Genomic DNA, 57,671 nt, shown 5'->3' on the forward strand with positions numbered 1-57,671 from the left:
CACGTAGATGGCCTGCACGGACGTGATGGAGCCCTTCTTGGTCGACGTGATGCGCTCCTGCATCTCGCCCATCTCGCTGGCCAGCGTCGGCTGGTACCCCACCGCGCTCGGCATGCGCCCGAGCAGCGCCGACACTTCGGAACCCGCCTGCGTGAAGCGGAAGATGTTGTCGACAAACAGGAGCACGTCCTTGTTCTCGGCGTCGCGGAAGTACTCGGCGACGGTGAGGCCCGTGAGTGCCACGCGCAGACGCGCACCCGGCGGCTCTGTCATCTGGCCGTAGACGAGCGCGGCGCGCGACTTCGACGGATCGTTCACGTCGATGACGCCGCTCTCCTGGAACTCGAGCCACAGGTCGTTGCCTTCGCGCGTACGCTCGCCCACGCCGGCAAACACCGACACGCCGCCGTGCTTCACGGCGATGTTGTGGATCAGCTCCTGGATGATGACGGTCTTGCCCACGCCGGCGCCGCCGAACAGGCCGATCTTGCCGCCCTGCAGGTACGGTTCGAGCAGGTCGATGACCTTGATGCCCGTCTCGAACATCTCGAGGCGCGTGGACTGCTCTTCGAGCGACGGCGCGGCGCGGTGGATCGGCCACGACGTCTCGGACACCACGGGGCGATCCGGATAGTCCACAGGTTCGCCGAGCACGTTGAGCACGCGGCCGAGCGTGGCCGGACCGACGGGCACCGTGATGCCCGCGCCGAGGTCGACGGCGTCCATGCCGCGCTGCAGGCCGTCTGTGGGCTTCATCGCCACCGTGCGCACGCGACCTTCGCCGAGGTGCTGCTGCACTTCCGCGATGATGTCGGTGTGTCCGGCGCCGGAGGCATCGGGCACGCGCACCCGGATCGCGTTGTAGATGGCGGGCAGGTGCCCGCCCTCGAACTCGATGTCGAGCACCGGTCCGATGATCTGGACGATGCGGCCGACCTGCTGCTGCTCGATAGTGCCGTTGGCCATGATGTGTTGGTCTTGTCCCTAGAGCGCCTGCGCGCCCGATACCACTTCGATGATCTCGCGCGTGATGGCGGCCTGTCGCACCTTGTTCATGTACAGCGAGAGCTTGTCCACCATCTCCTGCGCGTTGCGCGTGGCCGCATCCATGGCGGTCATCCGCGCCGCGTGTTCGGACGCCGCCGACTCGAGCAGCGCACGATACACCTGGATCTCCACGTGCCGGGGCACGATCGTCGTGAGGATCTCCTCGGCAGACGGCTCGTAGAGGTAGTCCACGAGCGGTCCTTCCACGCCGCCGTTCTCGGGCGTGAGCTCCGGGATCGGCAAGAGGCGCTCGACCACCACGCGCTGGGTCATCGCCGACTTGAACTCGTTGTACAGCAGGTACACCGAGCTCACGCGGCCCTCGGTGAACTGCTCGATCGCGGCGTCGGCGACGTGTTGCGCGTGCGAGTGCTTCACGTGCTGGAAGACGTTGACCGCTTCGTAGCGGACGTCGAGCCCGCGGCGCACGAAGAAGTCGCGCGCCTTGCGGCCGACCAGCGCGAGCGCGACCTCACGATCGGCCGAGTGCTGCACGAACGACGAGGCTTGCTTCACGATGTTGCTGTTGAAGCCGCCGCACAGCCCGCGATCGGCCGAGACGACGATCAGCAGCGTGGGCGCGCCAGGAACCTCGGACTGCCGCAGCAGCGGGTGCAGCGACGGATCGACGCGACGCGCCACGCTGCTCATCACGCGCAGCGCCTGGTTGGCGTACGGCCGCGCGTGGACGATGCGCTCCTGGGCCCGGCGCAGCTTGCTGGCCGAGACCATCTTCATCGCCTTGGTGATCTGCTGCGTCGACTTGACGGCACGGACCCGGCGACGGATGTCGATGAGGGAAGGCATGTGACCTGATGCTTACGCGACGCCCGCGGGACGCGCCTGCCGCGACGAGAAGTCCTTCTGGTACTCCTCGATGGCGTGGACCAACTCGGCCTCGGCGTCCTTGCTGACGTCCTTCTGCTCCATGATGCTCGACAGGATGCCCGGCCGGCGCGCCGCCATGTACTCGTGGAAGCCCTTCTCCCACGCCGGGATGTCGCCGAGCTCCACGTTGTCGAGGTACCCGCGCGTGGCGACGACCAGGATTGCGACCTGGCTGGCCACCGAGAGCGGCTGGTATTGCGGCTGCTTGAGCACTTCCACCAGACGCACGCCGCGATGCAGCTGCTGCAGCGTGGCCTTGTCGAGATCGCTGCCGAACTGCGCGAACGCCGCGAGCGCGCGGTACTGCGCGAGATCGAGACGCAGCGAGCCTGCCACCTTGCGCATCGCCTTGATCTGCGCCGAGCCGCCGACACGCGACACGGAGTTGCCCACGTTGATGGCCGGGCGCACACCCTGGTGGAACAGATCGCTCTCGAGGAAGATCTGGCCGTCGGTGATCGAGATCACGTTGGTCGGGATGTAGGCCGAAAGGTCGCCGGCCTGCGTCTCGATGATCGGCAGTGCCGTGAGGGATCCGCCGCCGAGCGTGTCGTTCAGCTTCGCGGCGCGCTCGAGCAGGCGCGAGTGCAGGTAGAACACGTCGCCCGGATACGCTTCGCGCCCCGGCGGCCGGCGCAGCAGCAGCGAGATCTCGCGGTACGCCTGCGCGTGCTTCGAGAGGTCGTCGTAGATGACCAGCGCGTGCCGGCCCGAGTCGCGGAAGTACTCGCCGATCGTGCAGCCCGAGTACGGTCCGATGTAGAGCATCGGCGCGGGGTCTGACGCGGCAGCGGCCACGACCACCGTGTAGCGCAGCGCGTCGTGCTCTTCGAGCGTGCGCACGACCTGGGCGATCGTCGACTGCTTCTGGCCGATCGCGACGTAGATGCAGATGACGCCCGTGTCCTTCTGGTTCAGGATGGCGTCGACGGCGACGGCGGTCTTGCCCGTCTGGCGGTCGCCGATGATCAACTCGCGCTGACCGCGGCCGATCGGCACCATGCCGTCGATGGCCTTGATGCCCGTCTGCAACGGTTCGCGCACCGGCTGGCGATCGACGACGCCGGGAGCGAGACGCTCGATCGGATCGAAGCGGTTCGATGCGATCGGGCCCCTGCCGTCGACCGGCTGTCCGAGCGCGTTCACGACACGGCCGAGCAGCTCGTCGCCGACCGGCACCGAGATGATGCGGCCCGTCCGGCGGACTTGGTCGCCCTCGCGGATGGCGCGCGCCTCACCGAGCAGCACCGCGCCGACGGTGTCCTCTTCGAGGTTGAGCGCGATGCCGAACACGCCGTGCGGGAACTCCAGCATCTCGCCGGCCATGGCGCGCTCGACGCCCTGCACGCGGGCGATGCCGTCACCGATGGCCACCACCGTGCCGACCTCGGCCACGTCCACACCGGCCTGGAAGCCGCCGATCTGTTCGCGGATGATGCGGGAGATGTCGTCTGCTTTGATCGTCATACGTCAGCGTTCGGATGGGTGCTGAGTGTCGCGGCAGGCTCAGCCCTGCTGCGCGATCTGCTCCTTCAAGCGGGCGAGTTGTCTGGCGAGGCTGCCGTCGTAGACGAGGCTGCCCACGCGCGTGATGGCGCCGCCGATGACGGCGGGATCGACCTTCGTGGTGATCGCGACCCGGGATCCGAGGGCCTGCGCCAGCGCGTCCTGCAGGCGCGACGTTTGGCCCTCATCGATCGCCACCGCCGTCGTCACGTCGACGTCGACGCGGCGTTCCTCGCGGTGCACCAGCGTCTCGAATTCCCTGACGATGGCGGGGAGGTCGTCGGCGTGCCTGGTGTCGGCCAGGATCGTGAGGAGCGTGCGCGCGGCAGGCGGCGCCCCGATCGCGTCGGCGACCTGCTCGACGATCGCGCGCTTGGCGGCGGGCGGTACGAACACCGACATCACGGCGTCGCGGAGTTCGCCATGCGAGTCGAGCAACGCGGTGAAGGCGTGGAGGCCATCGAGCGTCTGACGCGCGATGCCCTGGTGCTGCGTCGCCTGGAAGAGCGCGCGGCCCGCACGTCTGGCTTCGAGGGACGTCATGCCAGGTTCCTCATGCGTGTCGCGTAATCATCCACCAACGCATGCTGCTCGGCGTGCGTCAGCGTGGCGCGGAGGCGCGCATCGGCGACGTCGACAATGAGTGCGGCCGCTTCGGCGCGGAGCTCGGTGCGCGCGTGGCGCGTCTGCGCGGCGATCTCGCGGCGTGCCTGATCGACGAGACGGTCGCGCTCGACTTCGGCGGCGGTCCTGATGCGCGTGCGCTCCGCGTCGAGCTCTTCGGCCCCTCGGCGGCGGAGATCCTCGAGTTCGCCCGGGAGCGCGGCGAGACGGGCTTCGATCGTCGCGAGGCGTTCGGTGGCAGCGGTGCGCATCTCCGCGGCGTCGACGAGATCCTTGCGGATCTGCGCGCCGCGCGCGGTGAGGTGATCGGCGAGCGGCTTGCGGGCCAGCCAGTAGATGACACCGACGAGGATCGCGAAGTTGGCCAGGCGCGCCAGCGTCACGAGCACGCTCTCGCCGTGCTCCTCGCCGTGGCCGGCCGGCGCGTGAGCGTCGGTCGCGTGCGCGGCCGCGGCACCGTGATCGTCAGCGGGCTGTGCCTGAAGCGCTGGCGCAAACGACAGGAGTGCCGCGACGGCGAGCGCTGCCGGCATCAGGCGCAGAAAGGTCGTTGGCGTGGCGTTGGACATCGCGGTGCGCATCAGTGGGTCCGCCCGGCGAGACGATCGGCCACCTGCTGACCGAGCTGTTGCGCGTCCTGCTGGAGCTGGGCGCGGGCCGCGGCCGTGTCTGCGGCAAGGGTCCGTCGCGCCGCGGCGAGCTCCTGCTCGGCCTGCGTCCGGGCCGACGCGATCATCTCGGTGCGCTCGTCCTGCGACTGCTTCCGCATGTCATCGAGCTCGCGATAGAAGGAGGCGCGGGCCGCGGCGGTCTTGGCGTCGAACTCCTCACCCGCGCGATGGGCCTCCGCCGCGCTGCGCTCCGCCATGACGCGCGCGGATCGCACGGCGTCCTCCCGCGCGTGCATGACGCGCAGCAGTGGCTTGAAGAACAGCTGCTGAAGGACGACAGTCAGCAGCAGCACGAACGCAATGACCCACAGGACCGACAGGTCCGGTAACACGGTGCCTCCGGGAGTATGCCGACGAGGGCGGGCTGCACCCCGCCGCTGGCAAGACGCGGGCACTGGGGCGACTCGGCGTGCCCGCCGAAACACAGACTTATACCACTATCGCCGGCAGACGTGCAATACAAGGGGGTTTGCCGTCGTACGGGGATGGACGGCGGCGCACCACCGCAGGTGGCGTGGCTTGGCGTGCCCACCGAGTCATGCGACGTCTCTCCAGGGGGCTGGCGCGGAGAGCCGGCCTGCCGTCTGTGGCGGGAGGGGGGGCGGCCCTCCGGCCCCGACCGTAGGCGTCAGATCAAGCGGACGGCCGGGGGTCCAACAGCGGGTTCGACCCGGCCGACGAGGGCGGCCAGGACGCCGCGGGCCTGCAGGGCAGTGCGGACGGCGTCGACCTGCGTGGGGTCGACCGCGGCCAGCAGGCCGCCCGACGTCTGGGGGTCGAACGCGAGCGCGCTCAGATCGGCCGGGACATCCGCACCCTCGACCACCGATCCACCGAAGTGCTTGCGATTGTTGACCATGCCGCCGGTCTTGTTCCCCAGCGCGAGGTCGCGCGCACCGGGCAGCAGGGGCATCGACGCCGTGTCGATCGCGATCGCGACACGGCTGGCGAGGGCCACTTCGCACGCATGGCCGGCGAGCCCGAACCCCGTGACGTCGGTACACCCGTGGACGGCGCCGGGCACCGACAGGAACGCCTCCGCTGCCGCCTGGTTGGTGCGTCGCATCGACGCGATGGCGGCGTCGAGCGTGGCGGCGTCGGTGCGCGCGAACTTCGCCGCCGTCGCGATCACGCCCGTGCCGAGTGGCTTGGTGAGAATCAGGGCGTCGCCGGGACGTGCGCCGGCGTTGGTCCACACGGCATCGGGCGAGGCAGTGCCCGTGACGGCGTAGCCGAACTTGACCTCCATGTCCTGCACCGTGTGTCCACCGAGCAGCGCGATGCCGCACTCCTGCAGCACGGACATCCCACCGGCGAAGATCGACTTGACGATGTCGGGCGGGAAGGCCTTCGTTGGAAACGCTGCGATGGCCAGTGCGGTGATCGGGCGCGCGCCCATGGCGTAGACGTCGCTGACGGCGTTGGCCGCGGCAATCCGTCCGTACGCGAACGGGTCGTCCACGATGGGCGTGAAGAAGTCCACCGTCTGCACCAGTGCCACATCCCCCACGACGAACACACCTGCATCGTCCGCGTTCCGGTAGTCGACCAGGACACGGGGATCGGTGGGGACGGGCAGGTCGCTCAGCACCTGAGCGAGCTCGCCAGCGGCGAGCTTGCTCGCTCAACCAGCGCAGGCGGCGAAATCGGTCAGGCGACGGTTCATGGCTTACGGCTTACGGCTTACGGACAAAGGCTCAAAGGATCAAGGGGCTTCACAAATCGGCATTCGCGGCATCGCGGCATTCTCAGGGGCTCAGTATAGAGGTGCCCAACAGCAGATCGCGCGAAACAGCCCCGGCGTCACGCGGGGCGCGGAGTCGCACGCTCCCAGGGGTTGATGATGTCCACGCTCATGGGGATGAAGTCGTCCACGTCGCGAGTGACCACGGTGAGCCCATGGACGAGTGCGGTCGCCGCGATGAGCGCATCGCGAACAGGTCGCGGATCCGGCACGTGCAGCGCGGCGGCCCGTCGAGCAACGAGCGTGTCGATCACGAGAACTCGCTCGGCGAATGTCGGGAGCACGTGCTCATCAAGCCACGTCCGCAGGATTCTGCCTTGCGTCGTATCGCGTCGCTCGACGAGCAGCGTGCCATGCTCCAGTTCCTGGACCGTGATGGCGGACAAGAAGAGGGTTGGGGCGGACACACGTCTGGCCCAGTGCGCAACATTCGCGTCCGCCTTGCCGGACTTTACTTTCCGCAATTCCGACACGACGTTGGTATCGAGCAGGTACATCACCGAAGGTCCGCGGGACGAGCGCCGTCGCGGAGCCGCGGGACCACCAGTTCGACGTCTTCAATGCCTTCCGGCTGTCCCAGCCGGTCGACGATGGAGCCTTCGCCGCTCGCGAGCTTCTGGTAATCCTCGAAGGTCAGAAGGACGTGCGCGGGGCGCCCGCGGTCGGTGATGACAACCGGCCCCCGACGGGCTGCATGTTTGGCTCGGCCGGTGTCCTGGTTGAATTCGCGACTCGAGAGTCTCGTGATCGCCGTGACAGCACCCCTCTATGTAGAGATGTTACTACATCTGGGTGCATGGCTCGAGGCAGCCAGCCCGCAAGCCGCCGCCACGCCCGCCTGCGTTCATCGTTCCACGAGATATTCGAACAGGCGGATCAGCTCGTCTTCGTTGACGAAGTCGATTTCCACGCGGCCGCCCTTCCCTTTTCGGCGGATGGCCACGCGGGTGCCGAGGGCCACGCGGAGGCGCTCTTCGGCTTCGCGCGTGTGTACGTCCTTTTTCGGCGGTTCGGGTGTCTCGGTCGTATCGGCCGGCTCGACCAGCTTCTTCGCGAGGGCCTCCGTGGCGCGCACCGACAGGTCTTCGGCAACGACCTTGTCGGCGGTCCGCACCAGCAGGGCCTCGTCCTCGATCGCCAGTAGCGCACGGGCGTGTCCCATCGACAGCTCGCCGGAGACGACCCGATGGCGGACCTGATCTGGTAACCGCAACAGACGCAAGTGGTTAGCGACAGTCGCGCGATCCTTACCGACAGCCGCGGCGATCTGTTCCTGCGTGAGGCCCGACTGCTCTCCGAGCCGCTTGTAGGCCAGCGCTTCTTCGATGGGGTTGAGGTCCTCGCGCTGGATGTTCTCGATGAGGGCCGCCTGGAGCAGCCGTTCATCGCTGATGTCGCTGATGTGGACCGGCAGCTTCAGCAGTCCGGCGATCTGCGCGGCACGCCAGCGGCGCTCGCCAGCCACGATCTCGAACCTGTCGCCCTTGCGGCGCACGACGATCGGCTGAACGAGACCGGACGCGCTGATCGACTCGGCGAGCTCCTGAAGCTTCACCTCATCGAATCTCGTCCTTGGCTGCAAGGGATTGGGGTCGATCAGGTCGAGATCCACATCCCGTTGTGGTTGTGCCGATTCCTTCGACGCCGCCTGAGGCGGGGCGACGGCTATCGGTTTCTCCGGGATCAGGGCGCTGAGGCCTCTTCCCAACGCAGGTCGTTTGTCTGATTTCTGGGCCACGGGCGTCGATCAGGAGGTGGTTGTGGTGGCCGCTTTGCGCGCCACGCGGGCGCCGTTGCGAGCCAGGAGTTCGTGTGCGAGCGAGACATAGGCCTCTGCCCCGCGCGAGCGTGGATCGTAGAGGAGCACGGGCAGGCCGTGACTTGGCGCCTCGGCGAGCCTGATATTGCGCGGGATGACGGTGTCGAACACCTTCGACTCGAAGAAGCCGCGGATCTCCTTCGCCACCTGATTGCCGAGGTTCGTCCTGTCGCCGAACATGGTCAGGACAACCCCTTCGATGTCGAGGGCGGGGTTGAGCCCATTGCGGATCCGCGTGAGTGTGGACATGAGGTCCGCGAGGCCTTCGAGCGCGAAGTACTCGCAGTGCAGCGGGATCAGGACGGTATCTGCGGCAACGAGTGCGTTCAGCGTCAGCAAGCCGAGCGACGGCGGCGTATCGATGAAGATGAAATCGTAGCGATCTCGCACTGACGCGATCAGGCGCTGCAGGCGCTGCTCGCGTTCCTCCAAGGGCACGAGTTCCACTTCAGCGGCGGCCAGATGGCGGTCCGCCGGTACGAGGTGCAGGTTGTCGACGGCTGTCTGAAGAATGGGCAGGTCTGCGTCACCCACAAGCGCTTCATAGACGGTCTGTTCAGAGCCTGACTTCTGGCCGAGACCACTCGTGAGGTTGCCCTGGGGATCCATGTCGACCACGAGCACGCGCTGATCCGCCATCGCAAGCGACGCCGCGACGTTGATCGTGGTGGTGGTCTTCCCCACGCCACCCTTCTGATTTGATACAGCGATGATCTTGCTCATGGGCGGGAACGATCAGGGTAGCACACGCCTACGCGCCTTTGGATCCGATGTTCCACGTGGAACAAGAGCGCATTCTGGCGCCAAATGTTCCACGTGGAACATTCATGCCCCCACGCGAGAGAGAACTACCAACCGGCTCCGTAGAGACTCCAGAAGGGTGCGCTCTCTGGTGAGAGCCAGGCCAGACGGGATTGCCGGAAGAGGCTGGCCAGGGCCAAGAAACCACAACTGCTGACCTCCCGGTCTCAACGCGTCCCGGAACAGCTCGAGTTGGGCCTCTTCGGCACGCACGGCGCGGATGGAGATGACATCTACCTGTTCGCGAACCAGTGGATCGACCAATGCCTGCTCGAAGCGCGACGTGACAACGCGACAGGACGCCAGATCGAGGTGCCTCACGACCTCCCTCAGGAAGACAGACTTCCGCGTCCTGACCTCCACCATGGTGAGGGAAAGGTCTGCCCGGGCGATCTTCAGTGGGATGGCAGGCGATCCGCCACCAGATCCGATGTCAACAAGGGCCCTGGCGGCGGGGTTGATCTCGGTGGCGGCCAGGGTCGGCTCCACGAGCAGGCGATCGATGGCCTCGTCCGGATCGTCGAGCGCCGTCAGGTTCATCCGCGCGTTCCAGCGCTCGAGAAGATCCAGGTACGCGAGGAGTTGATCAATCTGGACGTCAGACGCGCGCGCACCAGCCAGCGACAGCCGCTTCTCCAGTCGCCGACGGGCGTCTCGCGCGGTACCAGAATTACGAGAAGTCACTGCATCGTCTCGAAGGCGCTAAAGAGCCTGTGAAGGAATCGCGTGTCGGTGCGGGTGGCGCCGGACGCGGCCGCCCCGCCCGCGCGCAGGCGCGTCAGTCGTACAAGGGCCGTTCGCGCCGAGGGCGGGTGGGGCTGTCCGGCGACAGGACCCGCGCCTCCGGAAACCATGGTCTTCCCAACCTCTCTCAACTCCCATGCTCGGCTGGCATCGTCCGCCTGGCGAGGGCGGCGCTGATCAGGGCGAGGGCGGCTGGCGTGACACCGGGGATGCGGCCGGCCGAGGCGACTGTCGGTGGACGGGCTTCGGACAATCGCTGCTGCAGCTCCGTCGACAGGCCCGCCAGACCCTCGAACGCAAATCCGTCAGGAACGCGCTGCGCCGCGTAGCGCTCGGCACGCTGCACTTCCCTGTTCTCACGCTTCAAGTACCCAACATATCGACAGTCTGCGTCAAGCGTCGCAATATCTAGTGATGGCACGAGTGGATCGAGCGTCAGATCGAGGCTCGATTCTCGCGTCACCAACTCGGCCAACCTGACCGCCGGGTTCCGCAACGCCTCCGCCGCCGGCACACGGTCTCCCGAAGGCGTCTTCACGAGCGTCGAGCGCAGGACCTCTTCGTTCCGCGCGTACCTGGCGCGACGCGCATTGAACCGACCCCACCGATCCTCGGTCACGGTCCCGATTTCTCGCCCCTTCGGCGTGAGCCGCAGATCGGCATTGTCGATCCGCAGCCGCAGCCGGTGCTCGGCCCGCGAGGTGAACATCCTGTACGGTTCCAGGCACCCGCGCGTGACGAGGTCGTCGACGAGAATCCCGATGTAGCTCTCGTGCCGCTCCAACACGACTGGCCCCCTCCCCCCTGCCCGCCGCGCCGCGGTGACGCCAGCCACCCACCCCGGAGCGGCCGCCTCCTCGTAGCCGGACGTCCCGTTGATCTGACCAGCCAGATAGAGCCCTGCCGTAGCTCGAACCTCCAACGTATGGTGTAGTCCCGTCGGCTGGACGAAGTCGTACTCGACGGCGTACCCCGGCCTGATCAGCTCCGCGCGCGACAAGCCCGGAAGCGCCCTCACGATGGCTTCCTGGACCTCGGCCGGGAGACTCATCGAATACCCGTTGATGTAGACCTCGTCCACATCGAGCCCCTCCGGCTCCAGGAAGAGCTGGTGGGCCTCCTTCTCCGGGAAGCGCATCACCTTGTCTTCCAGCGACGGGCAGTAGCGCGGGCCAATGCCCGTGATCTGGCCGTTGTACAGCGGCGACTCGCCGATGTGGTGCCGCACCAACTCATGCACGCGCGCCGTTGTCCTGGCGGTGTGGCAGTGGACCTGCCGCAAGGGCAGTTCCGTTGTCAGGAACGACAGCGGCACGGGTTCGGCATCACCAGGCTGTTCCTGGAGCGCGTCGAAGTCGATCGATCGCCGGTGCACGCGCGGTGGGGTTCCCGTCTTGAGGCGACCAACTGGCAGCCCGAGGGCTCGAATCGACTCTGCCAGCGACACGGCAGCCGGCTCATCGAACCTGCCGGCGCGACGCTGCACGGGGCCGATGTGGATCAATCCGTCGAGGAACGTCCCCGTCGTCACCACCACCTGCCGGGCGGCGATCTCGCCGCCACCATCCAGGCGCACGCCCCACACCGCACCGCCCTCGACAATGAGGGCCGACACATGGCCGTAAACCAGTGCGATCGAGGGCTCGCGCTCGAGCACCGCGCGAACCCACGCCGCGTAGCGCTGCTTGTCTGCCTGCGCGCGCGGCGACCACACGGCGGGGCCGCGACTCCGGTTCAGCAACCGGAACTGGATGCCCGTGGCATCGATCGCCTGCCCCATCAGACCGCCGAGCGCGTCGATCTCCCGTACGAGATGGCCCTTCGCCGTCCCACCGATTGCGGGATTGCACGGCATCTGGCCGATCGTCTCGGGCGACAACGTGCACACCACGACCGACGCGCCGAGGCGCGAGGCGGCCCACGCGGCTTCGATGCCAGCGTGTCCGGCACCAATCACGATGACGTCAGCGTGTGGCGGCGACATCCCGAATAGTGAAGACCCTACTTACCAATACAGAACGACGAGAAGATGGTCTCGAGCACATCGTCGGGCGTCTCCACGCCGCGCAGATCCTCGAGGGCCACGAGCGCGTCGTGGAGGTCGGCAAGAATGTACTCCTCCGAGCCCTCGTCGACTGCCGTGGCACGCGCACGCGCGATCGCGTCGGCGCACGCCGTCACGAGCGATCGATGCCGTGCGCGCGTCAGAATTGCCCCGTCCCACCGTGCCTGTCCGAGTTCGGCGGCCAGACGCTCCGAGAGCGTGTCGATCCCCCGCCCTGTCAGCGCACTCACCATGATGGCATCTGCCGGGCACCAGTCCGGCACGCCGTGCGTGCCACGGGCTGAAGCCCCAGGCGTCCAGTTCTCCATCGCGCTGGCGTCAGTGCCCTGCGCCCTCCACTTGTCCATCTTGTTGAGCACGCACAGGCGGGCGCGGCCGTCGAGCGTGGCCCACAACGCCTCCGATCCTTCGCGATCCTCGTCCGTGCCCGACGGATCAACGACGAGGATCACGAGGCTGGCAGACGCCGTCGCTTCCTCCGCGCGCGCCACGCCCTCCTGCTCCACGGGATCTGTCGTGTGACGCACGCCGGCCGTGTCGATCAACTGCACCGGGACGCCGCCGAACACGGTGCCCTCCGCCAACACGTCTCGCGTCGTTCCCGCCACCGGGGTCACGATCGCGCGCGGCCGCTTCAACAGACCGTTGAACACGCTCGACTTCCCTGCGTTGGGCCGTCCGGCGATCACCACACGCGCGCCGTCATGGAGTCGCTGCCCCGCATCCGCCGACTCCAGCAGACGCACGCACGCGTCGTGCACAAGCCCGAGACGCGCCACCAGGTCGCCCCGCTCGATGAAGTGGAAGCCCTCGTCCGGGAAGTCGAGCGACGCTTCCAGCAGCGCCCGCACCCGCGCGATGTCGTCGCCGATACCGATGATGGCTGCGCTCAGCGCACCTTCGAGATGACGCGACGCCACGCGGACCTGCGCCCGCGTCGTCGCGGCGATGACATCAGCGATCGCTTCGGCCTGGAGCAGATCGATGCGGCCATTCAGGTACGCCCGCCACGTGAACTCACCTTCGCGCGCCAGTCGCGCGCCCCCGTCGATGCACGCCTGCAGCACCGCATCGACGATCACTGGCCCCCCGTGCGTGTCGATCTCCACGCACTCTTGTCCCGTGAATGATTGTGGCGCCACGAACGTCGTGACCAGAGCCGTCTCCGTGAGGTCGTCCGGCGGCAGGCGCAACGTGACCAGCGTTGCCGCGCGCGGCGCGAAGTGCGTGCGGCCCGCGAGGCGCGACGCCAGCGCGATCGCGCCCGCACCGCTCAGACGAATCGTGGCAAGTGCGCCGCGTCCCTGCGGTGTCGCGAGCGCGACGATGAGGGTCTCCGGGGTCGAGACCATGAGGTCCCGCGCGTCAGCGCAGCGAGATGATGACGGTCTTGACCTGTCCGTCGCCCTGACTCTCGGACGACACGGCCGGATCGAGGGACACCTCGAGGTGGACCAACCGCCGCGCATACGAGTTCAGCGGTCCCATCTCCTGCGGCGTCCCTGTCGTCTTCGCCTTCTCGATGAGGAACTTCGCCATCTGGCGCAGTTCGGCGTCCTTGCCCTTCCTGAAACCCAGGCAGTCCACGACGATGCGGCCGTCGCGGCCCGTCTGCTCGCGCCAGATGCTGTTCACCAGGTGCTGCAGCGCGTCGAGCGCTTCACCCTTGCGCCGCACGAGGAGTTCGCCCTCCTCGCCCGTGATGTCGACCTCGACGCCCTCGTCGGTGGCCTTCGACGCCACGGTGACGGAGATACCCATCGCCGTGACGACGTCGGCGACGAACGCGGCGATCTGCTCGTGAAGACTCTGCGTGGTCATGGCTCGTGGCTCCGTCGAATCAGGCGCGCACCGGCTTGGCGGGAGGCACGATCCTGTTGGTAAGGTACTGCTGACCGATTGTCAACAGGTTGCTGAACAGCCAGTAGATCACCAGGCCGCTCGGCGCCCACAGGAAGAACACCAGGAACATCAGCGGCATGAGCATCATGATCCGCTGCTGCGCGGGGTCCATGCTCGCCTGCGGCGTGATCCACTGCTGCCACAGCATCGTCGCGCCCATGATGACGGGCGTGATGTAGTACGGATCGTGTTGCGACAGGTCGTGGATCCACAGCGTGAACGGCGCACCGCGCAGCTCGATTGCCACGCTCAGCAGCGAGTAGAACGCGAACAGGACCGGCATCGTGAGGAGCATCGGCACGCAGCCACTGGCGGGGTTCACGCCGGCAGTCTTGTACAACTCCATCAACTCGGTGTTCATCTTCTGCTTGGCGGGATCGGTCGCCTTCAGGCCGGCATAGCGATCCTGGATCGCCTTCACGCGCGGCTGGATCTCCTGCATCTTCCGCATCGAGACCACGCTCTTGTGGCGCAGCGGGAAGATGGCGACGTTGATCAGCACCGTGAGGACGACGATCGACCAGCCGTAGTTGCCGACGTAGCCGTTGATCCACTTGAGCGCGCGCAGCAGCGGCACCACGAGCCACGCGAACCAGCCGAAGTTGATCGTGCGCACGAGTTGCTGGTCGGCGCGCTGCAGCAGGTCGAAGTCCTTCGGTCCGAGATAGACCTTCACTTCGCTCGGCGACTGCGCGAAGCCGAGCGCGTACGAGACGAGCGACCGCGGACCCGCCGGGGTCTGCACGGCGTGCGTCGCGTACTCCACGCGCGTCTGCCTGTCCAGCAGTGCCGCGGCGAGGAAGTAGTGGTCGTCGGCGCCCGCGTAGCGGTACGACTTCTCGAACACGCGCTGGGTGGCGAAGCTGTCGGCCGTGTGGCGCTCGATCTCGTCGCTGTACGCGATTCCGGCAGGCGGCTGGTAGTACGTGCCGAACATGAAGCCGCCCGACGGCTGCGCGCGTTCGATGTCGCCCACGCCTGGCCCCGAGTGGATCGCGAAGTTCTGCGGCTGACCGTTGTTGACGACCTGCGCGGAGAAGCCGACGAGGAACGGCTGTCCGTCGCGCTGGAACACGAACTCCTTGGTCGCGCGCAGGCCCGACGGATCGCTGTAGTCGAAGCGCAGCGTCCGCGGTCCCTCGCCGCTCAGGTCGAGCGACGGCGCGCTCGGGGTGAAGTCGGCGGTCGCGAGCGTGCTCGAGATGGCCGCGTCGTTGGTGGTAATCGAGAACGCCGGACGCACGTTCGTCTCAGGCGCGTCCGCGATCAGGTCGAGCGGCTCGCCCTGGCTGCTCGGATAGTGCTTGAGCGTCCAACTGAGGAGCACGCCGCCGCGCGTCGAGAACTCCGCCCGGAAGTCGTTGGACTCGACCACCACACGTGCGCCGGCCGTCGCGGCCTGCGCCGCTGCGACAGGTGTCGCCGGCGATGTCGATGGCATCGCGGCGGTCGGCGCTGCCGCGGTCGGCGCGCTGGCCGGTGCCTGACCTGCCTCGACCTGACCTGTCATCGCCGCCGGCTCGGTCGCCGCCTGCGCGGGTTGTGGCGGACGAGGGGCCAAGAAGCTCTGATACAGCAGCAGCACCGCCAACGACAGCAAGACGGCCTGCAGGACGCGATTTTCCATTGAGGAACCTGGTGATTCGGGTGCGGTCATCGCGGAGACGGCGGAACGGGATCGAACCCGGATCCGCCAAACGGGTGACAGCGTGCGAGTCGCCTGACGGCGAGCCACGCACCCCTGAGTAGTCCGTGTTGCTCGAGCGCCGACATCGCGTACCGGGAGCACGAGGGCTCGAACCGGCAGCTTCCGGCGAACAAGCGTGACAGCGTCAGCTGATAGACCCTCACGAGGGCCATCGCGACGCGCGCGCCGGGGCCTGGCGTCACGGCGCCGGGTCCTGACACGACGGTTGGGTCCTGACCTTCAGCCGGCGGAGCCCGGCCAGAAAGTCGGCGACCAGTTCGGGCTGGGAGACCGTGTCGAAACCGCGTCTGGGAATGATCACGAGGTCGATGCCGGGGAGGGGCTTGTGGTGCCTGAACAACTCCCGTGCGCGCCGCTTGGCCCTGTTCCTGACGACAGCCGGCCCGAACTTTCGCGTGGCCGACACGCCGAGGCGGGCTACAGCTGCGGTCGACGCACAGGCGAACATCGTCATGAATCGCGCGTGGTGCTTGCGACCCTGCTCGTACGCGCGCAGGAACTCGGGCCGTCGGCGGACCCGCTCGGCGGGTCGCAGGGTATGCCGCATGGCGGCAGGCGACTAGCGCTCCGAGGAGACCGTCAGGCGCTTGCGGCCCTTGGCGCGACGGCGCTTCAGGACCAGGCGGCCGTTCTTCGTGCTCATGCGCACGAGGAACCCGTGGGCCTTGGCGCGGCGGCGATTGTTGGGCTGAAAAGTACGCTTCATGGCTGCTGGCGATTCCGTGAGCGTGACCGGGACTGCCGGGCGCTCGATGTCAGCGGCCACACCTCGACCGCGAACTGCCGATGGTAGTCCAGCGCTGCCGCGCTGTCAACGCCTGACGCCCGCTTCCGGCACCTCTGGCGCTCTGTTACACTCGCCGTCCGGCCCGACCCGACAGGCGATTTCGTGCCAGTTTTCCACAGCTGTGGAAAAAACTGTGGAAAAGATCGGGCTTTCGCCTGCTTGTCGACTATCCGCCTGCGGAAAATCGGCCGTCGTCATGTAAGCGATGGCCGAAACGTGGCTCTTTTAGGCTATTTTCGTGATTTTCGCCCCGTCACACCGGCGTCACACATGTCCCCCGGTGTTCGGCGAAAGTCACCCCGGCAGATGACATGAGCGAGCAGATCTGGGACCGTGTGCTGGCGCGTGTCGAGGCCAAGCTGAACCGTCACACGTTCCTGACGTGGTTCAAGCCCACCCGCTTCATCAGAGACGATGGCGACACGCTCATTGTCGAGGTGCTGGATGGCACCGTGCGCGACTGGATGTTGCGCCATTACGCGTCGATCCTGACCGAATCCCTGGCCGAGATCGGCAGGCCGGGGGTGGTGGTGTCGTTCGTTCCCGGTGACGGCACGCGCCTGGCAGAGCCCTCGCCCGATGAGGAGATCCTCATCCACCAGCAGGCTGATCCCGAGGCGGTCGACTCCCGATCCCAGGACCCATCCGGCCTGAACCACCGCTACACCTTCGAGACGTTCGTTGTCGGACCGTCGAACCAGTTCGCCAACGCGGCCGCCCGCGCCGTGGCGGAGGCACCGGGCCGGTCGTACAACCCCCTCTTCCTCTACGGCGGCGTGGGCCTGGGCAAGACGCACCTGATGCACGCGGTCGGACAATACGTCGACCGACATCATCGCCAACTGGCGCTGACCTACATCTCGTCGGAGCGCTTCATGAACGAGATGATCAACGCCATCCGCTACGAGCGCATCATCGAGTTCCGCGAACGGTATCGCAACGTCGACGTCCTGCTCGTGGACGACGTGCAGTTCCTGGCAGGGAAGGAAGCGACCCAGACCGAGTTCTTCCACACGTTCAACGCGCTCTACGACGCCGGCAAGCAGATCGTCATCAGCAGTGACAGACCGCCGCACGAGATTCAGGCGCTCGAAGAACGCCTGCGATCCCGCTTCAACTGGGGCCTCATCGCAGACATCCAGCCACCGGATCTCGAGACGCGCGTGGCGATCCTCGAGAAGAAGGCCGATGCCGACGGCGTGCCGCTGCCAGACACGGTGGCGCACTTCATCGCCACCAAGATCAAGTCGAATATCCGCGACCTCGAAGGCTCGCTCATCAGGCTCGTCGCGTACGCGTCGCTCACCGGCAAGGACATCACCGTCGCCCTTGCGCAGGACGTGCTGCGCAGCGTGATCGGCACCGACGAGAGGGCCGTCACCATCGACACGCTCGTGAAGTACGTGGCCGAGTACTACGGCGTGCGCCCCGGCGAACTCAAGGCCGCCGGCAACTCGCGCACCGTCGTCATCCCCCGCCAGGTGGCGATGTACCTCTGCAAGAGCCTGACGGCGGCCTCGCTTCCCGACATCGGACGCGCCTTCGGCAAGCACCACTCCACGGTCATCCATTCGATCCGGAAGGTGGAGGAGGAACGGAAGAAGGACGCCGATTTCAACAGTCAGATCAACGCGATGCTCGACAATTTTCGCTAGAGCGCGCGAGCGCGAGCGCTGTTTTCCACAGCCCGGTGCACGCGCGCGTGTGCATCACCTGTTGAACGCCGGTCCGCGACAGGCCGCCCACAGAACGGCCCACGGTTTTCCACAGATCGCCTCCACACGGTAAGTAACTGTCGCATCGGGCTTTACCACGTGCTTCCACAGCTTCAACCGCCCTTCGATCTCTGGTATACTTACTTTCTTGTGATCTCTCTGGAGAAAGTTCTCCTGAGGGACGTCGCGCGTCGCACAGGGCTTCAGAGCCCCGCTCACGAGGAATCGACTGCATGGAACTGGTGGTCCGCAAGAACGATCTGCTTCGCGAACTGCAGTTGTTTCAAGGCATCGTCGAACGCAAGAACACGATGCCGGTCCTGGCCAACGTGCTCCTGCGCGCCGATGGAGAGCAGGTCGAACTGGTGGCCACCGACCTCGACGTGGGCTTGCGCAGCGCCTGTCCCGTGCAGAGCATCGCCAAGCCGGGCACCCTGACGCTGCCGGCCAAGAAACTGTTCGAGATCGTGAAGGCCCTGCCCGAGACCGACATCCGGATCGAGCAGAACCGATCGGGCGTCACCGTTGCCGCCGAGCGTTTCGAGTCGCACCTCTCGACGCTGCCGGCCGACGACTTCCCGCAGTTGCCGACGACAGGCGACGTGGTCGCCACGCTGAAGCGCGATCCCATTCGCCAGATGGTCTCCAAGACCATGTTCGCGATCACCGGCGAGGACACGCGCTACTACCTGAACGGCGCACTGTTCGTCCTCAAACCCGACAGCATGAGTCTGGTTGCGACCGACGGACATCGTCTCGCGCTCGTGACGGTGACGATCGAGACGGATGTGGCCGAGACCAAGGCGCTCCTGCCCAAGAAGACGATGCAGGAGTTGAGTCGCCTGCTGGCCGATGGCGACGGCGACGTCGTGTTCGAGCGCGCAGAGAATCATCTCTTCTTCACGGTTGGTGGCAGGCGTCTCTTCTCGCGGATGATCGACGCGCAGTTTCCCGCGTACGAGCGCGTCATCCCGAAGAACAACGACAAGGCCATCGAGTTCGAGCGCGACCGCCTCACGAGCGCGATTCGCCGTGTGTCGCTGCTCTCCAACGACCGGTCGCGCGCGGTGCGCCTGCTCATCAGCAACGGCAAGGTCGAGGTCACGTCGCAGAGCCCGGATGTGGGCGAAGCCCGTGAAGAGTTGCTGGTGACCTATGAAGGCCCAGACGTGCAGATCTGCTTCAACGCACAGTACGTGACCGACTTCCTGGCGGCGGTCGAGACCGAGCAGGTCAGCCTGTCGTTCAGGGACGAGATGAGCCAGGCCGTGATGCAGCCCGTTGGCGCCGACGGCTACGAGTACACGTACGTGATCATGCCGATGCGGCCGTAAGCGCCAGCTTCCGCATCAGCCGCGCGCCTCGTCAGGCGCGCCGCGCTCGTGGCCGGAATCTGATCAGTGGATTCCGGTGAACGATCCTGTGAGTCCAGATGGAACCGATCAGCACCCCGAACACCGAGTCCACCACACCGATGCGTCCCGTGAACGGGGCGGCCGAAGATTACGGCGCAGAATCGATCAAGGTCCTCGAAGGGCTGGAGGCGGTTCGCAAACGCCCTGGCATGTACATCGGGACGACCGGTGAGGCCGGGCTGCATCACCTCGTCTACGAAGTCGTGGACAACGCCGTGGACGAGGCCCTCGCCGGGTACTGCACCCAGGTAGACGTCACGATCCACGTCGACGACTCGATCACCGTGGTCGACGATGGGCGCGGCATTCCGGTGGACATGCACGAGAGCGGCAAGTCAGCGGCCGAAGTCGTGCTCACCGTGCTGCACGCCGGCGGCAAGTTCAACCAGGAAGGCAGCGCGTACAAGGTCTCGGGCGGCCTGCACGGCGTTGGCGTGTCTGTCGTGAACGCGCTGTCCGAACTGCTCGAACTCGAGATCTGGCGCAACGGGCACGTGCACCAGCAGGCGTACTCGCGCGGCGTTCCACAGGGACCACTCACGCAGACAGGCACGACGAAGAAGCGCGGCACGAAGGTCCACTTCAAGCCAGACGCGACGATCTTCGAGACCAGCGCGTTCAGCTTCGACACGCTCAACAATCGCCTGCGCGAACTCGCGTTCCTCAACGCCGGGATCATCATCACGCTCCAGGACGAGCGCGGTGAAGGGAAGTCGGCGCGTTACGAGTACAAGGGCGGCATCGTCGAGTACGTGCAGTTCATGAACCGCGCGAAGCGCGCCGTCCATGAATCGCCCATCTACATGCGCGGCGAGCGCAACGAGATCGACGTCGAGATCGCGCTGCAGTGGAACGACTCGTACGACGAGAACCTCTACACCTTCGCCAACAACATCAACACGCACGAAGGCGGGTTCCACCTCTCCGGGTTCAAGGCGGCGCTGACGCGCACCGTCAACGCGTACATCGCGAGCGCGAATCTTCCGAAGGACCTCAAGGACACGCCCATCAGCGGTGACGATGCGCGTGAAGGGCTCGCGGGCGTCATCAGCGTCAAGATCCCGAATCCGCAGTTCGAAGGACAGACCAAGACCAAGCTCGGCAACACCGAGGTCAAGGGCATCGTCGAGACCATCGTCAACGAGCGTCTGGGCGCGTTCTTCGAAGAGAACCCCGGCGTGGCCAAGGCGATCATCCAGAAGGCCGCCGACGCGGCGCGTGCGAGGGAAGCGGCGCGCAAGGCGCGCGATCTCGTGCGTCGCAAGGGCGCGCTCGACGGCAGTTCGCTACCGGGCAAGCTCGCCGACTGCCAGGAGCGCGATCCCGCGCAGAGCGAGATCTACATCGTCGAGGGCGACTCCGCGGGCGGGTCGGCCAAGCAGGGCCGCGACAGGCGCTTCCAGGCGATCCTGCCCATCAAGGGCAAGATCCTGAACGTCGAGAAGGCGCGCTTCGACAAGATGCTGAGCAGCGACGAAATCAAGACGATGATCGCGGCGCTCGGCACGGGCATCGGCCGCAAGCGAGAGGAGACCGATCGCGACGGGTTCGACCTCTCGAAGCTCCGCTACCACCGCGTGATCATCATGACCGACGCGGACGTGGACGGATCGCACATCCGTACGCTCCTGCTGACGTTCTTCTACAGGCAGATGCGCGAACTGATCGACAACGGTCACATCTACATCGCGCAGCCACCCCTGTACCGCGCCAAGCGCGGCAAGCAGGAGGTCTACATCAAGAACGATGGCGACCTCGAGTCGTACCTGATCCGCCGCGCCGCCGACTCGCGCGTGCTCACACTTGCGGACCGCGGTACGGAATACCGCGGCGAAGCGCTCGAAGCGCTGCTCCACCGCATGATCGCGTTCGATCGCAATCTCCGCCAGGTGGAACGGCGCGGCGTGCCACAGGACGTGGTGAGCGCGCTGCTGTCGGCCGGCGCGCGCGATCGCGAGTACTTCAGCGACCGTGCGCGTCTCGACTCGCTCGCCTCCACGCTCGAGCAGGACCAGCGCACGATCACCGTCGTGGCCGACGAGGAGCACAACGCGTTCCTCCTCGAAATCGACGACAGATCAGCCGGGTATCCGCGCGTGTCGCGCGCCGGCGTGGATTTCGTGCAGACGCCGGACTTCCGCGCGCGGCTCAACAGCCACCGCGACGTGGCGAGCATCGGCGGACGCATGGTCGTGTCGCACGTGAGCGCCGCGGCGGAAGACGTGGAGGATGCGGCGCTCGTCGAAGGCGCGGACGACACGCCTGCGGCCGACGTCGTTGCCGAACCCGTGCGGCGCACGGCGAAGAAGGACGCCGATCACGAGGTGCGTTCGCTCTCCGACCTGGTCGACTACTTCCTCGAAGCCGGACGCAAGGGCGTGGCGATCAACCGCTACAAGGGTCTCGGCGAGATGAACCCGGACACGTTGTGGGAGACCACCATGAAGCCCGAGGTGCGCACGCTGCTCCAGGTGCGCGCCGAAGACCAGGCCGAAGCGGACCTGATGTTCTCCACCCTCATGGGCGACCAGGTCGAGCCGCGCCGCAAGTTCATCGAGGACAACGCCCTCGACGTGAAGAACCTCGACGTCTGACGCGCGGGCCAATCCCGCACCCGACACCCGAGATCAGCCTGCTTCTATGAGCACCACGCCAGTCAATCGCGTTCCCGTCAACATCGAAGACGAGATGCGCCGCTCGTACATGGATTACGCGATGAGCGTGATCATCGGGCGCGCGCTGCCCGACGTGCGCGACGGTCTCAAGCCGTCGCACCGCCGTGTGCTGTTCGCGATGCGGCAGATGGGACTCTCGGCCTCGCGCCCCTATCGCAAGTGCGCGAAGATCGTCGGCGAGGTCATCGGCAACTACCACCCGCATGGTGATGCGCCCGCGTACGACACGCTCGTGCGCCTCGCGCAGGACTTCAACATGCGGTACACGCTGGTCGACGGCCAGGGCAACTTCGGCAGCGTCGACGGCGACAGGCCCGCCGCCTACCGGTACACGGAAGCCCGCCTCGAAGCGCTCGCCGAAGCGCTGATGGTCGATCTCGACAAGGACACCGTCGACTTCGTCCCGAACTTCGACGAGACGACCACCGAACCATCGGTGCTGCCCACGCCGATCCCGAACCTGCTGGTCAACGGATCGGCGGGCATCGCGGTGGGCATGGCCACCAACATCCCGCCGCACAACCTCACCGAGGTGGTCAACGGCATCATCGCGATCGCCGATCCCGACAAGGCGTTCACGCTCGACGAGGACGGGCGCCCGCAGCCCCTCACGCGCGACGAGAAGCGACGGCGTCTCGCGCAGCAGATCACGGGGCCCGACTTCCCCACCGGCGGCATCCTCGTCGGCCGCGCGGGCATCGCGTCGGCGTACGCCACCGGCCGCGGCACCGTGATCGTGCGCGCGCGCACGGAGGTCGAGCCGATCGGGCGCGGTGGCGATCGCCAGGCCATCGTCGTCAGCGAGATCCCGTATCAGGTCAACAAGGCGAAGCTCATCGAACGCATCGCGGACCTGGTGCGCGAGAAGACGCTCGAAGGCCTTTCCGACATCCGCGACGAGTCGGACCGCCAGGGCATGCGCATCGTGATCGAGTTGAAGCGCGGCGAGATGCCAGACGTCGTGCTCAACAACCTGTACAAGCACACGCCGCTGCAGTCCTCGTTCGGCATCATCATGCTGGCGATCGTCGACGGGCGTCCGCGCGTGCTGCCCCTCCTCGAGCTCGTCGAACGGTTCGTCGAGTTCCGGCGCGACGTGGTGCGCCGCCGCACCGAGTTCGAGCTGCGCAAGGCCGAAGCGCGTGCGCACATCCTCGAAGGCCTGAAGATCGCGCTCGATCACCTCGACGCGGTGATCGCGCTCATTCGAGGCGCGAAGAATCCGGCCGAGGCGCGTGAAGGCCTGATGCAGCAGTTCGGCCTCACGCAGATCCAGGCCCAGGCCATCCTCGACATGCAGCTCCAGCGCCTCACGGGCCTCGAGCGGCAGAAGATCCTCGACGAGCTCGCCGAGCTGATTCAGGAAATCGAGCGGCTGCGCGCCATCCTCGGCAGCGACCGCCTCGTGATGGAGATCGTCATCCGGGAGTTGACCGGCGCGCGCGATCGCTTCGGAGACGCGCGGCGTACCGAGATCGTCGAGGACACGAGCGACATCGACATCCTCGACCTGATCGCCGACGAGGACATGGCGATCACGGTGAGCCGCAAGGGCTACATCAAGCGGACGTCGCTCGACGAGTATCGCTTCCAGGGCCGCGGCGGCGCCGGCACCATCGGCATGCGCCTGCCCGACGATGACTACGTGCACCACCTGTTCGTGGCGTCCACGCACGCGTACCTGATCGTGTTCTCCGATCGAGGCCGTGCGTACTGGCTGCGCGTCCACGAGATCCCCGACGCGGGTCGCGACGCACGCGGGAAGTCCATCGCGAACCTCGTGCAGATGGCTGCGGGCGAGAAGGTCGCCGACGTGGTCGCCGTGCGCGAGTTCCCGTCCGAAGAGGGTCGGCGGTTCGTCGTGATGGGCACGCGCAAGGGCGTCATCAAGAAGACTGACCTGAAGGCATACTCGAATCCGCGCGCGGGCGGCATCATCGCGATGGGCGTCGAGGACGACGATGCGGTGATTGCGGTGCAGTTGTCGAGCGGCACCGAGCAGGTGCTGATCGCGACGCGCGGCGGTGTGGCCATCCGCTTCCCGGAGAATCGCGTGCGCGCGATGGGCCGCACGGCGTACGGCGTGCGCGGCATCTCACTGCGCGCGGGCGACGAAGTGGTGGCCATGGAGGTCGTCAACGAGACCGGCGCCATGCTCACCGTCACGGCCAATGGTTACGGCAAGCGCACGCCGCTCAGCGAGTACCGCATCACGGGCCGCGGCGGCGTGGGCATCCGCAACATCCAGCCGTCGGATCGGAATGGCGCAGTCGTGGGCGTGACGCACGTCGCCGACGACAACCAGGTGCTGATCATCACCAAGGACGGCATGGTCATCCGCATGGCCGTCGCACCACTGCGTCCGATCGGCCGCAACACGCAGGGCGTCCGGCTGATCCGTCTCGAAGACGGCGACCGCGTAGAGGCGACCGCGAGGCTCGATATCGCGGAAGTCGCCGCAGACGCATCTGACGTCGTAGCGCCGCTGGAAACGGAAGGCGCCGTCGAGGAACCGCTCGACGAACCGGAAGACGACGCCGGCCTGCCCGACGACGAATAGCCTCGCTCGGGACTACGCCCTTCGACTCCGCGAGATCGCCACTGGCGGCGATCTCGCGTCGCTCAGGACTTACGCTGGTTGCAGGCGCGCGTACTTCGCGATCAGCTTCTTGGTACCCACCGTGGCGAAATGGACGGTGAGCTTCATCTCGTCGCCCTTGCCATCCACCTCTCGCACGGTGCCGACGCCGAACTGCGCGTGGCGGACCTTCTGGCCCGGCTTCGGCCGTGACCCGTCGCTCGACTGGTCCTCCTCTTCGTAGCGATACGCCGGCGGAGGCGCGTCTTCGCGCACGCTCGACCGGCGCGCGTACGGGTTGGGCCGCGATTCGTATGCGGCTCGCCCACCGTACGTCTGCGTGCCGAACGTGCGTCCCCTCGTGTACGACGGCACTTCGACGATGAGCGATTGTGGAACTTCTTCGAGGAACCGTGATGGGGCCGTCGCCTGGTACTCGCCGAACACCCGCCGCCGTGCGGCGCTCGTGAGGATCAGTCGCGCCTGCGCGCGCGTCATGCCCACATAGCACAGGCGCCGCTCTTCCTCGAGCTGCTCCTGATCCTTCTCGGCACGCGAGTGCGGGAACAGCCCCTCTTCCATCCCCGCCAGCGCCACAACGGGGAACTCGAGCCCCTTGGCCGCGTGCATCGTCATCAACCAGATGCGCGCACCGCTGGTGCCCTGTGATTCGTCGGCTTCCGACAGCAGCGACAGCCGATCGACGAATCCGCCAATCGACGACTCCGGTTCGCGCTCTTCGTACTCGCGCGCGGAGTTGACGAACTCGGCGAGGTTCTGTGCCCGGCTCTCGGCTTCCTCGCTGCCGTCCTCGCGCAGGGCCTTCATGTAGCCTGACCGATCGAGCATCTTGCCGATCAGCGCCGAGACGGTCTCCTGCTTCGCAAGCGCGATGAGACCGTCGACGAGCTCGACGAACTGCTTCAGCGCGTTGTGACTGCGCGCGGGCAGCGACCGCGACACCAGCAGTTGCGTGGCGCGTGCCCACAACGAACGTGAGGCCGCCACCTCGAACAGGCCCGCCGCCATCATCGGTGGCGCGCTACCTCCCGTCGCGCCGTCCTCGTCCTTCTCGAGCGCGTCCATCACCGCCTTGCCGATGCCGCGCGCGGGGACGTTCACCACGCGCCTGAAGCTCACATCGTCATGCGGGTTGATGACCAGCTTGAGGTACGCGAGCGCGTCCTTCACTTCCTTGCGCTCGTAGAAGCGGACGCCGCCGATGATGCGATACGGCGTGCCGTCGCGGATGAACTGATCTTCGAGCGCGCGCGACTGCGAGTTGAGGCGATACAGGATGGCGACGGTCGCGTCGCGTCGCAGCGTGAGCTCCTTGCGCAGCTCGCGCGCGATGAACGAGGCCTCCTCGAGCTCGTCCTCGCCACGGAACGCCGTGATGAGATCGCCACCGCCCTGATCGGTCCAGAGCCTCTTCTCCTTGCGATCGGTGTTGTTGGCGATCACGGCGCCAGCCGCGTCGAGGATGTTCTGCGTCGAGCGGTAGTTGCGTTCGAGGCGGACGGTGGCGGCTTCCGGGAAATCGTGCTCGAAGTCGAGGATGTTGCGCAGGTCCGCGCCGCGCCACTTGTAGATGGACTGATCGGGATCGCCCACGACGGCGAGGTTGTGGCGATCGCCGACGAGATGCTTGATCAGGAGATACTGCGGACGGTTCGTGTCCTGGTACTCGTCGACCATCACGTACCGGAACTGCCGCTGGTACTTGGCGCGCACGGTGGCGTTCTCGAACAGTTCCACCGTCTTCAGGAGCAGATCGTCGAAGTCGAGCGCGTTGGCGCGGGCGAGGGCGTCGACGTAACCCTCGTAGATCTTCGCGAACTGCTCGTCGCGATATCCGCCATCGCCGACGGCATCAGGCGTCTCCATGCGGTTCTTCGCATGGCTGATGCGCCCGAGCACCTGGCGCGGCTGCATGATCTTGTCGTCGACGCTCAGGTCGCGCATCACCTGCTTCACCGCGCTCTGCTGATCGCTGGAGTCGTAGATCACGAAGTCGCGCGAGAGACCGATCGCCGGTGCCTCGCGGCGCAGCAGTCGCGCGCAGAGCGCGTGGAACGTGGAGACCCACACGTCGCGCGCCTCGTCGCCGATGAGGTGCGCCACGCGCTCGCGCATCTCCTCGGCGGCCTTGTTGGTGAAGGTGACGGCCAGCACCTCGAACGGCCGCGCGAGCCCGCTGCCAATCAGGTAAGCGATCCGATACGCGATGACGCGCGTCTTCCCCGAGCCGGCCCCCGCAAGGATGAGCAGCGGCCCTTCCGTGTGCAGCACCGCTTCGCGCTGCTCGGGATTGAGGCCAGCCAGGAAGTCAGTTGCCGGGAGGGCGCCCGTCACGACCTTCTTCCCCGCGCCCAGCCGTCCTTGTTCTCCTGCCGGCTGCGCGCGATGGCGAGGCTCCCTTCCGGGACGTCCCTGGTGATGGAGGAGCCGGCGGCAACGAAGGCGCCGCGGCCGACGGTGACGGGTGCGACCAGCTGCGAGTCGCTGCCGATGAAGGCGCCGTCGCCGATCACGGTGGGGTGCTTGTGCGTGCCGTCGTAGTTGCAGGTGATGACGCCCGCGCCGACGTTGACGTCGGTGCCGATCGTGGCGTCGCCCAGGTACGTGAGGTGACTGGCCTTCGACTTCGCGCCGAGCGTCGTCTTCTTGAGTTCGACGTAGTTGCCCACGCGCGCGTCCTCGCCCACGTCGCTCCCCGGGCGGATGTGGGCGAATGGCCCGAGCTGCGCGTGCGAGCGGACGTGCGACTCGGCGATCACGCAGTAGTTGAGCACCACGACGTGATCCTCGAGGGTGGCGTCGACCAACCGCACGCCCGCGTGGATCTCGCAGGCCGCGCCAACCTTCGTGCGGCCCTCCAGGTAGACGTTGGGATGCAGGACCGTGTCGTGGCCCACGTCGACGTCCGGACCCACGTAGGTCGTGGCCGGGTCGATGATCGTCACCCCGGCCGCCATCAGTTCCTCGCACTTGGCTTGTCGCATCATGGCGCTGGCCTCGGCCAGTTCGGTCTGGCTGTTGATTCCGCGGATCTCGTACGGCACCGCCGGCGCAATCGCGTCGATCTCGTGACCCTGTCGCCGCAGGACCGCGACCACCTCTCCGAGCGTACGCTCACGTTCGACGGTGTCCCAGTCGAACGTCGCCAGCGCATCGCGCAGCGCCGACGATGAGCAGGCGAAGACACCGCTCGTACACTCCCGGATGGCCCGCTGCTGCCGCGAGGCATCCTTCTGCGAGACCAGACCGATGACCTCGCCGCTCTCCTGGCGCAGCACGCGCATCAGGCCGTACGGGCGTTCCGAGACGGCCGACACGAGCGTCATGGCGCTGGTGGCCTGAGCCCGGTGCGCCACGAGCGCGCGCAGTGTTGCCGCGCTCAGCATCGGGACGTCGGCGGGGAAGATCAGGAGCGTCCCCTCATCGGTCGAGTCCGGCGACGCGACTGCCGTCATGGCGTGGACGGGACCCAGCAGCGGTTCCTTGGTGATGACCTCGACACCCCGCCCGTCGACGAGGGGAGCGATGAACTCTGCTGAATACCCGAGAACGGCCGTCGTTCGGCTCGGCCCGCCCCCCCCGACTGCCCGGAGAACCCACTCCAGCATGGGCAACCCCGCGAGAGGCAGGAGCACCTTGGGCGTTCGCGTGCCCATCCGGAGGCCGCGTCCGCCGGCCAGGATCGCGATGTGCAGCGGCGGGGCGGACGTCACGAGTCAGCCAACCGCGCCTTGCGGCGTTCGAGCGCGTCGAACACGTCGCGCGTGCGCACATGAAAGCGCCGAGCCACCTCGCTCATGGCTTCCCGCCTGCCAGAATTCAACTTTTCTGTTATTCGATCAAACTCGCTCACCCATTCGGCCTCGCCAGCGAGCGACACCTGGGCAGTTGCATCGGGAACGTCAAGAATGCACGTGAATTCGCCAACTGGCTCTGCGATCGACGGATGGCGTACGATCTCCGCGAGACTCCCACGCACGAGTTCTTCGTGCTTCTTGGTGATTTCGCGGCACACGGCAACGCGCCTGTCGCCACCGGCCACCTCCTTGAGCATGTCGAGCGTGTGTGTGATGCGGTGCGGTGCCTCGAAGAAGACGACCGGGTGGCGATACGCCACAGCATCCTCGCACCATCGTCTCCGTGGACCGCTTTTAACGGGCGGAAACCCTAAAAACGTGAACTGGCTGGCAGGAACACCACTCATGGCAAGCGCCGCAAGCACGGCACTGGGACCCGGAACGGCCTCGACGGGGATCCCCTCGTCGAGCGCTGCCCGGATCACGTGGTCGCCCGGGTCCGAGAGCAGCGGCGTCCCGGCATCGGTCACCAGCGCCACCGACTCGCCCTGCCGCAACCGCTCCAGCAGGCCGGGGAGTCTGGCGACTTCGTTGTGGGCGTGTACGCTCACCATCGGCGTCTCGATCCCGGCGTGGGCCAGGAGCTTCGCCGTGCGCCGCGTGTCTTCGGCGGCAATCACGCGCACCTCGCGCAGCACCCGCAGCGCACGCAGCGTGATGTCCTCCAGGTTGCCGATGGGGGTCGCCACGACGTACAAACGTCCGGGCGACGGCCGGGGGAGCACGGGAGATATTGTACATTGGGAGATTGGGCCACACCGGCCCTTCGGCCCTCTTCACTTGTCCGTGCGAGCGCATGCGATCTGCTGAGACCCTTCCGCACTTTGCGGCTGACTACCTGGCCTGGCGCCACGAGGTGCAACCGACGGCGGCCACCTTCGACGGCGTGCACGTCCACGACGACCTCCTCGAGGACTTCAGCCGCGCCGCCATCGACCGTCAGGTCCGCGACCTGAACGGATTCGCGCGCCGCCTCGCGTCGATGACCATCGATGCCATTCCCCCGGGCGAGCGTGCCGATCACGCCGCGCTCGTGGCCAATACGCAGGCGCGTCTCTACGAGCTCGAGACCATCCGTACCTGGGAACGCGATCCGCAGCTCTACGCCGACACGATCGCCACGAGCCTCGCCGCACAGGCGCTCTTCACGTACGCTCCTGCCGCCGAACGCGCGCGCCGCCTGCTCTCGAAGCTCCGTCAGGTGGCGGGCGTGCTCGACGCGGCCGGCGCCAACGTGCGCGAACCGGCCGGCATCTTCATCAAGACCGCCACGGAAACGCTTCGCGGCGTGGTGAACTTCCTCAACCGCGACCTGCCTCGCGCGCTGCGCGAAGTGGACGACCTCTCGCTCCTCGCCGACCTGGACGATGCGGCGACGGGGGCGCGGACGGCGATCGAACGGTACGTGCGGGATCTGGAGGAGGAACAGGCGCCGAAGGCCAAGGCCAGCTTCCGTCTCGGCAAGGAACGGATCGAACAGAAGCTGAAGCTCGAGGACGGCATCACGCTCGACACCGACGCGTTGCTGCGCATCGCCGAGCGCGAGCTTGCCGCCACGCGCGAGCGCTTCGCGGCAGTGGCCGCCAGACTGGGCAAGGGACCAGCAGACGAGGTGTGGGCGAAGGTCAAAGCCACGCACGTCGAGCCCGGCGGACTCGTCACGCGCGTTCGCGAGCAATGCGCCTCGCTCTACACCTTCCTCCGCGACGCGGGCATCGTCACGGTGCCCGACGCGGACGCGCTGGTCATCGCGCCGACGCCGCCGTTCTATCGGTGGACGTTCGCCAGCCTGTGGGCGCCGGGCGCGCTCGAGGCGCGGCCGCAGCGCTCGTACTACTACATCACCGACGCCGATCCGAACTGGCCGCAGGAGCGGCAGGCCGAGCACATGCGCGACATGAACGACGCCGTGCTCTGGGCGATTTCCATGCACGAAGCGCTGCCCGGCCACTTCCTGCACTTCGAGCACCTGCGCAAGGTTGCGGCGCCGTGGCGCAAGGCGATGGTGCTCGCGCCGCTATCGACCGTCGAAGGCTGGGCGCACTATGCCGAGCACCTCGTCATCGAACAGGGTTTCGCGAAGAAGGATCCGGCGATCGAACTCGGGCAGCTCGCCGAGGCGCTCGTGCGGCTCTGCCGTCTCGTCGTGGGGCTGCGCCTGCACGCGGAGGATCTCTCGGTGGAGCAGGGCGTGCGGTTCTTCCGCGAGGAGGCGATGCTCGAGGAGGGCAGCGCGCGCCGCGAGGCCGAACGCGGTGCGTTCGATCCGGGTTACGTGATTTACGCGCTCGGCAAGCTGATGCTGCTGAACCTGCGCAAGGACGTCGAAGCCACGCGAGGCGCGGCCTTCGATCTGCGCCGTTTCCACGATGAGTTCCTCGGCCACGGGCTGTTGCCGTTCGGCGTCATGCGCAAGCAGATGCTCGGCGATGCCGACAGCGGCGTGGTCCTCGCCTGACGATTCACCTCAACGCCATGCCACTGTACGAATACGAATGCGATGCGTGCGGTCACCGTTTCGAGGTGATCCAGAAGTTCTCGGACGACCCGCTCACCACCTGCCCCAAGTGCGGCGGCAGCGTGCGCAAGCTCCTGTCGTCGCCCGCGATCCAGTTCAAGGGCTCCGGCTGGTACATCACCGACTACGCGAAGAAGACGGGAACCGGCGCCGGGAGCACCGCGAAGTCCGAGTCGTCGGGCGAGAAGTCGTCGACGGGATCGAGCGAGGGCAGCACCGCGTCACCGGCGCCGAAGTCCGACGCGCCGGGCAAGTCGTCGACGCCCTCGTCATAGCGGGCGCGCGGCGTCACCGGCGATCGAGCAGCTCCTGCAGGTAGTGCGCGAGCGGCTCGCGCAGCTCGGGCCGTTGCATCGCGAAGTACATCGACGCCTTCAGGAACCCCGCCATCGTGCCGGTGTCGTGCCTCGTGCCCTGCACCTCGCACGCGTAGATCGGCCGTTGGCGCAGCAGCGTGCGAAGGCCGCTGGTCAGCTGGATTTCGCCGGTCCTGTCTTCGTGGACGTCCGCGAGGATGTCGAAGACGTCCGGCGTGAGCACGTAACGGCCGATGATCGCGAGATCCGAGGGTGCCTGCGCGCGCGTGGGCTTCTCCACCAGATCGATCACGCGGTGGACGCCGTTGCCGAGCGGCTCGGCGCGGACCACGCCGTACTGGCTGATCTGATCGAGTGGCACGCGCTCGACGGCGAGCACGGGACCCTGCACGCGCTCGAACACGTCGATCACCTGACCGATCGCCGGTGGCGAGGCGTCGATCACATCGTCTGCGAGCACGAGCGCGAACGGGTTGTCGCCGACGAGATCGCGCGTGATGCAGACCGCGTGACCGAGACCCCGCGGGCGACCCTGACGCACCGCACCAAGACGTGTGAGTGACGAGACGTGTCTCACGGCCGCGAGGTGATCGAGCTTGCCGCGCTCTTCGAGGAACGTCTCGAGCTCGACGTCCATGTCGAAGTGGTCGATGAGCACGTCCTTGCCGCGCGCGGTGACCATCACCACCTGCTCGATGCCGGCCGCCACCGCCTCTTCCACGGCGTACTGGATGATCGGCTTGTCGACCAGCGGCAGCATCTCCTTCGGCATCGTCTTGGTGGCCGGAAGGAAACGTGTCCCGAGTCCCGCCGCGGGAAACACGGCGGTCCTGACGCTCAGTGTCACGCAGCCCCTTTCGCACTGTGCAGGGGCGACCCTCGTGGTCGCCCTGTCTTCGGAGTGGGTCACGGTAGCACACCGCAGGGGCCGGCAACCGGCAGGGTTCGTGAAGACCGGAGGCCCAACCGGTTGCCCGTTGCCGATTGCCGGTTGCCGGGCTCCTCCGCCCTGTTCCGTACAATGAGGCAGCATGCTCGACACCGCTCAACTCCGCGATGCCTTCGACGACACCCGACGCCGGCTCCAGACACGCGGGCCTGGTGCCGATGCGGTGCTCGATCGCCTGCACGAGCTCGACCGCCTGCGCCGTGACCTGCTGCCGCGCGTGGAGACGCTGAAGGCGGAGCGCAACAGGACGGGCGAGCGCATCGCCCAGACGAAGAAGGCCGGCGAGGATGCCTCGGCGTTGCTCGCGGAGAACAAGCAGCGCGCCGACGAGATCAAGGCGCTCGACGCGCAGCTGGCCGCGCTCGAGGAAGAACGCGCGCCGCTGCTGCTGGCGCTGCCCAACACGCCGCACGCCAGCGTGCCGGAGGGACGCGGCGCCGAGGACAACGTCGAGGTGCGCCGCTGGAGCACGCCGCGGGCGTTCGACTTCGAGCCGAAGGCGCATTGGGACCTCGGCCCGGCGCTGGGCATCATCGACTTCGAGCGCGCCGCACGCATGTCCGGCGCACGCTTCTCGGTGCTGATGCGCGATGGCGCACGACTGGCGCGCGCGCTCATCAACTTCATGCTCGACCTGCACACGCGCGAGCACGGTTACGTGGAAGTCGAGCCGCCGTTCCTCGTCAATCGCGCGGCGCTGACGGGCACGGGGAACCTGCCGAAATTCGAGCAGGATCTCTTCGGGATCGCGGGGGAGTGGGATCTGTTCCTGATCCCCACCGCCGAAGTACCGCTCACCAACCTCCATCGCGAAGAGACGCTGGAGGACGCCACGCTGCCGCTGCGCTACACGGCGTACACGCCGTGTTTCAGGAGCGAGGCGGGGAGCTACGGGGCCGACGTGCGCGGACTCATCCGCCAGCACCAGTTCGACAAGGTCGAACTCGTGAGCTTCACGGCGCCGGAGCAGTCGTTCGAGGAACTCGAACGCCTCACGGCGTGCGCGGAGACGGTGCTGCAGAAGCTCGACCTGCCGCACCGCACGATGCTGCTCTGCACGGGCGACATGGGCTTTGCGTCGGCCAGGACGTACGACATCGAGGTCTGGCTCCCGAGCCAGGGCGTGTACAGGGAGATCTCCTCCTGCAGCAACACCGAGGCGTTCCAGGCGCGTCGGGCGGGCATCCGCTACAGGCCGGCGGGCGGCGGCAAGCTCGGATTCGCGCACACGCTCAACGGATCCGGCCTCGCCGTCGGACGCACGTTGATCGCGATCATGGAGAACCACCAGCAGGCCGACGGCAGCATCACGATCCCGGATGCGCTCGTGCCCTACATGGGTGGCGTGACGCGGATAGGGTAGGGTCGAGCCGTGGCAGAGAGCGATCCACTTCCTGGCCTGCGCAAGGACTACGTGCTCGGCGCGCTCGATGACGCGGAAGTCGATGCCGAGCCGCTGGTGCAATTTCGCGAGTGGTTCACGCAGGCGCTGAACGGCGGCGTGCCCGAGCCCAACGCGATGACACTCGCCACGGTGGGCGTCACCGGCAGGCCGTCGAGCCGCCCCGTCCTCATCAAGGATTTCGACGCCCGCGGCATCGTCTGGTACACGAACTACGAGAGTCGCAAGGCGGACGATCTCGCGGCGCATCCGTTCGCCGCGCTGCAGTTCCACTGGGTGGAGCAGGAGCGCGTCGTGCGCATCGAGGGGCGCGTCGAGAAGGTGTCGGACGAGGAGTCCGACGCCTACTTCGCGAGCCGCCCGCTCGCGAGTCGCCTTGGCGCATGGGCGTCGCCGCAGAGTCGCGAGATCGAGAGTCGCGCCAGCCTTGCCGCGAAGGCCGCGGAGTATGGCCTGAAGTTCGGCCTGCACCCTCCGCGTCCGCCGCACTGGGGGGGGTATCGCCTGATTCCAGACTACTGGGAGTTCTGGCAGGGCCGTGCCTCCCGCCTGCACGATCGCATCACGTATCGCCTGCAGCCGGACGGCAGTTGGAGAAAGGCAAGGTTGGCACCATGAACAACCGGCAACGGGCAATCGGCAACCGGCAACCGGAGAGCGGTCAGTGAGCGAGGAGCGATGAAGCCAGAAGTGTGGATGCGCGGGCCGGTGGACGGGTACGCGCGCGAGTTGCAGCCTGTCGTGCACGCGTTGCTGCAGGTGCGCGAAGAGGTGGACGCACACGCGTCGGATCTCACGGTCGAGGAACTGTGGGCTCGGCCCGGAGGCGCTGCGGCGATCGGCTTCCATCTGCGCCACATCGCGGGTGCGACCGATCGCCTGCTGACGTACGCGCGAGGCGAGTCGCTCACGCCGGAACAGTTCGCATTCCTGAAGGCCGAGGGCCTTCCGGGCGATCCACCGGCGACCGCGGCCGACACGCTGGCGATCGTGCTCGCCGGCATCGACGCCGCGCTCGAACACGTCCGCCGCACGGACGCCGCGACACTGTTCGAGCCACGCGCCATCGGTCGTGCGAAGCTGCCGACCACGGTGATCGGACTCATCTTCCACACCGCCGAGCACGCCGCCCGCCACGCCGGCCAGATCGCCACCACGCGCAAGGTGATCGGGAAACCGGCCCCCGCCGTCGAGTAAACTCGCGCGTGGAGGGATGGCCGAGCGGTTTAAGGCAGCGGTCTTGAAAACCGCCGTAGGGGAAACTCTACCGTGGGTTCGAATCCCACTCCCTCCGCCACATTTCGCGTTGCTCAATTGGCGGCGGGAGCCGGCTTCAGGCTTCGGCCGCCTCGCCTTCGGCTCGTCGCTCTCGGCACGATCCCACGCCCTCCGCCACATTTCGCGTTGCTCAATTGGCGGCGGGAGCCGGCTTCAGGCTTCGGCCGCCTCGCCTTCGGCTCGTCGCTCTCGGCACGCCATCGACGGGCCGAGCGGTTGTTGCTGTCGTCTGGCGACGTCCCATTGCGATCCCTCGACGCACTGCACGTCGCTACGGCTCTGGACGCCGATGCCGCAACGATCGTGACGTTCGACCCAGGACTCGGCGCGGCTGCGGCGAGACAGGGTCTGTACGGGGCCGGCGTTCCAGGAAGATGAACTACACCTGATCCTCCAGGATCGCGGCGATCTGTTCCATCGCGCGGCGACGGAGGCCGCGGCGCTTCCAGCGATCGAGGGTGACTTCCACGCACGCCTGCATGTCGTCGTGGAAGGCGCGCTCGAAGCGTGCGGCGATGTCGCTGTCGTAGACGCACACGTTGCTCTCCTCGTTGTGCGCGAACGAGCGGTTGTCGAAGTTGGCCGTGCCGACGGTGGCCCACAGGCCATCGACGACCATCACCTTCTGGTGCAGCATGCTGCGGTCGTACTCGAGGATCGTGACGCCCGCCGCGAGCAATTCGCCGTAGAGGCGCACGCTGTTGTGGCGCGCGAGCCAGTTGTCGTTGCGGACACCGGAGACCATGATCCTGACGTCGACGCCGCGCTGCCTGGCTTCGATCAGCGTCTGCAGCGCCACGGCATCCGGCACGAAGTACGGGTTGGCGATGAGGATCGAGCGACGTGCGCAGACGATCGCCAGATAGTGGACGATCTGCACGCTCGAGGCGCCTGACTCCGCGTTGCTGAGGATCACCTGCAACGCGTACGGCCCGCGCACGCCGACGCGCGGATAGTACGCGTCGCCGCTGAGCAGTTCCCCCGTCGCCTGCTGCCAGTTCAGCGCGAAGCCGCTCTGCAGCCCCTGCGCCGCGGGACCTTCGATGCGCACCTGCACGTCGCGCCACTCACGCTCGTTGCGCGCGTTGCCGAGCCAGTGGTCGGCGATGCCCGCGCCGCCGGTGTACGCGATCGCACCGTCGACCACCAGCGTCTTGCGATGCGTGCGGTTGTTGACGCGGCCGAGATCTTTCCACCGCAGCGGGTTGTACCAGGCTACGTGGCACTGACCGTGTTCGAGCTTCGACAGAATGTCGTCGCCGATGTTCGACGAGCCGACGGCGTCGAGCAGCAGCACCACGCGCACGCCTGCCCGCGCGCGCTCGGCGAGCGCATCGGCGAACGTCAGGCCGATGTCGCCGGTCCAGTAGATGTAGGCCTCCATCGTGATCGACTCGGTGGCCGATCTGATGTCGGCGAGCATGCGCGGATAGAACGCATCGCCGTTGTTGAGGATCTCGAACGCGTTGCCGGGGACGAATGGCGCACCCGTCGCGCCCGCCATCGTGCCGAGGAACTCCGGCGACCGCGTGTCGAACTCGTGGTCGAGGCCGATGCTCGGGGGCTCGGCCTGTGGCCGCGCGAGGTGCGTGAGCGCGGTGAGGAAACCCGCCGCAAGGCCCCACACCCATCGACCCGTCGCAACGAGGACGAAGCTGGCCGCTCCCCAGATCCACCACGCCCAGAGCAGACGGCGCAGCCGCGTGGCCAGCGACGTGCGGCCCTTGCGCTCGAGCTCTGCCAGGGGCCGCCACGCCAGGCGCCGGCGTGGCCGCGCGGCCGCGCGCCACAGCGGCGGTCGACTCTTCGGACGATGCCTGCCGTGGCGCGACGACACGCCTACTTGAAAACGCCGATGGCCTTGAGCAGGAAGATCAGGATCGAGGCGCCGATGATGGAGAAGAACACCGAGAGGAAGCCCGATCCGCCCATGTTGAGCGCCGTCGCCAGGTACCCGCCGATCACGGATCCGACGATGCCCACCGCGACATTGGCGATGACGCCCATCTGGGCGTTCGTCTTCATCACCATGCTCGCCAGCCAACCGATGATCCCGCCGACAACGAGCTGAACGATCAGGTTCATACGTCCTCCGTCTGTGCAATGACGCGCGAGAGATGGCCGGTCGGCCGGATCGCGCAGCGAGGGGCTTCAGGCCATGCTACACCCCTCCATCTTCACCAACTATCAATTGTACTTATGGGATTGCCATCAATGAGGTCGCGAGAGTTATACTCTCGATCGTGGGACACACGCTTCTCCAGAAGGTCTGGGACCTGCACACGGTGCGGACGCTCCCGACGGGGCAGACGCAACTCTTCATCGGCCTCCACCTCGTCCACGAGGTGACGTCGCCGCAGGCGTTCGACGACCTGCGGCGCCGATCGTGGCCGGTGCGGTTTCCGCAGCGCACGTTCGCCACCGTCGATCACATCGTGCCCACGGGCAGCCTCGCGCGTCCGTTTCAGGACACGATGGCCGAGGCGATGCTGTCGGCGCTCGAGCGCAACTGCCGTGACTTCGGCGTGCCGCTCTACGACCACTCAACGGGCCGCCAGGGCATCGTCCATGTGATCGGACCCGAACTCGGGCTCACGCAGCCGGGCATGACGATCGCGTGCGGCGACAGCCACACGTCGACCCACGGCGCGTTCGGTGCCGTGGCGTTCGGCATCGGTACCACGCAGGTGCGCGACGTGCTCGCGAGCCAGTGTCTTGCGATGGAACCGCTGAAGGTGCGCCGCATCCGCGTCGAAGGCTCGCTGCAGCGTGGTGTCTACGCCAAGGACGTCATCCTCAAGATCATCCAGGTGCTCGGCGTGAAGGGTGGCGTGGGCTACGCGTACGAGTACGCGGGTTCGGCCGTCGAAGCGATGTCGATGGACGAGCGCATGACGATGTGCAACATGTCCATCGAGGGTGGCGCGCGCGTCGGGTACGTCAATCCCGACGAGACGACGTTCGCGTACATGGAAGGCCGGCCGTTCGCGCCGCAGGGAGAGGCATTCGATCGCGCTCGCACCTGGTGGCGCTCGATCGCCAGCGACGCCGACGCGCGCTACGACGATGACGTGGCGCTGGAGGCGGGTTCGCTGAGCCCCGTGGTGACGTGGGGTCTGCATCCGGGACAGTCGGTGGGCGTGGACGAACGTGTGCCGACGCCAGGCGATGTCGACCCCGGCGATCGGCCGCTCGTCGACGAGGCATTGCAGTTCATGGGCTTCGCGCCGGGGCAGGCGATCGAAGGCACGCCGATCGACGTGGCGTTCGTCGGGTCGTGTACGAACTCACGCCTGTCGGATCTGCGCGAAGCCGCGCGGTTCGTGCGCGGACACAGGGTGGCCTCGCGCGTGCGCGCGATGGTCGTGCCGGGATCGCAAGCGGTGCGCGCCGCGGCCGAAGCGGAAGGTCTTCACGAAGTCTTCATGGAAGCCGGGTTCGATTGGCGCGGATCGGGCTGCTCGATGTGCCTCGGCATGAATCCCGACAAGTTGCAGGGCCGCGAGATGAGTGCCTCCTCGTCGAATCGCAACTTCAAGGGACGGCAGGGCAGTCCCACTGGGCGCACGCTGCTCATGAGTCCGGCGATGGTGGCGGCGGCCGCGGTGGCCGGTGAAGTCGTGGACATCAGGAAGGTGGAACCTGCGGCGGCAGCGCTCCCGGGAGGCCGGGCATGAGTGGCGCCGTTCGGATCGATCGCGTCGAAGGTCGCCTGATCCCGCTGCGCGGACAGGACATCGACACCGATCGCATCATTCCCGCGCGGTTCCTTCGCGTCATCACGTTCGACGGTCTCGAGCGTCACGCCTTCGAGGATGACATCGCGTCGCGCGCGCAGGCGGGCGATCCGCATCCGTTCGCGCAGGACCGCTTCGCGGGTGCACGCATCCTCGTGGTGAACCGCAACTTCGGGTGCGGGTCCTCCCGCGAGCACGCGCCGCAGGCCCTCCAGCGGTGGGGCATCTCCGCCATCGTCGGCGAGTCGTATTCGGAGATCTTCTTCGGCAACAGCCTCGCGATCGGACTCCCGTGCGTCAGCGCGACACCGTCTGATCTGGAGTGGCTGCAGACGCTCGCCGAAACCGGTGATGCCGGAGAGGCCGTCCTCGACCTGACCACGATGACGCTCACTGCCGGCGACCGCACGATTGCCGTCAACGCGCCGAAGCCGGCCGTCGAAGCCTTCGTGACCGGCGCATGGGACGCCACGGGACTGCTGCTCGAAGACAAGGCGGCCGTGGAAGCCACAGCCGCGCGCCTGCCGTACGTGTCCAGCTTCAGGTGACGCGCCGATCAGTCGATCGGCGCGATGTCCCTTGCCACGTCCTTCTCGAACGTCCGCGCAACGTCGAGGAAGGCGAGGGCGGCGTGCGAGAGTTGCGCCTGCTCGGGATACACGAGTCGCAGGTGGCGGGGCAGTCGCACCTGCGCCACGGGAACCGCGACGAGCCGCCGGCTCGTGAGCTCCGCGATGGCGCATCGGCGGGGCAGTAGCGCCACACCGAGATCCATCTCCACCGCGCGCTTGATGCCGTCGAGGCTGGGCAACGCGAGCGTGATGTTCAGTTGCTCGTGACGCTGCTCGAACAACCGCAGCACGCGTTCGCGCGCGGGCGAGGCTTCGTTGTGCGCGATGACGTTCTGCCGGCCGAACTCGGCCATCGTGACCTGCGTCCTGCCTGCCAGCGGGTGGTCCGGCGACGTCAGCATCACCAGCTCATCGTCTCCGATGAGGATCGACGCAAGGCCCTTCTCGGCGGGTGGAAAGCTGAGCACGCCGACGTCGAGGCTGCGCTGCAAGACCTCGACGCCGATCTGCCGGCTCGGCACGCGCCTGATGTCGACCTGCACGCGCGGATGGGCCTGGCGGAACTGCTCGACGACAGGCAGCACCACGTGGACGGCGGCTTCGTTGGCTCCGATGAGCACGCGTCCGCGCTGGAGGTCGCGCAGTTCGCGGACGGCACTGTCGGCTTCTTCGGCGAGCCGCATCAGACGCTGCGCGTAGTCGAGCAGCACGCGTCCGGCCTCGGTCAGCTTGCCGTCCTTGGCGGCCCTGTCGAACAGCCGTTCGCCGAGGTCGTCCTCGAGGCGGCGGATGGCCTGGCTGACGGCCGGCTGCGTGCGGTGCAATCGCGCCGCCGCCTTCGAAAAGCTCCGTTCCGAGGCGACCGTCAGAAACACCTGCAGCTCAGCGAGGTCCATTGCCTTCCTCTGCCGCAGGCGATGAAAGCCCCTGCCGCGAGACTGATTATAATTCCAGAAAGATTATAACCTTGACTAACAGGTGCTGCTCCGTGGAATGTGACATTCAGGAGACCAGTCCGCATGGCTACCGACGTCCGCGTCTTCGATACCACTCTTCGTGATGGCGAGCAGGCACCCGGGTTCTCGCTCCGTGTGCCGGAGAAGCTGGTGCTCGCACACCGGCTCGCGTCGCTCGGCGTGGATCTCATCGAGGCCGGGTTCCCCATCGCCTCGATAGACGATGCAGAGGCGGTGAGGCAGGTTGCGCAAGAGGTGCAAGGCCCCACGATTGCCGCCCTCGCACGCTGTACCACGGCAGACATCGAGTGCGCGGGCAAGGCGATCGCTCCCGCTCGCAAGGGCCGCATCCACACCTTCATCGCCACGTCCGACCTTCATCTCGAACGCAAGCTCCGCATCTCGCGCGACCAGTGTCTCGAGACCGCCGTCAAGGCCGTCACCCTCGCCAGGCAGTTCACAGACGACGTGCAGTTCTCGGCCGAGGACGCCACGCGCAGCGACATGACGTTCCTGGCGCAGGTGATCGAAGCCGTCGTTGCCGCCGGCGCGACGACGATCAACCTGCCCGACACGGTGGGGTACTCGACACCTGACGAGATCCGCGAGTTCTTCGCATCGATCATCGCGGCCGTGCGCGGCAGCGAGCACGTGATCTTCAGCACGCATTGCCACGACGACCTCGGACTTGCGGTGGCCAACAGCATTGCGGCGCTGCACGGTGGCGCGCGTCAGGTCGAGTGCACGATCAACGGCATCGGCGAACGCGCCGGCAATGCCGCGCTCGAGGAAATCGTGATGATCACGAAGGTGCGCCAGGATCGCGCTCCCTTCACCACCCGTGTCGAAGCGCGTGAGCTGTATGGCGTGAGTCAGCTGCTCACCGAGCTCACGGGTGAAGCCGTCCAGGCCAACAAGGCCATCGTCGGGCGCAACGCGTTCGCGCACGAGTCGGGCATCCATCAGGACGGCATGCTGAAGGACCGCCGCACGTACGAGATCATGTCGCCAGACAGCGTTGGCGTGCCGAAGACGACGCTGGTGCTCGGCAAGCATTCAGGGCGTCACGCGGTGCAGCAGAAGTGCGAAGCGCTCGGCTTCACGTTCGGCAAGCGCGAACTGGATCAGGTGTATCGCCAGATGGTGGCGCTGGCAGACACGCAGAAGCACGTGTCGGACGAGGAGCTGGCGGCCATCGCCGCGCAGGTGCGCGCCGAGAGCGCGCACGTGCCCACGCCGGTCGGTTACGGACACGGCGTGTAGATCGGATCGTCTCCTCTTTTCCTCTTGAAGGTTCCTGCATGAATCGTTCGCTCGTGCTGCTTCCCGGAGACGGTATCGGCCCGGAGGTGGTGGCGGCGGCTGGAGTCGTGCTCCAGGCCGTGTGCCGGAAGTTCTCGCACCAGATCGACACACGGTCGTTCGACATCGGCGGCGCGGCGCTTCGCGCGGGCCTGCCCGTGTATCCCGACCAGACGCGCGCGGCGTGTACGGCTGGCGATGCTGTGCTGCTCGGCGCCGTTGGCGATCCCGCGTTCGATCACCTGCCGCGCGAGCAGAAGATCGAGACGGGCCTGCTGGCGCTGCGCTCGTCGATGGGCGTGTACGCGAACCTGCGGCCCGCGCGTGCGTGGGCGGGTCTCGAAGACGCGATCTCGTTCAAGCCGGAGCGCACCGCGGGCACCGATCTGATCATCGTGCGCGAGCTGCTCGGCGGTCTCTACTTCGGCGAGCCGAGAGCGATCGAGGCAGACGGGCAGTCGGCATACAACACGATGCGGTACTCGGTGGCCGAGGTGCAGCGGGTGGCGCGCGTGGCGTTCCAGATCGCGCGGATGCGCCGCAAGCGGCTGCTGTCTGTGGACAAGGCGAACGTGCTCGAGACGTCGCAGTTGTGGCGGCGGACGGTGACCGCGCTGGCGGCGGAGTATCAGGACGTGGCGCTGGAGCACCAGTACGTCGACGCGTTCGCGATGAACCTCGCGCTCGATCCCACGCGCTACGACGTGGTGCTCACCGAGAACCTGTTCGGCGACATCCTGTCGGACGAAGCGGGCGCGATCAGCGGATCGCTGGGTCTCCTGCCGTCGGCGAGTCTTGGCGATGGCGGTGCGTTGTACGAGCCCGTGCACGGATCGGCGCCGACGCTTGCAGGTCGCGACGTGGCCAATCCCGCAGGCGCGATCGGCTCGCTCGCTCTGGTGTTCCGTCACAGCTGGCAGTGCGAGGACGAAGCCCGCGCGATCGAGACGGCCTTGGCGAGCACGATCAGCGAGGGCCACCGCACGGCCGACCTCGTGCGCGCCGGCCAGCCCGCCACATCGTGCTCGGCCTTCGCCCAGCTCGTCGCCGACCGCATCGGTTAGGTCAGCTGGTAAGCGGGTCGTATCGGATCTCGACGACCTCCAGTTCTTCATCACCTCGAGGCGCGCGCACGACGACCGTGTCGCCGACACGCGCCTTGAGGAGCGCCCGCGCGAGCGGAGACCGCCACGAGATGCGCGTGTCTCCCGCGTCGAGTTCGTCCATGCCGACGATGGTCACGGTGCGCTCGCGATCGCTCGCGCCGATGAACGTCACCGTCGCGCCGAAGAGCACGCGGTCGAGGCCCTTGCCGCTGTTGTCGACCACTACTGCGTTGTCGAGACTGCGCGTGATCTGCCTGATGCGTCTGTCGATCTCGCGCAGTCGCTTCTTGCCGTAGATGTAGTCGCCGTTCTCCGACCTGTCGCCATTGCCCGCCGCCCAGGCGACAGTCGTCACGACGGACGGCCGCTCCGTCTTCCAGAGATGGGCCAACTCATCCTGAAGGCGACGGAACCCGCCCGGTGAGATGTAGTTCTTGATCTCGTCAGCCATGCCTTACGCGGCCTGGAGCGACTCGTACTCTCTCGTGGCCATGGTCCAGCGCTCGTACGCGATCGCATTCTAGCTCTCGCCTTGCTTTCCACGAGGCCTTTGCGGATACTCGGCGGCATCCAGCAAGTGGCGGGGTCGATCCCTTTCCTTCGTTGACAGTCCTGGACAGGGGTCATACCGATATCGTGGCACGCATGGGCGAGCCAGTACGTCCTGTCGTACGAGCTCGCGCGGCTGTCGCCGGGGTGGCGCCGGCTGGAGGTGCACGTGACGCATCCTGGCGCACGAGTGCGCGCGCGGGACGGGTATCTCGCGACCGCGCCGTGAGGCCGCGGCGACTCGCTACGATAGCGCCCATCGCGAGAGCGGACGGGACGGTGAGACCATGCCGGAGATTTCGCGATTCTTCGGAATCATCATTTTCGATCAACTACAACGACCATCCGCCGCCGCACTTCCATGTCCGGTATGCTGAACAACGGGCGATCGTGGCCATCGACACGTTGACCCTGCTCGAAGGCAGGCTGTCGCCGCGCGCCCTTGGACTCGTCATCGAATGGGCGGCTGCACACAGGCAGGAACTGATCGACGATTGGAATCTGGCCCGGCAGCAGCAGCCGCTGAGGCCGATCGCCCCTCTGGAGTAAGAGAACCATGTTGAGAGACGTCGTCTCGGTCCAGCCGCTCGCGGAGTATCACCTGCGCGTACGATTCGACGACGGCTCGGAGGGTGTCGTCGATGTTGCGCAACTCGTGACGTTCACCGGAGTGTTCGAGCCGTTGCGGGATCCGGAGTTCTTCGCCAAAGCCACGGTCAATGCGGAACTCGGAACCGTGTGCTGGCCGAATGATGCGGATCTGGACTCCGATGTGCTGTTCTCGTTGGTGACGGGCACGCCCGTTCCCTCGTACGAGGCCGTCAGGCGCCCGGCCTGATTCTGGCACGCCCCTCGCGCGTCAGGATTTTTCTCGGCAGGGTTGGTCCGGGCTAGTAGTCGCTCAACTCGCCACCAGGAACGGCGGCGCGCAGGGCGTTGAGCACGGCGGCCAGGTCGATGACTTCCTGGAAGATCGCTCCGCCGACCGGCGGCAGCCATCCGCCGAAGGCGATGAGCATCCCGACCACGCTCAACGCCATTCCTCCAACGGCGCTCTGCAGTGCGATGCGCCGCATGCGGCGCGCCAGGTGGAACAGCTCGTCGACGCGCTTGAGCGACGTGTCCATGATCACGGCCCCTGCGGCTTCGGTGGTGATCTCGCTCTGGTGACCGAAGGCCAGGCCGACGGTTGCCGTCACGAGCGCGGGCGCATCGTTGATGCCGTCGCCGATGAACAGCGTTGGTGCACGCGCCGTTTCCGCGCGCGTGATGGCGACCTTCTGCTCCGGCGTCTGTCCGGCGTAGATTTCCTCGATACCGACCTGGTCGGCCAGGTAGCGCACTTCGCTCTCCCGATCGCCAGAGACGAGCAGGATGCGTTCGATCTGGTGTCGGGGACGAAGATGCGTGACGAACGAGCGGCTGTCGGCACGAGGCGCATCGTGGAAGCGATACGTGGCCGCGTATCGGCCATCGAGCAGGATCACGCACTCCAGCCCAGTCGCGATTGGCGGCAGCGCACCGCCGTGTCCCTCGGCTTCGGCCTGACGCCTGCCGATGACGCGCACGTGCCGCCCTTCGACCTGGCCGGTGAGACCTTCACCGGGCCGTTCGCGCACTTCGGTCGCGTCGACCAGAGCCACCTGCGCCCGCCCGGCGGCGTCCACGAGCGGCTTCGCGAGCGGGTGCTTCGAGTACCGCTCGAGGCTCGCCGTCACGCGCAGCACCATCGCATCGTCCATGCCCGGTGCCGTGAAGCGCTCCGTCAACGTGGGTTCGCCGTACGTCAGCGTCCCCGTCTTGTCGAGGACGATGGTGCGGCATCGATCGATGCGCTCGAGCACGGCAGGGTCGCGGATGATGATGCTCCGCTTGGCCGCGAGAGAGATGGCTCCGATGATTGCCACCGGGATGCCGATGAGGAGCGGGCACGGCGTGGCGACCACGAGCACGGCGAGGAACCTGATCGGATCGCCGCTCCACGCCCAGGCCGCGATGGCCACGCCGAGCGCGATCGGCGTGTACCACGCGCCGAGCTGATCGCCAAGTCGACGGAGCTGCGGGCGCCGCTGCTCCGAGTCCTGCATGACGCCCATGATGCGGGCATAGCGTGAATCGACAGCCAGTCGGCTCGCACGAAGCGTCAGCGCGCTCTCACCATTGATCGCGCCCGAGAACACCTCGGACCCGGGCGCCTTCACCATCATGAAAGGCTCGCCCGTGAGGTACGACTCGTCCATCACGCCATGGCCGTCGACGATCACGCCGTCGACGGGACAGATCTCGTGCGGGTACACGATCAGTTCGTCGCCGATGCGGACGTCCGCCAGCTCGATGTCGGCGATCCGGCCTTCGACGCGACGATGGGCAGCGAGCGGCATGCGGCTGGCAAGCGCCCGAAGGACCGACGAGGCGCGTCCGAGCGCGCGCGCCTCGACGGCTTCGCCACCGGAGAGCATCAGGACCACGAACGTCGCCGCCAGATACTCCTGGAGCAGCACGGCCGCCACGATCGAGATCCCGGCGAGCAGGTCGGAGCCGAACTCGCGGCGCGCGAGCGCGAGCGCGAGCGACACCACGAGCGGCACGCCTCCTGCGACGAGCACGACGTAGAGCGGGAGGGCTTGCGCGAATGGCGACGCGTTGGTGCCCCAGCGGAGCACCAGGTGCGTGAGGATGCCGGCGAGGGCCAGCGCCGCGATGCCCGTCGTCCGCACGGCGGTACGTGACCACCAATCACCTGCAACATGTCCGGACCGTGCCGGGGGTGCGCTCGATTCGGTCACCACTCGATTACGACTCCCGCTCGACGCGCGCGCGCGCCATGATCTCGACGACGCCGACATCGGCGCCGGCGTCCGCCTCGACAGTGACACGTGGACCCGGAGGCCGACTATCGTAGCCCGGGCTAGGATCGAACGCGATGCGCTGCCGCCGAGGCCTCGCCGCCCGTACGCTCGGCCTGCTCCCGGGCCTGGTCGTCGCCACCGTCGCTGCGACGCCCCTGGCGGCGCAGCCGCGTCACGATTCGCCGGTGCTGCAGCAGTATCTTCGCGCCGAGGGTCTTGGCAACCTTGGTGTTTCGGCGCTGCACCAGGACGCGGAAGGCACGCTGTGGGTTGCCACCGAGGGCGGCCTGTACCGGCACGACGGGGACCGCCTGCGTGCGGTGTCCGTGCCCGTGGAGGATCGCGGCGGTGTGGTGCGCGGCGTGGTCGCCGATGGCGAGGGCGGTCAGTGGATCGCCACGGCAGGCAGGCTGCTGCACCGCCGTTCCGACGGCACGCTGCGGCAGGTGTCGGCACCTGGTCGCGTGCTGCGCCCGCTGGCCTGGCAGCCGATGCAGCAGCTCGGTGGCGGCCGCCTGCTGGTCAACGCACTCGACCCCGCGACAGGGGGACGCGACCTGTTTCTCGTGCAGCGGACCGGCGACGGCTGGGAGGTCGCGCCGGCGCTTGCCGACCAGATGGCGACCTGGAGTGAGGCCGACAGACAGGTGCGGCTCATCGCCGTGGCACCCGATGGCACGTGGTGGTTCGGGTGCGGCGCGTTCCTCTGCAGCCGTACCGGCACGTCGCTCCAGCAGTGGTCCGTGCCCCTCGATGACTATGTGCCTACGGCGCTGCGTCAATTGCTCCCGGTCGCCGACGGGTCACTGTGGGTACTCACGCAGGGCGCGCTGCTGCACATGCAGGACGGGCGGTTCACCGACATGACGCCGCCGGCCTTCCGCGCCAGACAGGACCGCGCATCTCCGGCGCTGATCCAGGACCATGCGGGCCGCATCCTGTTTGCCAGCCAGGACACGCTCTATCGCCTCGACGGCACGACGTGGCGATCGTGGGGGCCGGAGTCAGGACTCGTCACCGGCTCGCAGATCAATGCGCTGCTCCAGGACGCCGACGGCGATCTCTGGTACGGCAGTCTGGGCCAGGGCCTCCTGCGCTGGAGCGGCTACCGTCACTGGACGGCGTGGACGGCGGGCGAGGGACTGTCCAACGCATCGGTGTGGGCCATCGTGGCCGACAGGGCCGGCACGATGTGGCTGGCCACGGTTCGCGGACTGGCGCGGTCGTCACGGATGTCGCCGCTGGCCTTCGACATGGCGGCATCCGAGCTGGACAGCCGTGCCGACATCACCGATCTCATCGCCGATGCCGAAGGCGTCCTCTGGACGTACGACCCGAGCCGCGGCCTGCTCCGTCGTCCCGCCGGCGGATCGTGGACGCAGGTTGCCGAGCCCATGCCCGACGTGATGCGGATGGCCGTTGCCGGTCCGATGGCGTGGATCATCACGGCACAGGGCTTGTGGCAGGTAGACACCAGCCTGCCGCCGCCCGTGACACCCCGGCGGGTCGAGATCCCCGCGAGGACCGGTCCGCTGGAGATGTTCGACATGTGCGTGGACGGGCGCCAGCAGGTGTGGATCGCACACCGCAACGGCCTGCTCCTCCACGACGCCGACGGGCTGCGCGCAGCCACGGTGGAGGGACTTCCGCCGCGATCGGGAGCTTCCATCCTGCGCTGCGACACCGACAGCGTCCATGCGATCACCTTCGACGAAACGCTCATCGAGATCGACATCCGCCGCCGGCGCGCGCAGCGCATCGAGGTGCCCCGACACGACGGGATGATCCTGCTCTCGGTCCTGCGCGACAGGCGGGACAGGCTGTGGGTGGGCACCGATCGCGGCGTGCTGGTCCGCGCCGACGGGCAGTGGCGACTGTTCGACCATGGCGACGGCCTGGTGTGGGACGACACCAACCAGTGGGCGCTCGACGAGGGGCCCGACGGCGCCATCTGGATCGGTACCAGCCGCGGCCTCGGGCGCATCGATGATCCCGACGCTCTCCTGCAGAAGGCCGACGCGCCGCTGCCCCTGCGCGTGGTCGACGCCAGCTATGGCGACCAGACATTCCGTCAGGGAGAGGCGTCGCAGGTCCTGCAATGGACGCGACGTCCGCTGACAGTCCGCTGGTCCGTGCCGTACTACGGCAATCGCGCAGGCCTGCACACGCGCTACAGGCTGCTCGGCCTGGACGACGAGTGGCAGGAGACGGCGATCGGCGAGATCCAGTACGCCGCACTGAGCCCGGGGAGCTACACGCTGGAACTGCAGGCGGTGGACCGATTGAACGGTCGGCGCAGTGCGGTGATCACGAGAGCCTTCGAAGTGGCAGCGCCGTGGTGGCGCAGTGCGCCGGCGTCGATCGCCGGCGGGCTTGTCGTCCTCGGCGTGGGCTGGGGGGCGCTGCGGTGGCGCCTGAGTCATCTCGTGCGTCGGCAGACGGAACTCGAAGCGCTCGTGCAGGAACGCACGCGCGCGCTCGCCGACTCGCACGCCGCCCTCGAGCGTCTGGCCCTGACCGACGCCTTGACGGGGACGATGAATAGGCGGGCCGTGATGGGGGCGGCCGAGGCCCAGGTCGCGCAACTGCTTCGGCGCGGCGGCGCACTGACGCTCGTGCTCGCCGACCTCGACGACTTCAAGCGGACCAACGACGTGCACGGGCACCTCGTGGGCGACGCGCTGTTGCGGGCCGTTGTCATCCGCCTCCAGCACGCGTTGCGCGAGGGCGACCTCCTCGGGCGCTACGGTGGCGAGGAGTTCCTGATCGTGCTGCCGGGCCTGTCCATGGACGATCCCGCCGGGGCGGCACGTGTTCGTGCGGTGTGCCAGACCGTTGCCGCACAGCCCTTCGACGTGGGAAGCGCCGAGCCGCTGGGCGCGACCTGCAGCATGGGTGCCGCCAGCCTTCGCGTCTCGTCCGATGGCTCCACGGCCGCCGCGGCACCAGTGCTGACCGCACTCATCACGCGGGCCGACGCCGCGCTTTATCGCGCCAAGGCCGCGGGGCGCAACCAGGTGGTGACGGCCGACGAATCAGCGCCGTGAACGTGCGGCCGTCCGGAGGATGCGTGTCACACGGCGTGGCTATGTCACACGTCAGGCTTCTCTTTCCAATCCAACCGCGTACGCTGTGAAGACCGGCGTGCGGCAGGTGCCGCGCCCGTGAACGCCATGCACATCCTTCGCAGCCTTCGTCAGCGCCGCCCATCGACAGTTGCCCTCGCCGGCACCTGCTGTATGGCACCCGCCGCCTGTCGTCCCTGCGCCTGTAGGTAGCCTCGCGCGCGTCCGACGCGCGGGGTTCAGCCATCGAACAGTGCGAACGGCTCGACGAGCCGTCGCTATCCGGTTCCCCTGAAGGGCGACGTGTCGCGCGATGCGCGTGCGGACGCCCTCCGGCGCGGCGTCCGCGTCGCGCATCGAGAGGATTTCCATGTCTGCGTTCCGCTTCCATTCGAGTTGGCCGGTCTGGCTGCCTGTCGCGATCCTCCTCCTGCTGCCCCTTCCAGGTCGTGCGCAGCCGGCAGCCGGCATCGTTGGCGTGGTGGTCGACGATCAGGGCCGCGTCCTTCCCGGGGTGACGGTGGACGTCACGAGCCCCGCGCTCATCGAGCGCAGCAAGACGACCGTCACCGCGGAGGACGGGCGGTATCAGGTCGTGGACCTGCGCCCGGGTCAGTACGAAGTCACGTTCACGCTGGAGGGGCTCCAGACCGTCCGCCGCACCGGCATCGCGCTCAGCACCGGCTTCACGGCGACAGTCGATGCGCGTCTGTCCATCGGACAACTCCAGGACGAGGTCACGGTGCGCGGCGGCGCGCCTGTGATCGACACGCGATCGGGCACGTCCGAGCGTCCGCTGCACCAGGAACTCATCGAGGGCATTCCCGTCGGCCGCGTGCCCAATGTCGCCGTCAGTCTCGTTCCGGGTGCAGTGACGGCACGGCCCGACATCGGTGGATCCGAGACGGGCCAGACGGCAGGCGTCTCGATCCACGGCTCGCAGACGCGCGATCTGATCTGGAACACCGATGGGCTGAACACGACGTCCAACACCGGCAGCGGCGGCGTGTCGGGGCAGTATCCGAACCAGAGCGCCATCCAGGAGATCGTCGTGCAGACGCGGGCGCTGCCGGCCGAGATCGGCGCGGGCGGCGTGAGCGTCAACATGATCACCAAGGACGGCGGCGCCACGTATCGCGGCACGTTGTTCGGCACCTACACCAACAACAACTTCCAGAACGCGAACGTCAGCGACGACCAGGCCGCGCGCGGGTTGGTCGCGCCGAGCGCCATGGACACCTTCTACGACCTGAACGGCGGGATCGGCGGACCGATCGCGCGCGACTCGCTGTGGTTCTTCGCGAGCGCCAGGCGGTTCCGCGTGGATCGCTTCGAGGCCAACACGTTCAACCCCGACGGCTCGCAGGCGCTCGACGAGAACCTGATCTGGAACGCGGGTGGCAAGGTCACCTGGCAGGTCAACTCGGCCAACAGGCTCTCGAGCTTCGTGGACTACAACTACAAGATCCGCGAACACCGCCGCGAGATCACCTCGACGTACCAGTTCGTCTCTCCCGAGGCGAGCTACAACTCGCCGCTGTGGGGACCGGTGGCCAACGTGAAGTGGACGTCGACGCTGGGCCCCACGGTGCTGCTGGACGCGGGCGTGTCGTGGTACTACGTGCCGTGGTCGCTCGACTATCAGCCCGATCTCGATTCGAACGCGTTCGCGCGCAACGACCTCGCGCTGTCGACGCTGACGGGCGCACCGCCGCCCTCGATGGTACGTGCCAACCAGGAGCGGCGCACGGCGAGCGCCGTCGTGTCGTGGTTGCCCCGCTTCCGCGGTGAGCACCAGATCCGGGGCGGCGTCCAGTTCGAGCACGCGCCGTACGGGCAGACGTTCGACTCGCTCGGCCACGGCGACTTCATCGCGCGATACCGCAACGGCGTGCCCGACTCGGTGATGGTCTACAACACGCCGGTCGAGACCAACCTGCAGCAGTCCGATCTCGGCGTCTTCGTGCAGGATGCCTGGGCGATCAGCCGCCGGTTGACGCTCAATCTCGGCCTCCGGTACGAGCGCCACACGGGCGGGCTCGGCGAGCAGTCGGCGGGCGCCGGACAGTTCGTGCCGGCGCGCAGCTTCGAGGCGCAGAAGGACCTCGTCGTGTGGAACACGATCGTCCCGCGTCTGGCGGCAACCTACGACATCTCGGGCCAGGGACGGACCGTCGTCAAGGTCAGCGCCAGTCAGTACACGCAGCGGCAGGGATCGGCGCTCATCAACCAGTTCAGTCCGATGCGGCAGAACAGCGAGGTACGGTCATGGGTCGACGGCAACGGCGACAGCGTGCCGCAGCTCGGCGAAATCGGCCCGTCGCTCGGCGGCCTCGATCGCGGCGCGACGGTGCGTATCGATCCGCAGCTCCGCCGGCCGACGCAGTGGGAATACGCGGCGACCGTCGAACACCAGCTCGGCACCGACTTCGCCGTCGCCCTGAGCTATTTCCACCGGCGCTACAAGAACCTGACGGCCGTCGTGAATGCCGCCGTGTCGTTGGACGACTACACGCCGCTCGAGATCACGAACCCGCTCGACGGGTCGCCGCTCACGATCTACAACCAGACCGCCGCGAGCATCGGCCGCGTCGACAACGTGCTCACGAACGTGCCGACCCTCGAGCAGACCTACCATGGCCTCGAAGCCACGGTGAACCGCCGGTTCAGCGACGGCCTCACGCTGTTTGGCGGCGTGACGCTCGGCCGCAACCGCGCGACGAGCCTGTCGGCGGTGGGCGGCAATCCGAACGGCTACATCAATGCCAACGGTTTCGACCTGCTCGACTCGCCGCTCATCGTCAACGTCTCGGGCATCTACCAGTTGCCCTGGCAGGTGTCGCTGTCGGGACACCTGGGCTACTACACCGGCCAGCCGCTGCGCCGCCTGTACACCGTCACGCGCACGATCGCGCCGACGCTGCGCCAGGTGAGTCAGGAAGTCGCGTTGCTGCCCGCCGGCGACCAACGGAAGCCCAATCAGACGCTGCTCGACCTTCGCGTCGGCCGCAGCTTCCGCCTCGGTCGCGGCCTCTCCGTGGAGCCGCTGCTCGAGGTCTACAACCTGCTGAACGAGAACGCCTCGGTCACCGAGGTGGAACAGGTCGGCCCGGCACTCGGCCGCGTCTCCCGCAACCTGGACGGACGTCTGCTGCGCGTCGGCGTGAAGGTTGCCTTCTGATCCCTGTACGAGAGGAGCATCGACTGTGAATTCCCAGATGTACGCGGCCGCTTCGGAGCGCCGTTTCCAACGTTCCCGGACTGCCGCGGCGGTCCTCGTCCTCGCGCTCGGTGCCGGCGCATGCTCGTCGCCTGCCGAGTCGCCGGCGCCCGCGACCTCTGCGCCCGCACCCGCGAGCGGCTTCGCGTACCCGTACCCCGCGCTGGCGACGCGCATCGTCGACGCGCTGAAGCCGTCGGCCGGCGAACGCGCGCTGCTGCGCTACAACCCGAACCAGCTCGGGCCGCTCGAAGCCGAATTGAAGCGGCAGCTCGAGGCGAAGGGCGTCGTCGTGCGATCGCAGCTCTATACCGACAGCACCGACTTCGCGGCGCGTCTCGCGGAGACCGACATCTACGTGTGGCTGCCGGCGGGTGACACGCCGGCGGCGGCCGAGGATCGGGCTCTGCTCGCCAAATGGCTGGACGAGGGCCGCGGCCGCCAGATCCACTTCCACTGGGAAGGCGGCACGCGCGACGCCGACGGCCTGCAGGTGGCGCACTCAGAGGCCTACGACCGGGTGTACGTCGACGCCCTCGACATCGACTACGCGGCACTCAGCCAGCGGCAGGACCGCGCGATCGCGATCCTGCGTGCGGGTGAAGTGCACGTGACCTCGCCCGAGGGCACGGACCTGCGTTTCACCATCGGTCCCGACCGTCCGTTCAGCAAGCAGGACGGCGACGCATCGGCCGAACGCATGAAGACGGCGAAGGTGCGTGTGGACCGCGAGATCGAGCTGCCGGCCGGCGTGCTCCGCGTGGCGCCGCTCGAGGAGACGGTCAACGGCACGCTGTTCGTGCCGCGCGCCCGCTTCGGCGACGTGACGGCCACGGGTATCCGACTCACGTTCACGAAGGGCGTCGTGTCCGATGTGACGGCCGAGACCAACCTCGATGCCGTGAAGGGGTTCCTGGCGTCGGCACCCGGCGCGTCGCACTTCCGTGAGCTGTGCCTCGGCTTCAATCCGAAGCTGAACGTGCCGGCTGGCCAGACGGCGCTGCCCTATTACGGCTACGGCGACTCGGTTGCGCGGCTCGGTCTCGGTGACAACTTCGAGGTCGGCGGCAACGTGCGCGGCGGCGGTGTCCGCTGGCTCTTCTTCCCCAACACGACGATCACCGTGGGCGACACGGTGCTCGTGAAGGACGGCAAGCTGACCGGCATCTGACGCGCTCGATCGTGTTGCGGGTCGGGCTCGGAGCCCGGCCCGCCTGCCCTGCTTCTGCCCCGCGGGGTTGCCCGTGAGTGGCAACCGTACACAATAGGGCAGTTGCATGAGTACGAGCCCCTTCCACATCGCTGTCGTTCTGGCGCCATTTCTGGCGATTCCGCTCGTTTTCTGGGCGAGCCACCAGCGTCGCGTGCGGGCGTGGCTGCCCGCCCTGATCCCCGGCCTGCTGACGGTCTGGTTCGCCTCCGCGTTTGTCGCCGTGCGCAACGGCGGTCCCTTCAGCATCGCGATGGAGTGGGCGCCGGCCCTCCGCCTGTCGCTGTCGTTCCGGTTCGACGGCCTCAGCACGCTGTTTGCGACCCTGATCGCCTTTGTCGGGACGCTGGTCCTCATCTACGCGGCGAAGTACTTCGAGGACCATCCCTACGCCGGGCGATTCACCGCCACGCTCTTCGCCTTCATGGGCTCGATGCTCGGGCTCGTCCTGAGCGATAACGTGATCGCGCTCTTCGTGTTCTGGGAGCTCACGGGCTTCACGTCGTTCCTGCTGATCGGGTTCGAGCACGATCGGCCGGAGGCGCGCCGCGCCGCCACGCAGGCGCTCATCGTCACCGGTGGTGGAGGACTGGCCCTCCTGGCCGCTGGCATCCTCATGCTGCAGGCCGGCGGCACGCCACAACTGTCCGAGCTTGCGGCGAGCGGAGGCCTTACCGCGCATCCCACCTACGTCGGCATCGCGTCGTTGCTGATGCTGGCGGCGTGCACCAAGTCGGCGCAGTTCCCGTTCCACTTCTGGCTGCCCAACGCCATGCAGGCACCCACGCCCGTGAGTGCCTATCTGCACTCGGCCACGATGGTGAAGGCCGGCGTCTATCTCGTTGCGCGCATGACGCCGATCGTCGGCGGCACGATGCTGTGGACCGGCGCCATCACCGTCATCGGCACCGCCACCATGCTCGTCGGTGCGACGCGGGCGTTGATGGAGACGGATCTCAAGCGGATCCTCGCCTACTCGACGATCAGCGCGCTCGGCGTCCTGATGCTGCTGTTCGCGCAGGGAACACCCGTGGCGGCGACGGCAGGTCTCGCCTATCTGCTCGCGCACGCCTGCTACAAGGGTGCGCTGTTCCTCGTGGCCGGCACCGTCGAACACGAGACAGGCTCGCGAGATGTCGCGGCGTTGGGCGGTCTGCGCGCGGCCATGCCCGTGACGGCGCTGGCCGCCGGCCTTGCCGCCGCGTCGATGGCGGGGCTTCCGCTGTTTGCCGGCTTCATCGCGAAAGAGCAGTTGTACGACACGCTGAGGGCCGTCGCGCTGCCGGGCGCATGGTCCGACGTGCTGACGATTGCCGGCGTCGCGGCCAGCATGGCGCTCGGGGCCGCCGGATTGGTCGCCGGTATCGCACCGTTTCGCGGCAGTTCGATGCCGACACCGGCGCCACATGACGCGCCGCCCCAGCTGTGGCTCGGGCCCCTGGTGCTCGGCGTCGTCGGCGTGACCCTGGGAGTGGCGCCTGGTCTGTTGACGACGCCGCTCGCCCTGGCCGTGTCGGCGGTGACAGCAACGTCGCACGACACCACGCTGTCGCTCTGGCACGGCTTCACGCTCACGCTCGCGCTCAGTGCCGTGACGGTGGCTGGTTCGATCGCCCTGTTCACGTCTCGCGCGCAGTTGTGGCGGTGGACATGGCCGCGGGCACTCCACACCGAAGGCCTGTACTCGTCGACACTCGCGTTGCTGGACGGTGTCAGCCGCCGCATCGGACCGCCTCTTCAGAGCGCATCGCTGCGGTCCTACGTCCTGGTCGTGGCGTTGACGGCCGTCACGCTGGTGACGACGGCGCTTGCCATGAACAGCGCGCTGCCGGAAGCGAGACGCACGACGTCGGTGGAGTTCCACGAAGCCATGCTGGCGACCCTGATCGTCGCCGGCGCCCTCTCGGCCGTCGTCGCGCGAACGACGATGGCCGCCGTGCTGTCGCTCGGCGTCGTGGGCTACGGCGTGGCGGTGATGTATGCGCTGCTCGGTGCGCCGGACCTGTCGATGACGCAGTTCGCCGTGGAGACGCTGACCGTCGTCATCTTCGTGCTCGTGTTCGCCAACCTGCGGGGGTTCGCCGATCTCTCGTCGCGGTTCGTCCGCGCGCGCGACGCTGCTGTTGCCATCGCCGCGGGTGCGGTGGTCACGACGCTGGTGTTGTTCATCGGTTCGTCGGGGACGACATCGAGGCTCTCGGCGTACTTTGCCGACGCCGCGCCGCGTCTCGCGCACGGCCACAACATCGTCAACGTGATCCTGGTGGATTTCCGCGGCTTCGACACCATGGGTGAAATCACGGTGCTCGTGACCGTCGCGATAGGCGTAAGAGCATTGTTACTGATCTCACAGGAGGGCACCCGATGACGCCCTTGCCCTCACCCGCATCGACGCCGACACCGACGTCGACGATCCTGATGACGGCGGCGCGCGTGCTGATGCCGCTGTTGCTGTTGTTCGCCGTGTTCCTGTTGTTGAGAGGACACAACCAACCGGGAGGCGGCTTCGTGGGCGGGCTCGTCGTTGCCGCATCCCTGGTCCTGTACGCGATTGCCGCCGGTGTGTCAGCGGCACGTCGTGCCCTGCTCGTCAGTCCGTCGACGCTGCTCGGGGTTGGCCTGCTTGTGGCGCTGGCCAGCGGCATGCCGGCCGTCATCGCCGCCAAGCCGTTCATGACGGCGTTGTGGACCGACGTCGGTGTCGGATCGACGGAACTCGCCGTCGGGACGCCGCTGGTGTTCGATATCGGCGTCTTCCTGGCCGTGATTGGCGTGGTGCTGACCATCGTGTTCACGCTGGCCGAGACGGTCCTGGCCGAGGAGTGAGATGGAACTGTTGTTGGCGATTGTCGCGGGAGTGCTGTATGCGGCCGGGCTGTATCTGATGCTCAGGCGCCGCCTCGCGCAGCTCATCATCGGACTCAGCCTCCTGTCGAACGGATCGAACATCCTGATCCTGTCGGCGGCAGGTGTGACGCGCGCGAAGCCACCGCTCGTCACGCAGGGCATTCCGTTGGAACACTACGCCGACCCTGTTCCGCAGTCGCTCATCCTGACGGCCATCGTCATCGGGTTCGGCGTGCTGGCGTTCGCGCTCGTTCTCGCCTACCGCGTCCGTCAGTCCGTTGGCACGGACGACATCGATGCGGTAGGTCCTGATTTCGTCACGGCGAAGTCGGGCACGGTGGATCGCGCGTGATGCTCCTCACGCTTCCCATCGTCCTGCCGCTGTTGACGGCGATCGTGCTGCACCTGCTCCCGCAGCGGAGTCGTCTGCTCCGCGTGGTCGCGTTCGCCGGGTCGCTGGCGACGCTCGCGGCCGCCATCGGCATCTTCATCAGGGTCCAGGAGACGGGCATCGAGGTGCTTCAGGTCGGATCGTGGCCGGCACCATTCGGCATCACGCTCGTTGCCGACCTGCTCAGCGCGATGATGATCGTGGTCGTCGGCGTGATCGGCGTGGCGGTCACCGGCTCGTCGTTCGCCGGCGTCGATCCACGTCGCGAGTCGCTCGGGTATCACCCGCTGATTCAGGTCATCCTCATGGGAGTGGCCGGTGCGTTCCTCACGGGCGACATCTTCAACCTGTACGTCTGGTTCGAGGTGATGCTGATCGGCTCGTTCGTGCTGATGGCGCTCCACCGGACGCGCGCGCAACTGCACGCGGCGTTCACGTACGTCGGCCTCAACCTGCTGGCGTCTGCGTTCCTGCTGACCGCGATCGGTCTGCTCTATGGGCAGGCGGGCACGCTGAACCTCGCCGATCTCGCGCAGGCCTGGCCGGAGCGCCGTACGCCGGGGCTCGACGCGGCGCTGTCGATGCTGTTCCTGACCGCCTTCGGGATCAAGGCCGGCCTGTTCCCGTTGTTCTTCTGGCTGCCGGCCTCGTATCACACGCCCCCGGCCGCCGTCGGCGCGCTGCTGGCGGGGTTGCTCACCAAGGTCGGTGTGTACGCGATGATGCGCGTGTTCACGCTGCTGTTCCCCGACCCGGGCAGTCACGTGTACAACGTCCTGCTGGTACTCTCGGCGCTGACGATGGCGGTGGGGCTCATCGGCGCGCTGGCCCAGCGG

49 protein-coding genes, 1 tRNA gene and 1 pseudogene (1 of these 51 running past the window's edge) are annotated in these 57,671 nt (G+C 67.3%); 23 read left to right on the forward strand and 28 right to left on the reverse strand.

Annotated elements, in window-relative coordinates; all coding sequences use genetic code 11:
* The 19 genes from atpD to rpmH all read right to left on the reverse strand — a co-directional run.
* The coding region (gene atpD, locus IT182_07935; GenBank protein MCC6163264.1) for a F0F1 ATP synthase subunit beta at window positions 1-966 on the reverse strand (966 nt) is incomplete at its 3' end.
* An 18-nt stretch (window positions 967-984) separates the two neighbouring features.
* Window positions 985-1,854 carry an ATP synthase F1 subunit gamma gene (atpG, locus tag IT182_07940; GenBank protein MCC6163265.1) on the reverse strand — a complete coding sequence of 290 codons (870 nt, stop codon included), beginning with the start codon at window positions 1,852-1,854 and terminating at the stop codon, window positions 985-987.
* A gap of 12 nt (window positions 1,855-1,866) precedes the next feature.
* Window positions 1,867-3,402: a F0F1 ATP synthase subunit alpha gene (locus IT182_07945; GenBank protein ID MCC6163266.1), complete on the reverse strand. Its 1,536-nt coding sequence runs from the start codon at window positions 3,400-3,402 to the stop codon at window positions 1,867-1,869.
* A 39-nt stretch (window positions 3,403-3,441) separates the two neighbouring features.
* Entirely contained in the window at window positions 3,442-3,984 is a 543-nt protein-coding gene (gene atpH / locus IT182_07950) for an ATP synthase F1 subunit delta (protein ID MCC6163267.1), read from the reverse strand.
* On the reverse strand, window positions 3,981-4,646 hold the full coding sequence (locus IT182_07955; GenBank protein ID MCC6163268.1) for an ATP synthase F0 subunit B: 666 nt from the start codon (window positions 4,644-4,646) through the stop codon (window positions 3,981-3,983). Before IT182_07955 ends, atpH begins: the two co-directional genes overlap by 4 nt.
* Window positions 4,646-5,068, reverse strand: coding sequence for a hypothetical protein (locus IT182_07960; GenBank protein MCC6163269.1), 423 nt, complete (start codon window positions 5,066-5,068; stop codon window positions 4,646-4,648). The genes IT182_07955 and IT182_07960 overlap by 1 nt, the downstream gene beginning before the upstream one ends.
* A 296-nt stretch (window positions 5,069-5,364) precedes the next feature.
* Window positions 5,365-6,327 (reverse strand): selenide, water dikinase SelD, encoded by a 963-nt coding sequence (gene selD / locus IT182_07965; protein ID MCC6163270.1) that lies wholly within the window; start codon window positions 6,325-6,327, stop codon window positions 5,365-5,367.
* Window positions 6,328-6,539: 212 nt separating this feature from the next.
* Entirely contained in the window at window positions 6,540-6,977 is a 438-nt protein-coding gene (locus IT182_07970) for a type II toxin-antitoxin system VapC family toxin (GenBank protein MCC6163271.1), read from the reverse strand.
* Window positions 6,977-7,228 carry a type II toxin-antitoxin system Phd/YefM family antitoxin gene (locus IT182_07975; protein MCC6163272.1) on the reverse strand — a complete coding sequence of 84 codons (252 nt, stop codon included), beginning with the start codon at window positions 7,226-7,228 and terminating at the stop codon, window positions 6,977-6,979. Before IT182_07975 ends, IT182_07970 begins: the two co-directional genes overlap by 1 nt.
* Before the next feature lie 96 nt (window positions 7,229-7,324).
* Window positions 7,325-8,092, reverse strand: a complete 768-nt coding sequence (locus IT182_07980; GenBank protein ID MCC6163273.1) for a ParB/RepB/Spo0J family partition protein — start codon at window positions 8,090-8,092, stop codon at window positions 7,325-7,327.
* 135 nt (window positions 8,093-8,227) lie between these two features.
* Window positions 8,228-9,022 carry a ParA family protein gene (locus tag IT182_07985; protein MCC6163274.1) on the reverse strand — a complete coding sequence of 265 codons (795 nt, stop codon included), beginning with the start codon at window positions 9,020-9,022 and terminating at the stop codon, window positions 8,228-8,230.
* A 102-nt stretch (window positions 9,023-9,124) separates the two neighbouring features.
* Window positions 9,125-9,784, reverse strand: coding sequence for a 16S rRNA (guanine(527)-N(7))-methyltransferase RsmG (gene rsmG, locus IT182_07990; GenBank protein MCC6163275.1), 660 nt, complete (start codon window positions 9,782-9,784; stop codon window positions 9,125-9,127).
* A gap of 187 nt (window positions 9,785-9,971) precedes the next feature.
* Complete coding sequence (gene mnmG, locus IT182_07995) at window positions 9,972-11,828, reverse strand: tRNA uridine-5-carboxymethylaminomethyl(34) synthesis enzyme MnmG (protein ID MCC6163276.1); 1,857 nt, start codon at window positions 11,826-11,828, stop codon at window positions 9,972-9,974.
* A gap of 17 nt (window positions 11,829-11,845) precedes the next feature.
* On the reverse strand, window positions 11,846-13,261 hold the full coding sequence (gene mnmE / locus IT182_08000; GenBank protein ID MCC6163277.1) for a tRNA uridine-5-carboxymethylaminomethyl(34) synthesis GTPase MnmE: 1,416 nt from the start codon (window positions 13,259-13,261) through the stop codon (window positions 11,846-11,848).
* 13 nt (window positions 13,262-13,274) lie between these two features.
* Window positions 13,275-13,730: a hypothetical protein gene (locus tag IT182_08005; protein ID MCC6163278.1), complete on the reverse strand. Its 456-nt coding sequence runs from the start codon at window positions 13,728-13,730 to the stop codon at window positions 13,275-13,277.
* Window positions 13,731-13,749: 19 nt separating this feature from the next.
* On the reverse strand, window positions 13,750-15,438 hold the full coding sequence (gene yidC / locus IT182_08010; protein ID MCC6163279.1) for a membrane protein insertase YidC: 1,689 nt from the start codon (window positions 15,436-15,438) through the stop codon (window positions 13,750-13,752).
* Window positions 15,439-15,464: 26 nt separating this feature from the next.
* Window positions 15,465-15,671 carry a membrane protein insertion efficiency factor YidD gene (yidD, locus tag IT182_08015; GenBank protein ID MCC6163280.1) on the reverse strand — a complete coding sequence of 69 codons (207 nt, stop codon included), beginning with the start codon at window positions 15,669-15,671 and terminating at the stop codon, window positions 15,465-15,467.
* A gap of 26 nt (window positions 15,672-15,697) precedes the next feature.
* Window positions 15,698-16,066 carry a ribonuclease P protein component gene (gene rnpA / locus IT182_08020; GenBank protein MCC6163281.1) on the reverse strand — a complete coding sequence of 123 codons (369 nt, stop codon included), beginning with the start codon at window positions 16,064-16,066 and terminating at the stop codon, window positions 15,698-15,700.
* A gap of 12 nt (window positions 16,067-16,078) precedes the next feature.
* Window positions 16,079-16,225 (reverse strand): 50S ribosomal protein L34, encoded by a 147-nt coding sequence (gene rpmH, locus IT182_08025; protein ID MCC6163282.1) that lies wholly within the window; start codon window positions 16,223-16,225, stop codon window positions 16,079-16,081.
* A gap of 392 nt (window positions 16,226-16,617) precedes the next feature.
* Between rpmH and dnaA the strand changes: the two genes are divergently transcribed.
* From dnaA to gyrA, 4 genes are all read left to right on the forward strand, one after another.
* Entirely contained in the window at window positions 16,618-17,961 is a 1,344-nt protein-coding gene (gene dnaA / locus IT182_08030; protein MCC6163283.1) for a chromosomal replication initiator protein DnaA, read from the forward strand.
* A gap of 293 nt (window positions 17,962-18,254) precedes the next feature.
* On the forward strand, window positions 18,255-19,355 hold the full coding sequence (locus tag IT182_08035; GenBank protein MCC6163284.1) for a DNA polymerase III subunit beta: 1,101 nt from the start codon (window positions 18,255-18,257) through the stop codon (window positions 19,353-19,355).
* Between the two features lie 98 nt (window positions 19,356-19,453).
* On the forward strand, window positions 19,454-22,030 hold the full coding sequence (gene gyrB, locus IT182_08040) for a DNA topoisomerase (ATP-hydrolyzing) subunit B (protein ID MCC6163285.1): 2,577 nt from the start codon (window positions 19,454-19,456) through the stop codon (window positions 22,028-22,030).
* A gap of 46 nt (window positions 22,031-22,076) precedes the next feature.
* Window positions 22,077-24,671 (forward strand): DNA gyrase subunit A, encoded by a 2,595-nt coding sequence (gyrA, locus tag IT182_08045; protein MCC6163286.1) that lies wholly within the window; start codon window positions 22,077-22,079, stop codon window positions 24,669-24,671.
* A 69-nt stretch (window positions 24,672-24,740) separates the two neighbouring features.
* Here gyrA and IT182_08050 read toward each other — a convergent pair whose 3' ends face one another.
* Genes IT182_08050 through rsmI form a run of 3 tightly spaced genes read right to left on the reverse strand, consistent with a single transcriptional unit; the run spans window position 24,741 to window position 29,292 of the window.
* Entirely contained in the window at window positions 24,741-27,014 is a 2,274-nt protein-coding gene (locus IT182_08050) for a UvrD-helicase domain-containing protein (protein MCC6163287.1), read from the reverse strand.
* A 26-nt stretch (window positions 27,015-27,040) separates the two neighbouring features.
* Entirely contained in the window at window positions 27,041-28,423 is a 1,383-nt protein-coding gene (glmU, locus tag IT182_08055) for a bifunctional UDP-N-acetylglucosamine diphosphorylase/glucosamine-1-phosphate N-acetyltransferase GlmU (GenBank protein MCC6163288.1), read from the reverse strand.
* A complete protein-coding gene (gene rsmI / locus IT182_08060) occupies window positions 28,420-29,292 on the reverse strand; it encodes a 16S rRNA (cytidine(1402)-2'-O)-methyltransferase (GenBank protein MCC6163289.1) in 873 nt (290 codons plus the stop codon). Before rsmI ends, glmU begins: the two co-directional genes overlap by 4 nt.
* A gap of 71 nt (window positions 29,293-29,363) precedes the next feature.
* Between rsmI and IT182_08065 the strand changes: the two genes are divergently transcribed.
* Together IT182_08065 and IT182_08070 are read left to right on the forward strand one after the other, a co-directional pair.
* The gene (locus IT182_08065; protein MCC6163290.1) at window positions 29,364-31,025 is read left to right on the forward strand and encodes a DUF885 domain-containing protein; all 1,662 of its coding nucleotides are present in this window, start codon (window positions 29,364-29,366) and stop codon (window positions 31,023-31,025) included.
* Between the two features lie 17 nt (window positions 31,026-31,042).
* Window positions 31,043-31,360 carry a zinc ribbon domain-containing protein gene (locus IT182_08070; GenBank protein MCC6163291.1) on the forward strand — a complete coding sequence of 106 codons (318 nt, stop codon included), beginning with the start codon at window positions 31,043-31,045 and terminating at the stop codon, window positions 31,358-31,360.
* Between the two features lie 13 nt (window positions 31,361-31,373).
* Here IT182_08070 and IT182_08075 read toward each other — a convergent pair whose 3' ends face one another.
* Complete coding sequence (locus tag IT182_08075) at window positions 31,374-32,243, reverse strand: UTP--glucose-1-phosphate uridylyltransferase (GenBank protein MCC6163292.1); 870 nt, start codon at window positions 32,241-32,243, stop codon at window positions 31,374-31,376.
* A gap of 190 nt (window positions 32,244-32,433) precedes the next feature.
* Between IT182_08075 and serS the strand changes: the two genes are divergently transcribed.
* The 4 genes from serS (at window position 32,434) to IT182_08095 (ending at window position 35,050) form a co-directional block, all read left to right on the forward strand.
* Window positions 32,434-33,714, forward strand: a complete 1,281-nt coding sequence (serS, locus tag IT182_08080; protein ID MCC6163293.1) for a serine--tRNA ligase — start codon at window positions 32,434-32,436, stop codon at window positions 33,712-33,714.
* 9 nt (window positions 33,715-33,723) lie between these two features.
* Window positions 33,724-34,371 (forward strand): pyridoxamine 5'-phosphate oxidase, encoded by a 648-nt coding sequence (gene pdxH, locus IT182_08085; protein ID MCC6163294.1) that lies wholly within the window; start codon window positions 33,724-33,726, stop codon window positions 34,369-34,371.
* 60 nt (window positions 34,372-34,431) lie between these two features.
* Window positions 34,432-34,950, forward strand: a complete 519-nt coding sequence (locus IT182_08090) for a DinB family protein (GenBank protein MCC6163295.1) — start codon at window positions 34,432-34,434, stop codon at window positions 34,948-34,950.
* A 10-nt stretch (window positions 34,951-34,960) separates the two neighbouring features.
* A tRNA-Ser gene (locus IT182_08095) sits at window positions 34,961-35,050 on the forward strand.
* Between the two features lie 360 nt (window positions 35,051-35,410).
* On the opposite strand, the gene IT182_08100 is transcribed toward IT182_08095, so the two are convergent.
* Together IT182_08100 and IT182_08105 are read right to left on the reverse strand one after the other, a co-directional pair.
* Window positions 35,411-36,868 (reverse strand): cardiolipin synthase B, encoded by a 1,458-nt coding sequence (locus IT182_08100; GenBank protein ID MCC6163296.1) that lies wholly within the window; start codon window positions 36,866-36,868, stop codon window positions 35,411-35,413.
* Between the two features lie 2 nt (window positions 36,869-36,870).
* Window positions 36,871-37,116 carry a GlsB/YeaQ/YmgE family stress response membrane protein gene (locus IT182_08105; GenBank protein ID MCC6163297.1) on the reverse strand — a complete coding sequence of 82 codons (246 nt, stop codon included), beginning with the start codon at window positions 37,114-37,116 and terminating at the stop codon, window positions 36,871-36,873.
* Window positions 37,117-37,271: 155 nt separating this feature from the next.
* On the opposite strand from IT182_08105, the gene leuC reads away from it, so the two are divergent.
* Together leuC and IT182_08115 are read left to right on the forward strand one after the other, a co-directional pair.
* Window positions 37,272-38,708, forward strand: a complete 1,437-nt coding sequence (gene leuC / locus IT182_08110) for a 3-isopropylmalate dehydratase large subunit (protein MCC6163298.1) — start codon at window positions 37,272-37,274, stop codon at window positions 38,706-38,708.
* On the forward strand, window positions 38,705-39,316 hold the full coding sequence (locus IT182_08115) for a 3-isopropylmalate dehydratase small subunit (GenBank protein ID MCC6163299.1): 612 nt from the start codon (window positions 38,705-38,707) through the stop codon (window positions 39,314-39,316). Before leuC ends, IT182_08115 begins: the two co-directional genes overlap by 4 nt.
* 8 nt (window positions 39,317-39,324) lie before the next feature.
* Here the strand turns inward: IT182_08115 and IT182_08120 are convergent, their stop codons facing one another.
* Window positions 39,325-40,236, reverse strand: coding sequence for a LysR family transcriptional regulator (locus tag IT182_08120; protein ID MCC6163300.1), 912 nt, complete (start codon window positions 40,234-40,236; stop codon window positions 39,325-39,327).
* 123 nt (window positions 40,237-40,359) lie between these two features.
* On the opposite strand from IT182_08120, the gene IT182_08125 reads away from it, so the two are divergent.
* A complete protein-coding gene (locus IT182_08125) occupies window positions 40,360-41,559 on the forward strand; it encodes a 2-isopropylmalate synthase (protein ID MCC6163301.1) in 1,200 nt (399 codons plus the stop codon).
* Window positions 41,560-41,597: 38 nt separating this feature from the next.
* Window positions 41,598-42,662, forward strand: coding sequence for a 3-isopropylmalate dehydrogenase (gene leuB / locus IT182_08130; protein ID MCC6163302.1), 1,065 nt, complete (start codon window positions 41,598-41,600; stop codon window positions 42,660-42,662).
* A 1-nt stretch (window position 42,663) separates the two neighbouring features.
* Here leuB and greB read toward each other — a convergent pair whose 3' ends face one another.
* Window positions 42,664-43,155 carry a transcription elongation factor GreB gene (gene greB / locus IT182_08135; protein ID MCC6163303.1) on the reverse strand — a complete coding sequence of 164 codons (492 nt, stop codon included), beginning with the start codon at window positions 43,153-43,155 and terminating at the stop codon, window positions 42,664-42,666.
* 385 nt (window positions 43,156-43,540) lie between these two features.
* On the opposite strand from greB, the pseudogene IT182_08140 reads away from it, so the two are divergent.
* Together IT182_08140 and IT182_08145 are read left to right on the forward strand one after the other, a co-directional pair.
* A pseudogene (locus IT182_08140) lies at window positions 43,541-43,802 on the forward strand (DUF4160 domain-containing protein).
* 7 nt (window positions 43,803-43,809) lie between these two features.
* Entirely contained in the window at window positions 43,810-44,091 is a 282-nt protein-coding gene (locus IT182_08145; GenBank protein MCC6163304.1) for a DUF2442 domain-containing protein, read from the forward strand.
* Between the two features lie 52 nt (window positions 44,092-44,143).
* On the opposite strand, the gene cadA is transcribed toward IT182_08145, so the two are convergent.
* Window positions 44,144-46,099 (reverse strand): cadmium-translocating P-type ATPase, encoded by a 1,956-nt coding sequence (gene cadA / locus IT182_08150; GenBank protein MCC6163305.1) that lies wholly within the window; start codon window positions 46,097-46,099, stop codon window positions 44,144-44,146.
* Window positions 46,100-46,176: 77 nt separating this feature from the next.
* On the opposite strand from cadA, the gene IT182_08155 reads away from it, so the two are divergent.
* The 7 genes from IT182_08155 to IT182_08185 all read left to right on the forward strand — a co-directional run.
* Window positions 46,177-49,149, forward strand: a complete 2,973-nt coding sequence (locus tag IT182_08155; protein MCC6163306.1) for a diguanylate cyclase — start codon at window positions 46,177-46,179, stop codon at window positions 49,147-49,149.
* Window positions 49,150-49,537: 388 nt separating this feature from the next.
* Window positions 49,538-52,348 (forward strand): TonB-dependent receptor, encoded by a 2,811-nt coding sequence (locus IT182_08160; protein ID MCC6163307.1) that lies wholly within the window; start codon window positions 49,538-49,540, stop codon window positions 52,346-52,348.
* Between the two features lie 25 nt (window positions 52,349-52,373).
* Window positions 52,374-53,558 carry an aminopeptidase gene (locus IT182_08165; GenBank protein ID MCC6163308.1) on the forward strand — a complete coding sequence of 395 codons (1,185 nt, stop codon included), beginning with the start codon at window positions 52,374-52,376 and terminating at the stop codon, window positions 53,556-53,558.
* Window positions 53,559-53,664: 106 nt separating this feature from the next.
* Window positions 53,665-55,965: a DUF4040 domain-containing protein gene (locus IT182_08170; GenBank protein ID MCC6163309.1), complete on the forward strand. Its 2,301-nt coding sequence runs from the start codon at window positions 53,665-53,667 to the stop codon at window positions 55,963-55,965.
* Complete coding sequence (locus tag IT182_08175; protein MCC6163310.1) at window positions 55,962-56,423, forward strand: Na+/H+ antiporter subunit B; 462 nt, start codon at window positions 55,962-55,964, stop codon at window positions 56,421-56,423. The genes IT182_08170 and IT182_08175 overlap by 4 nt, the downstream gene beginning before the upstream one ends.
* 1 nt (window position 56,424) lies before the next feature.
* Window positions 56,425-56,796, forward strand: a complete 372-nt coding sequence (locus IT182_08180; protein ID MCC6163311.1) for a Na+/H+ antiporter subunit C — start codon at window positions 56,425-56,427, stop codon at window positions 56,794-56,796.
* Window positions 56,796-57,671, forward strand: the 5' portion of a protein-coding gene (locus IT182_08185; protein MCC6163312.1) for a Na+/H+ antiporter subunit D. Its footprint extends 630 nt past the window's final position; only the first 876 of its 1,506 coding nucleotides appear in the window; its start codon is at window positions 56,796-56,798; its stop codon lies beyond the right edge, outside the window. Before IT182_08180 ends, IT182_08185 begins: the two co-directional genes overlap by 1 nt.

It is taken from the genome of Acidobacteriota bacterium (assembly GCA_020845575.1).
GTDB lineage: Bacteria > Acidobacteriota > Vicinamibacteria > Vicinamibacterales > Vicinamibacteraceae > Luteitalea.

Bases quoted from the DNA above. Each gene is read 5' to 3' on its own strand.
- atpG (MCC6163265.1), bottom strand. From the start codon at position 1,854: ATGCCTTCCCTCATCGACATCCGTCGCCGGGTCCGTGCCGTCAAGTCG.
- IT182_07945 (MCC6163266.1), bottom strand. From the start codon at position 3,402: ATGACGATCAAAGCAGACGACATCTCCCGCATCATCCGCGAACAGATC.
- atpH (MCC6163267.1), bottom strand. From the start codon at position 3,984: ATGACGTCCCTCGAAGCCAGACGTGCGGGCCGCGCGCTCTTCCAGGCG.
- IT182_07955 (MCC6163268.1), bottom strand. From the start codon at position 4,646: ATGCGCACCGCGATGTCCAACGCCACGCCAACGACCTTTCTGCGCCTG.
- IT182_07970 (MCC6163271.1), bottom strand. From the start codon at position 6,977: ATGTACCTGCTCGATACCAACGTCGTGTCGGAATTGCGGAAAGTAAAG.
- IT182_07985 (MCC6163274.1), bottom strand. From the start codon at position 9,022: ATGAGCAAGATCATCGCTGTATCAAATCAGAAGGGTGGCGTGGGGAAG.
- mnmG (MCC6163276.1), bottom strand. From the start codon at position 11,828: ATGTCGCCGCCACACGCTGACGTCATCGTGATTGGTGCCGGACACGCT.
- mnmE (MCC6163277.1), bottom strand. From the start codon at position 13,261: ATGGTCTCGACCCCGGAGACCCTCATCGTCGCGCTCGCGACACCGCAG.
- IT182_08005 (MCC6163278.1), bottom strand. From the start codon at position 13,730: ATGACCACGCAGAGTCTTCACGAGCAGATCGCCGCGTTCGTCGCCGAC.
- yidC (MCC6163279.1), bottom strand. From the start codon at position 15,438: ATGGAAAATCGCGTCCTGCAGGCCGTCTTGCTGTCGTTGGCGGTGCTG.
- yidD (MCC6163280.1), bottom strand. From the start codon at position 15,671: ATGGCCCTCGTGAGGGTCTATCAGCTGACGCTGTCACGCTTGTTCGCC.
- rnpA (MCC6163281.1), bottom strand. From the start codon at position 16,066: ATGCGGCATACCCTGCGACCCGCCGAGCGGGTCCGCCGACGGCCCGAG.
- rpmH (MCC6163282.1), bottom strand. From the start codon at position 16,225: ATGAAGCGTACTTTTCAGCCCAACAATCGCCGCCGCGCCAAGGCCCAC.
- dnaA (MCC6163283.1), top strand. From the start codon at position 16,618: ATGAGCGAGCAGATCTGGGACCGTGTGCTGGCGCGTGTCGAGGCCAAG.
- IT182_08035 (MCC6163284.1), top strand. From the start codon at position 18,255: ATGGAACTGGTGGTCCGCAAGAACGATCTGCTTCGCGAACTGCAGTTG.
- gyrB (MCC6163285.1), top strand. From the start codon at position 19,454: ATGGAACCGATCAGCACCCCGAACACCGAGTCCACCACACCGATGCGT.
- gyrA (MCC6163286.1), top strand. From the start codon at position 22,077: ATGAGCACCACGCCAGTCAATCGCGTTCCCGTCAACATCGAAGACGAG.
- IT182_08065 (MCC6163290.1), top strand. From the start codon at position 29,364: ATGCGATCTGCTGAGACCCTTCCGCACTTTGCGGCTGACTACCTGGCC.
- IT182_08070 (MCC6163291.1), top strand. From the start codon at position 31,043: ATGCCACTGTACGAATACGAATGCGATGCGTGCGGTCACCGTTTCGAG.
- serS (MCC6163293.1), top strand. From the start codon at position 32,434: ATGCTCGACACCGCTCAACTCCGCGATGCCTTCGACGACACCCGACGC.
- IT182_08090 (MCC6163295.1), top strand. From the start codon at position 34,432: ATGAAGCCAGAAGTGTGGATGCGCGGGCCGGTGGACGGGTACGCGCGC.
- IT182_08105 (MCC6163297.1), bottom strand. From the start codon at position 37,116: ATGAACCTGATCGTTCAGCTCGTTGTCGGCGGGATCATCGGTTGGCTG.
- IT182_08115 (MCC6163299.1), top strand. From the start codon at position 38,705: ATGAGTGGCGCCGTTCGGATCGATCGCGTCGAAGGTCGCCTGATCCCG.
- IT182_08120 (MCC6163300.1), bottom strand. From the start codon at position 40,236: ATGGACCTCGCTGAGCTGCAGGTGTTTCTGACGGTCGCCTCGGAACGG.
- IT182_08125 (MCC6163301.1), top strand. From the start codon at position 40,360: ATGGCTACCGACGTCCGCGTCTTCGATACCACTCTTCGTGATGGCGAG.
- leuB (MCC6163302.1), top strand. From the start codon at position 41,598: ATGAATCGTTCGCTCGTGCTGCTTCCCGGAGACGGTATCGGCCCGGAG.
- greB (MCC6163303.1), bottom strand. From the start codon at position 43,155: ATGGCTGACGAGATCAAGAACTACATCTCACCGGGCGGGTTCCGTCGC.
- IT182_08145 (MCC6163304.1), top strand. From the start codon at position 43,810: ATGTTGAGAGACGTCGTCTCGGTCCAGCCGCTCGCGGAGTATCACCTG.
- cadA (MCC6163305.1), bottom strand. From the start codon at position 46,099: ATGTCGGCGTCGTCGAGATCATGGCGCGCGCGCGCGTCGAGCGGGAGT.
- IT182_08155 (MCC6163306.1), top strand. From the start codon at position 46,177: ATGCGCTGCCGCCGAGGCCTCGCCGCCCGTACGCTCGGCCTGCTCCCG.
- IT182_08160 (MCC6163307.1), top strand. From the start codon at position 49,538: ATGTCTGCGTTCCGCTTCCATTCGAGTTGGCCGGTCTGGCTGCCTGTC.
- IT182_08170 (MCC6163309.1), top strand. From the start codon at position 53,665: ATGAGTACGAGCCCCTTCCACATCGCTGTCGTTCTGGCGCCATTTCTG.
- IT182_08175 (MCC6163310.1), top strand. From the start codon at position 55,962: ATGACGCCCTTGCCCTCACCCGCATCGACGCCGACACCGACGTCGACG.
- IT182_08180 (MCC6163311.1), top strand. From the start codon at position 56,425: ATGGAACTGTTGTTGGCGATTGTCGCGGGAGTGCTGTATGCGGCCGGG.